The organism is Paraburkholderia sp. HC6.4b (assembly GCF_014200875.1).
Taxonomy (GTDB): Bacteria; Pseudomonadota; Gammaproteobacteria; order Burkholderiales; family Burkholderiaceae; genus Paraburkholderia; species Paraburkholderia tuberum.
Genome location: NZ_JACHDC010000033.1, coordinates 1 through 57671, shown reverse-complemented (window position 1 = coordinate 57671; position 57671 = coordinate 1). Strand labels below are relative to the sequence as shown.

Sequence of the window (57671 nt, the reverse complement as noted above, 5' to 3'; positions counted from 1 at the left end):
ATCGCATTGGAAAGCAGGTTGAGCAGCGCCTGACGCAGCCGTATTTCGTCCACCCGGACAGCCGCGGGCAGATCGGGTGGCATGTCGCAATCGAAGGCCAGGCCCTTTTCCGTTGCCTTGACCCGCATCGTCTCGGCAACAAAACAGACGAACTGTTCGAGCGGAACGTCGGAAAGATTGAGTTCCATTCGTCCAGCTTCGATCTTGGCTATATCCAGGATGTCGTCGATGAGCGTCAGCAGGTGTTCGCCGCTGCGCTGGATGACCGCGAGTCCGTCGATCTGGCGTTGATCGAGTGTCGTGTCGCGTGTGAGGATCTGCGCGTAACCAAGAATCGCGTTCAGCGGCGTACGCAGTTCGTGGCTCATGTGCGCGAGAAAGTCACTTTTTGCCTGGTTGGCCGTATCTGCATGTTCCTTGGCCACGGCGAGTTCCGCTGTCCGTTCGCGGATCATGTCTTCGAGGTGCTCGCGATAGCGCCGCAATTCCGCTTCGGCATGCTTGTGCTCCGTGATGTCGCGTGAGATGCCGAGCAGGAACTGCGGCACGCCGCGCACATCGGCGATCGGGATCTTCATGGTGTGCACCAGGCGCACGCCATGTCGCGTATGAACCGGCTCTTCCTGTATGTCGATCATGTGATGCGACTCCAGCACGGCCCGATCCTTGAGCGCGAAGAATTCAGCCTCCTCCGCGGGAAACAGATCGTGGACGGACCGGCCGAGGAGCTCCTCGCGCCGGTAGCCGAGAAGTTGCTCCGCCGCCTTGTTGCAGCGCACGAAGCGCAAGGTCGCGGCCTCCTTGACGAAGATCGTGTCCGGGATGTTTTCGATGATGCTGTTAAGAAAGTTCTCGCTTTCCCGGACGGCATCTTCGGCGTGCTGACGTTCGGCGATCTCGGCCGCCTGACCCGCAAGCGCCGTACTGAGTTCGGCCGTGCGCTGTGCGACGCGCGCCTCGAGTCCGGCGTTGAGCTCCTTCAACGCATCCTCGGCCTGGCGGCGCCGGCGCCGGTCTTCAAGGAACTGCTCGACTGCGCGCGCCATATCGGCAATCTCGTCGCCGCCGTGCACGGGGACTCCGGCTTGCGTGCTCCCGGCATCGCCGTGCCGCAGAAAGTGACTGACGCGGCGCAGGCGCGCCACGACATGGCGCCCGAGGAATTCGCGGGCGATTAGCCAGGTGAGCAGCAGGCTCACCGCGACTCCACCTGCCACCCATTTGCGTGTGCGATCTGCGCGAACGGCCAGATCCTGGACTGCTTCGCGGTAGTCGCGCGTCAAATAATCGGACTGCCGTTGCGCCGCGACGGCCAGAGCCTCGGCCGCGCCGCGCAGATCCTTGTCGAGGCTGGTCAGCGACACGCCCGGCCGCTGCCCATCCGCCGGCGCACCCCGAGTGCCGAGCGCGGTCTCGCGCACCTGCGCCTCGATGTTGGCGATGTTGCGAAAGCGTTGGCTCGACCGATAAAGCGTCAGCGCGTCGACCTCTGGGTCGTCGCTTGCGGCCGCGGAGGCCAGGCGGTCAACCAGGCGGTCGAAGGATGCCAGCTGTTCGAGCACATGCCGATGGGTCTCGCGCACGGCATCGATCGTATCGTCGCGAGACAACTGCAATGCGAGGCGTTCAATGGTCAGCGTGTGCTGTACCAGATCCTGCGCATCCGCGAGGCGCGTGAGCCGCTCTTCGGCCAGCTGGCGGATCGAGTGGGCCGAACCGGTCAACGAGTAAATCGTCGTGGCTCCGACGACGACCACCAGCGCGGCCAGGCACGAAACAACGAGCGCAAATTGAGCGGTGAGCGATTGTGGGAAAGGCAGTTTCACGGTCGTTGCCAGATCTGACGATAAATGTCGCGATAGCCGTTGTCAGGGTCGTAGAGTAGACGATCGCCGCCGTCCGCGGCGACGTTGTCCGCCGTCACGAGATGCACCGGCGTCACGTAACCCGTGACGCCGACGCCCGCGAAAAGTCGGTTCATTTCGTCGACCAGTTGCCAGCCGTGCAGATTCAGGGGTTCGGCCACGGTGCCGGTCTGGAACGTGCCGGTGCGGATGCGCAGGAAGGCGGACTCGCTGCCGTCGCCAGCCGACAGCATGATCATTGCAGCGTTCGGCATTCCCGCCTGAGTCAACACCGGGGCGGCGTAGTCGAAGTAGATGTCGTTGATCGCCAGCGCACAGTTCCAGCGCGGGCCGTAACGCGCGAGCAGGGCGCGTGTCGTCCCCGGCACCAGTTCCCGGCTGCGCGAAATCGCCACGTCGCGCACTTCAAGCAGGGTACAGCCACTGCACGCGCGAACGACGGCAGCCATTTCATCCGCCTTGCCTTGCGCAATTCGGAAATTGGAATCGGTGAAGATGACGACACCCGCATGCCCGCCGGACTGCACGATGGCCGCCAGCGCGGTCACGCGCGCGACCTCGAGCGGATCCGTCGCCACGTTCATCGCCACGGGCGTGCCGGGCACCGGTCCGGCCCGGGCCGCGACATGCCAGCCGACGATCGGGATGTTGTTCTCGGCAAACGGCCGCAGTGCGGGGAGCAGCGCGCGTGCGTCGCCGCCGGCGAGGATCAGACCGTCGGGGTGGCTTGCCAGCGCATTCGCGAGCATCTTCAGACGTAGGTCGGCCGCACCCGCGGAATCGAAGATCCTCACGCGCCAGCCGATCACCTTGGCCGCCTCCAGCACACCATCGACCACACCGAGGATGCCGCCATTGCGCAAATCCTCGGTGACGACCGCGATGTGTTTTCCAGATTGCGCGGGTGGCCCCTTGCGTGGCCCGTTCCAGGGTGCAGCGGGTCGCGAAGCGGCGTCGACCACTCGCCTGGCCAGGGCCAGGAAGTCCGTCGCGGCGACCGGGGCTCCGGGCGCAGGGCCAGGCAATAAATCCTGCGCGGCGGCGGCCGGCAGCACACACGCGCAAGCCAACGCCAGAAGGAAGCCCTTCATGCTGTTCCCCCCATTGGCTCCGTCGAGGTCGATTGGGGGTGCCCAAAGCCGCTCGCGGATGACCTTTTTAGCAGGATATTACAAGCCGATTCCCGCGTGTCATCGGTCATGCGCTGGCGCAGATTGGATCAAGCGTGGTCGGCACTCAACTGCAATGGTCTGATGGTCAGTGTTCGCCACGATTGCGCAATCAATCGTTCATCGATCGCAAGCCATGGAGTTTCTCGACTGCAAGCAGGTACGACAGCATGACGACTGGCAGTGTCGTTTGGCACGGAAGCCGCTTCGCCGTATCCGGGGTTGAGGAATGGCGGTGAAACGGTCGAAACTGCATCTTCCCGCGATCGGGCTGGGAACATGAGATTTCGCGGGGCGACGTCGGGTGTTACATCATCTCGGGTTTCGCCAGCCGGGTGCCATCGCTAAAGCGCGTCAATCGATATGGCTGTGTCTCGATCCCAGTCGCGTCGTCTGTCACGATGCGGCTAACCAGCATGCCGGCTCCCGGTCCCAGCCCGAATCCATGACCGCTGAACCCCGAAGCGATCACAAGGCCCGGCTTGCTCTCCACGTGTGACATCACCGGCACCAGATCGGGCATCGTGTCGATCGCGCCTGCCCACGCATGAGCGATACGCAATCCCGACAGTTCGGGAAAGACCGTCGCAACGTTTTGCAGTGCACGCGTCGGCCACTCGGCATCGGGCACGGGATTGAGAACCCGCGTCACCTCGAACGGAGAGATGTCGTCGTGGCCCCAGTCCGCACTTCCTTCGGGGCCGCCGAAGAAAGGTTGCGCGATCCGGAATTTGAGCTTCTTGTTGAGTTTGCTGCGGAACATCTGGCGAAACTTGACCGCGTGCCGCAGGTTCTGTGGCGCGATCTCCATGCGTCCATAGCCCGGCACCGCGATCGTGTAGCCGCCGTCCAGCCGCCGCCGCATCGCGAAGTTCGGGCCGGAGAAGCACCCGTCTATCACGGCCGGCGCTTCCGCCGTGCGCAACGCGGTGCCGATCACATTGACCGCCGGCAGATCGATCCCATGGTGCCGGCAGAACAGGGCGCTCCACGCGCCGCCGGCCAGCACGACGCTGCTCGCGCCAATCCGGCCGCGCTCGGTCCATACGCCGGAGATTCGACCCGCGCTGCTATCGAGTCCGCGAACCGCACAGGTCTGATGCACGCGCGCGCCGAGTCGTTGCGCGCCTCTTGCGATGGCGGGCGCTGCTCGCGACGGCTCCGCGCGTCCATCGGAATGCGACCACACGCCGCCCGCCCACTTCGCCCGACTATGCGGAACGCGCGCGGCCAGTTCTCGAGCCGACAGCAGCTGACTGTCGAAGCCGAGCGCGCGCGCCTTGCCGAGCCATGTTTCCCACTGGGCGACATCGGCAGACTGCTCGCTTGCGTACAGAATGCCGCTGCGCCGAAAACCGATGTCCTCGCCGAGTTCGTCGCTCAACTCGCCCCAACGCTTCAGGCTCTGCATCGCGAGCGGCAACTCGTAAAGGTCGCGGTTCTGCTGACGCACCCAACCCCAGTTGCGCCCCGACTGCTCCGCGCCAATGATGCCTTTTTCGAGCAGCACGACCGATACGCCGCGCCGTGCCAGCTCGTAAGCGGTGCTGACGCCGATAATGCCGCCGCCGATCACGGCTACGTCGCAGCGATCGGGGAACCCCTCGCTATTCGGGACTTCGTCGATTCTTAGCATGTTTGAGCAACCATGATTGACATGAGCAGCCGGATACCGGGTGCGTACGCTGTCAGAAGATCACATAGATCTTCCGCAGCGTTTCATCGATGTTCCAGAGTCCTTCCGTGTTGGCTTGGAAAAATAGCGTGTCGCCGGCGGCGAAGCGGACCGTGTCTTCTCCGTCGGGCGTGAAGGTGCCGCTGCCCTTGATGAAATGCATCACCTCCGCCTGCTTGACGGAGCGCCGGTAGGTGCCGGGCGAGCACTCGAACACGCCGGTATCGATTGCTTCGTGACCGGGAATGACGTACTGGCGTCCCGATACGCGCGACGGTTCGGTACCGGGCAGGCCCGCGGTTCCCCAATCCTCCAGTGCGGAGACTTCCGCGGCTTGCCTGATCTGCTGAACTTTCATTGCGCTGTTTCCTGTTGTCGTGAGCGGAGGTCGATACGTCGTTCGATCCGGCCTAGCCGGACCACTGTGACGCCGGCGCGCAACTGGCGCAGCGAGGGCATCACCAGCATGCAGTCATCGTACGGAGTCGAGACCGGCTGACCGTCGGACCATGCGATCACGGTGCCGGCCTTGTCGAACGTCTCGAGGCCGGTGTAAGGGCCCGCGAAACGGAAATCCATGCTCTTTGCGACGACCGGTTCGGTTACGCGCACGATGCGCATTTCGTCGGGCAATGGCGCGATCCAGCCGGGCGGCAGGTCGGCTGCGTCGACGATGCCCGACAGCAACAGAAAGCGCGCGGTGCAGTCGCGCGCAACCGTCACCGCGCTGGCTTCCCAGTGCTGGCCGCATTCGATCAACAGGGCATTCTTCGGACTCGTGTCGTCGCCGAAGCCCTCGTAGTCGCGCATCCGGCGGCCTTCGGGATGGCCTTCGTCCTGAATCACGGTGGCGGGCGTGCCGAGCCGCTCGGCCAGTTCGGCTCCCTTGCGCAGCGGCCCCGCGACGATCAGCGGCGCGCTTTTTTCATGCATCGAATGCAGGTCGAGCAGCAGATCCACTGTGTCGATCACCGGCCGCATCGCGCGCGCACGATCGAGTTCCGACGAGCGGGTCGCCAGATCGTCGAGCTTCGCGGCGGTCCAGACGCGGTTGAAGTCCTGATCGACGAAACGAGCTTTGTCTGGTGTCGCGGGATCGAACAGCGCATACGCGGCGACGTTCGCGAACGACAGCGTGAGCTTGCCGCGGCGCGGGCGCAGGCCGCTGCGCAACAACGCGTCGACGGTGATCGCGCCGCACACTTCGTTGCCATGCGTGAGCGCATTGATCATCACGTGCGGCCCGGCCTGGCCGGAGTCGAACGAGTGCACGTATGCAATGCCGGTATTGCCGTCGACGTGCGCCGAGAGGTCCGGAAATTCGACTTCGATCGGATAGGCTTCCATGTTTACTCCAGACCTCCCTGACACAGATACTTGATCGACAGATAGTCATCGAGACCATACTTCGATCCTTCGCGACCGTAGCCGGATTCCTTCACACCGCCGAACGGCGCCGCTTCTGAAGCGAGCGCGCCTTCGTTGATACCGACGATGCCAGCTTCCAGCGCGCGCGAGACACGCTCGATACGGCGCATGTTCTCGCTGTAGAAGTACGAGGCGAGCCCGAACGGCGTGTCGTTGGCGGCCTGCACCGCTTCCTGCTCGCTGTCGAATGGGAACAGCGGCACGACCGGGCCGAAGGTTTCCTCGCCGCACAACACCATCGACGACGTGGCGTTACCCAGCACCGTGGGCGCGTAGTAGTGCGGTCCCAGCTCGGTGAGCCGTCGGCCGCCCGTCAACACGAGCGCGCCGTTCTCGAGCGCGTCCTCGACATGACGAGCGATCTTGTCCACAGCGCGCTCATTGATCATGGGCCCGATCTGCGAGGCGGGGTCGCTGGCGGGTCCGACCCGCAGTTCGGCCACTTTCGCGCACAGCAGCGCGGAGAAACGTTCGTATACGCCGCGCTGCACGAAGACGCGGTTCGGACACACGCAGGTCTGCCCGCCATTGCGGAATTTCGCGGCCAGCAGGCCATTGACCGCGGCATCGAGGTCGGCGTCGTCGAATACGATGAACGGCGCATTGCCGCCGAGTTCCAGCGAGAGTTTCTTCAGCGTGCCCGCCGATTCGCGCGCGAGATGCTTGCCGACGGGCGTCGATCCGGTGAACGTGATCTTGCGGACACGGCTGTCGGCGAGCCAGTCGCCGACCGTCTCGGCCGCCGCCGCGCGCGAAGCCGAGATCAGGTTGAGCACGCCGTTCGGCACGCCCGCCTCGTGCGCCAGCATCACCAGTGCGATCGCGGTGAGCGGCGTGTCTTCCGCGGGTTTCGCGACCACCGTGCAGCCCGCCGCGAGCGCGGGTGCGATCTTGCGCGCGATCATCGCAAGCGGAAAATTCCAGGGCGTGATGGCCGCGACGACCCCGATCGGTTCCTTGACCGCGCTCATCCGCTTGCCGCGCTGCTGCTGCGGAATCAGGTCGCCGTAGATGCGGGTGGCTTCGTCGGCGAACCACGCGACGTACGACGCGCCATAGGTCACCTCGGCGCGTCCTTCGGCGAGCGGCTTGCCTTGTTCGAGTGAGATCAACGCACCGAGTGCGTCGCGATTCGCGACGATCAACGCGTGCCAGCGGTGCAGTACCGCCGCGCGTTCGCTGGCCAGCCTCGCGCGCCACGCGGGCAGCGCTTTAGCGGCGGCGTCCGTGGCCGCTCGCGCGTCGCTGGGGCCGCTGTCGGCAACTTCCGCGATCGGCTTGCCGGTTGCCGGATCGGTGACCGCGAAACGCCGACCGCTCGCGGCGGCGACCCACTCGCCGTTGATGAAGTTCTCCGTGCGGATCAGCGCGCGGGCCTGTTGTTCGAGATTCGTGCTCATATGAGGTCTCCGTGCCGGTTGGCATGCGATGGCAGAGCGCCCGACGCGCGCCGGGCAGTCAGTGCTGCCTGCTCTGTGAGTGATCAGGACGGGTTGGCGACCCGAGCCGCGATCGCCGCGCCGACCTCCGTGGTCGATGCGCTGCCGCCCAGGTCGCCCGTGCGCGGGCCTTCCTTCAGCACCCGCGTGATCGCGGCGACGATGCTGTCGTGCGCATCGCGCTCGACACCCGCGCCGTGGCCGAGAAAGTCGAGCATCATCGCGGCCGACCAGATCATCGCGACCGGATTGGCAATGCCCTTGCCGGCGATGTCGGGCGCCGAGCCATGCACCGGCTCGAACAGCGACGGAAAGCGCCGATCGGGATTCAGGTTGCCCGACGGCGCGATGCCGATCGTCCCCGTGCACGCCGGCCCGAGATCGGAAAGGATGTCGCCGAACAGGTTCGATGCGACCACCACGTCGAAGCGATCCGGGTTCAGCACGAAGCGCGCGCACAGGATGTCGATGTGCTGACGGTCCATCTTCACATCCGGGTAGCGGGCGGCCATTTCATCGGCGCGGGCGTCCCACCACGGCATGCTGATCGCGATACCGTTGCTCTTCGTTGCAACCGTGAGTTTTTTCGCTCGACGCTGTGCAAGGTCGAACGCGAACTTCATCACGCGCTCGGTGCCGTGGCGCGTGAAGATCGACTGCTGCATCACGACTTCGCGCTCGGTGCCCTCGAACATCGTGCCGCCCACCGACGAATACTCGCCTTCGGTGTTTTCGCGCACGATCATGAAGTCGATATCGCCCGGCTTGCGGTTAGCGAGCGGGCAGGGCACGCCTTCGAACAGCCGCGCGGGGCGCAGGTTCACGTACTGGTCGAATTCGCGGCGGAACTTCAGGAGCGAACCCCACAGCGAAATATGGTCGGGCACCTTGTCGGGCCAGCCGACCGCGCCGAACAGAATCGCATCGCAGTCCTGCAGTTGCGCCTTCCAGTTGTCGGGCATCATCTGGCCGTGTTGCGCGTAGTAGTCGCACGACGCCCATTCGATATGGCGGTATTCGATGCCGATGTCGAAGCGTTTGCATGCGGCGTCCAGCACGCGCAGGCCTTCGGGCATCACTTCGGTGCCGATGCCGTCGCCGGGAATCACGGCAATGCGGTATTTGCGGGTCATACATCTCTCTCCTTGCCGTGATCGCGCGCCGTCTGCCGACGCCGCGCGGATGGCGAAATGGGGTTGCGTTCGGGGACCGGGCCGCGCATGGGTATCAGTAGCCGCGCGTCCGGTCGATCAAGCCGTTCATCCGCTCGCCGCTGCGATAGCGGCGCAGGTTTTCCAGTACCGCATCGACGGCCGGTTCGGGCCGCGTCGCGCTCGCGATATGCGGCGTGATGCGCACGCGCGGTTGCGCCCACAGCGGATGGTCGGCGGGCAACGGCTCCGGGTCGGTGACATCGAGCACCGCGCTGTGAATCTGCCCGCGTTGCAGCGCGTCGAGCAGATCGGCGCTGACGAGTTGCGGTCCGCGGCCGACGTGAACCAGCGACGCGCCTCGCGGCAGCATGTCGAATACCCGCCGGCAGAGCAGGCCGCGCGTGGCTTCCGTGAGCGGCAGCAAACAGATCAGGATGTCGGCACGGGCAAGCAACTCGTCGAGCCCGGCCTCGCCCGCATAGCAGTCGATCCCTTCGAGCTCGTGCTTCGAGCGGCTCCAGCCCGCGCAGGCGAAGCCGAACAGCCGCAAACGCTCCAGCACCGCGCGGCCAAGCATGCCGAGGCCGAGCACGCCGATTCGACGCGACGCGGCGGCGCGCGACGGCATCGGCTGCCAGACGCGCGCCCGCTGCTGCAACCCGTAATCGAACAGATCGCGGTGAATCGCCAGAACCGCCTCGGTGACATATTCGACCATGCCTTCGACGATGCCCGGCTCGAGCATCCGCACCACCGGCAGATGCGCCGGAATCTGCGACAGATCCAGTTGATCGACTCCCGCGCCGACCGAAAACACCACTTCGAGATTCGGCAGCGTGAGCGCGAGGTCTCCCGGTTGCCACGCGACCAGATAGCGCACGGCCGCGGGATCGCCGAGGTCCGGCCACACCCGGAACGGCACGTCGGGCGCCAGCTGCGCGAAGCGCTCGGCCCATAGCGCTCCACGCACCGGATCGGCTTTGTAGAGGACGGTCATTGGCGGTTACGCCATCGCCTGATTGATGATGCCGAACGCGCGCCAGCCCGGGTCCGGGGCCACCTCGCACAAGTCGGCGGGTGCGTTGCGCACCATCTTTTCGACCGAGTCGACGCGCGGCATGCCGACATGGGTCAACCAGTCGTTGATGCCGGCGTCGTCCGGCACGTCGATCCGCACGAAGTCGCCGGCGTGCTGCGCGAGCCAGTACGAAATCAGTGCGCGGGCACGCAGATCGTCGGACCCATGCTGCGCGACCACCGGTCCAACCGAGTAGCCGCGTCCGAACGGACGGAACAGCGAGAAACCGACCACTTCGCCGTCACGTTCGAGAACCACGGCTTGCGCGAACCCGAGCAGCGCCGGTATCGTCGCGCTGCGGTCGAAGCCGCTCGCGCGCGACGCGAGTTCGATCAGCTTCGGCGTGTCGTCCGGCCTCGCGGCACGCAACTGTTCGCCGGCCGGCGGCGCGACAGCGGCCACGCTGCCGAGCGTGCCCTGATGCTGGGTGAGTCCGCCGCAGCTGACGAAGCCGAGCTTTTCGTAAAGCGGCTTGCCCGCGACCGTTGCGTGCAGGAAGGTCACGCGGTTGCCCAGTTCTTCGAGCACCAGTTCCATCAGCCTGCGGCCAATGCCACGGCCCTGTTCGTCCGGCGAGACGATCACGAGGCCGAGCGTGCCGCGGTCCGCGCCGAATTTCCAGCAGAGCGCGGTGCCGATCACGGCGCCATTGTCTTCAGCGACGAAGCCGGTGCCGGCGTCGTACATGAAGCGCCAGTCATCGGCGCGGTGCGGCCAGCGCACCGCAACCGAGAGGCCATGCGCGGCGGCGATGTCATCGGAAGTGAAGCGGCGATAGGTCAGTGATTTCTTCACGGTTGACTCGGACACTGCAAACTCCTGCTGGCGGCATGAACAGCCTAGACTGTGGCATTCCCGGTGCCTGCTTCATAGGACGATCTTTTTGTTATTCGGGCCGGTGTGTGCTCGGGTCTGCTTCACGGCGGCAGCGACGCGCAACGCAATTGCACAGGTATTTTTGGCGTTCACCCCGCGGGTGCTATATTCAATATAATGCTGAAAATTGAACGGGCGTTCATTGTAACGAGGCGGCTGGCGTCTCGTCGGATGCGACCGTGCGCGCCCAGCACAACAACCGCACCGGCGGCACATGGGCAGCCGGCCGCAGCGTCATCAACGGGAGACACATGCAGCGAACCGAGCTCAGCAAGAAGCGCACGGCCGACCCGGGTCACGGCGACGTCGGCGCTCGTCTGCGCGCGCTGCGCGTCGCGCAGGGTCTGTCGATCAACGAACTGGCGATGCGCGCGGGCGTGTCGGTCGGCACCGTCAGTCAGGTCGAGCGCAACAAGGCCAATCCGTCGGTGCGTATTCTCGAGCGCCTGCGCCTGGCGTTGGAGGTTCCGCTGACCGCGCTGCTCGAAGAAGACGACGCGGTCTCGGACCCGATCACCGGCGATTTCGTGCGCAAGGCGGCCGAGCGGCCGCTGTTCGAAGTCGGCAAGAACGGCATGCAGAAAGAATTGCTGTCGCCGCATGGCGATCACGATTTGCAGATGATGATCATCATGCTGCCGGCCGGCTCCGGTTCCGAAGAGGTGCTGGTGGGCATTGGCGAGAAGGCGGGCCTGGTGCTGGAAGGCACGGTCGTGCTGAATGTCGGCGACCGGCGCTCCGAACTGCGCGCGGGAGACAGCTTCCAGTTCAAGAGCACGGTGCCGCATAGCGTGCGTAACGAAAGCAGGAAGACTGCCCGTTTGCTGTGGATCATGAACACGCAGCCGCCCGTCATTCATCTTTGATCTGTTTGTTGTACCGGAGCCGCATGTCGTGTGGCAAGGCGGCGCTGTCTTCCCTCTCTTTTCCCCGCTCGCTCTGACGCATTGCGTCCGGTTCGCACGGACGGCGGCTGACGTCAACGCCTTTCTCTCATTCACTTTTCGGTATTGCATTGCACGACGGAGCGGGCGTGTCGCGTCGCCTCGCTCGTGCGCGCCCCAGCCGTGTGGGCTTGCGGCCCGTGCCCACCAGTGCGGCGGTGTGCTCTCCGAGGCAGGCAATGTATCGCAGCGCACAACGAACTTTTCACACAGTTTATTTTTGACCACTAGTATTTCATTTCGTGTTCATTAAAATGAACTTCATCCGATGTTCGTTCATTCGGCGGTCGCGATGGCGAACAGCAGTGCCGAGTGGTGCCGCAGTCACCAGTGCGTAAGCGCACGCGGCACCACACACTTGAACCTACTGATCAGGCCGGACATGTCCACTCCGTCACTCGATTTCGATCCTTCAGCCGTGCCGTTGCCGCAGGGGCATTTCATTGGCGGTGCGTACTATTCGGCGGGCGAAGCGCAGATCGCCGTTCACCGGCCGTCGGACGGCGCGCTGCTTGGCCATGTGCCGGACGCGTCGGATGCCACCGTCGATCACGCGGTCAGCAATGCGCTAGCGGCATGGAAGACGAGCGGCTGGGGCACCCGCTCTCCGCGCGAGCGCGCGAAGGTGCTGAGCCGCTGGGCCGATCTGATCGATCGCGATGCGGTGAGCCTCGCCCAACTCGAAACGGTCAGCTCGACGCGTCCGGTGACGGAAAGCTATACATCAGATGTGCCGTTCACCGCGGAGGCGATCCGCTTCTTCGCGGAGCTGGCCGACAAGCTCGGTGGCGATATCGCGGCCACGCGCCGCGACAGTCTCGGTTTTGTTGCATCGGAGCCGTACGGTGTGATCGGTGCGATTACACCGTGGAATTTTCCGCTGTCGATGTGTTCATGGAAGTGCGGTCCCGCGCTCGCGGCGGGCAACGCGGTCGTGATGAAACCGTCGGAAATGACGCCGTTCTCGACGCTGCGTCTCGCGGAACTCGCCATCGAAGCCGGCATTCCTCCGGGCATCTTCAACGTGGTGAATGGCCGTGGAGCGACGGCGGGCGCCGCGCTGACGCGTCACCCAGGCATCGCGAAGATGAGCTTCACCGGTTCGACCCGCACGGGCGCCGCGATCATGAGCGACGCCGCGATGCACGGCACCAAGCCCGTCACGCTGGAACTCGGCGGCAAGAGCCCGCAACTGGTGTTCGAACATGTGCGGGACCTCGAGCATACGGCGCGCTGCGTCGCCCGCGGCTTTACGGCCAACGGCGGCCAGGCCTGCGTGGCCGGCACGCGGCTGATCGTGCACGAGCGCATTGCCGAGCCGCTGATCGCCGCCATTCAACGGCAACTGCAGCCGATCGAGCCCGGCCCGCTGTGGGACAGCCGCACCGCTTATTCGCCGATCATCAATGCCGCCCAGGCGCGACGCATCGAAGCGCTGATCGGGCAGAGCCGCGAGAGCGGCGCGGAAGTGATCTTCGGCGGCGGTTTTTTCGAAGGCACCGACGCAGGCTATTTCCACCGCCCGACGCTGCTCGTCAATGTGACTTCAGAGACGCCCGCCGTGCGCGAGGAACTATTCGGCCCGGTGCTGACGATACAGACATTCAAAGACGAGGAAGAGGGCATCGCGCTCGCCGCGCATCCGATCTACGGTCTCGCGGCGGGGGTCCATAGCAGCGACATCGGTCAGGCGCTGCGGGCGATGCGCCGCATCGCCGCGGGCACCATCTGGATCAACCGTTACGGCCGCAGCGGCGACATGATCATTCCGACGGGCGGCTTCGGCCAGTCCGGTATCGGCAAGGATCTCGGCCGCGAAGCGATGGTGGCGAGCATGCGGCACAAGAGCGTGCTGATCGATTTCGAAACGCTATGAAGCACGGCTTTACACCGGATATACGCAAGCATCAACCGCACTGATTCAACCCGAAACTGAACCCCGAGCCTGCAACCAGGTTCGCCACGACGACAGGATGTTGACCATGATCGATTTCGAGCCGAAGTACATCACTTTCGACTGCTATGGCACGCTGACCAACTTCCAGATGGGCCAGACCGCGCGCGAGCTTTACGGCGACAAGCTGGACAAGGCGAAGATGGATGAGTTTGTCGAGTTCTTCCGTGGCTACCGCCTCGACGAAGTGCTGGGCGCATGGAAGCCCTATCGCGACGTGGTCGTGAACTCGGTGCGCCGCACCTGCGAACGCACCGGCGTGCCGTTCGACGAAGCGACCGCACTGAAGATCTACGAGGCCGTGCCGAGCTGGGGCCCGCACGCGGACGTGCCGGAAGGGCTGTCGCGACTGGCCTCGAAGTACAAGCTCGTGATCCTGTCGAATGCGTCGAACGACCAGATCCACAGCAACGTCGACAAGCTCGGCGCGCCGTTCCACAAGGTCTACACCGCCCAGCAGGCACAGGCGTACAAGCCGCTGCAGAAAGCCTTCGAGTACATGTTCTCGCAACTGGACTGCAATCCGGAAGACGTGCTGCATGTGTCGTCGAGCTTCCGCTATGACCTGATGACCGCGTACGACATGGGCATCAAACACAAGGCGTTCGTCAACCGCGGTCACGAGCCGCTGAACCCGTATTACGGCGTCAACGAAGTGTCGGGCATTCCGCAACTGGCATCGCTGCTCGGCCTCTGATTCGCACGTCCGGCCTTCTCACGACATCGCTTCCCGCGCGCCGCTGAAAGCGGCGCAACCAACCGACAGGAACGCATCACGATGAAGCTCGACTCCTACTGGCTCGACACTGCGCCACGCTTTACCAGCGGCGCCCAGGGTCCGCTACCGCAGCGGGTGGACGTTGCGGTGGTCGGCGGCGGCTTCACCGGGCTGTCGGCTGCGTTGGAGCTGGCCAAACGTGGCATGTCGGTGATCGTGTTCGAGGCGGGCCGACTCGCGGCGCAGGCATCGGGCCGGAACGGCGGCCACTGCAATACGGGCGTCGCGCAGGACTACGCGGCGTTGTCCGCGCGCATCGGCAGCGAACGCGCGTCGGAGTTCTACCGTGCGTATGCCGGCGCCGTCGAAACGGTGAAAACGATCATCGGGGAGGAGCAGATCGATTGTGATCTGCGCCACTCCGGGAAGATCAAACTCGCCGCTAAACCGCAGCATTTCGCGTCGCTCGCGAAGTCGTACGAGGTGTTGCGGCGCGAAGTCGATTCCGATGTCGAACTCGTGCCGCCCGAGCAGATTCGCAACGAGGTCGGGTCGGACAGCTTTTTCGGCGGCCTCGTGCAACGCAACGGCATGCAGATGCACATGGGCAAATTCGGCGTGGGTCTCGGCACGGCAGCCGCACGGCGTGGGGCGCAGATCTACGAGAACACGCCGGTGACGAACCTCAAGCCGCTCGGCGGCAACGCGTTCGACGTGCAGTGTCCGCTCGGGACGGTACGCGCCGAGCGCGTGCTGATTGCCACCGGCGCGTCGCAGGTCGGTCCGCTGCAATGGTTCCGGCGCCGCATCGCGCCCGTCGGCAGCTTCATCGTCGCAACCGAGCCGCTTGGCAAGGCGCGCCTCGATGCGGTGTTGCCGACGCGCCGCTCGTATGTGACGACGCTGAACATCGGCAACTATTTTCGTGCGACGCCGGACGAGCGTCTGCTGTTCGGCGGCCGCGCGCGCTTCGCGATGTCGAATCCGCGTTCGGACGAGAAAAGCGGGCGGATTCTGCGTGATGGGCTCGCGCGCTATTTCCCGCAACTGGCCGACGTGCGCATCGATTATTGCTGGGGCGGCCTCGTCGACATGACGGCCGACCGGCTGCCGCGCGCGGGCCAGCATGAAGGACTGTTCTATTCAATGGGCTACAGCGGCCACGGTGTGCAGATGTCCGTGCACATGGGTCGTCTGATGGCCGACGTGATGTTCGGCGCCGCCTCGCGCAATCCGTGGCGAACGCTCGAATGGCCCGCGATTCCAGGACATTTTGGACGCGCGTGGTTTCTGCCGCTCGTCGGCGCGTATTACAGGTTGCAGGATGTACTGCATTGAATGGATCGACTGATCGCTACCGTTAGATGGTCGGGCAGCGCGTAGATTGAAAATCACTATTCCCAGAGGAAATCCCCATGTTGCGTTTCATGTTCCAGCCTGCAGCCGCCGTCCGCTTCAACACTGTGCAGCGCTTTGCCGCCGGCGCGGGCCTCGCGATGACGATGATGTTCGGCGCCGCCCACGCTGCCGAAACGGCGACGCTCACCGCCGGCTCGCCGCCGTCGAGCGCGCCGACCACGTTCATGAACGTGAAGACGCAGCAGATCGAAGGCCTGATGCCGGATGTCGTCAAGGAGATCGGCAAGCGCGAAAACTTTAACGTGTCGTACGACGCGGTGCCGTTCTCGGCGCTGATCCAGTCGGTGGTATCGGGCAAGATCGACATCATCGTTGCCGGCATGACGCCGACGCCGAAGCGCGCCGAAGTGGTCGATTTCTCGCAGCCGGTGACGGCGTTTGGCGAAGGCATCATCGTGAAGGACACGAACAAGGCGGTCTATCACTCGGTGCAGGACCTGAAGGGCATGACGATCGGGGCGCCGACCGGTACCGACTACGGCGATCAGTTGAAGAAACTCGGCATCTTCACCGAAGTGAAGATGTACGACAGCCCCGCCGACATGACGCGCGATGTCGCGCTTGGCCGCATCGTCGCGGGCTTCAACGACTATCCGATCCTGAAGGCCCAGGAAGCAGCGGGCGCGATGGCGGGGACGCGGGTCGACGACGCGTATGTGCCGATGGAAAAGTTCGACATCGCGATCGCGGTGAAGAAGGGCAACAGCGCGCTGATGGCGAAGATCAACGACGCGCTGACGAAGATGAAGGCCGATGGCACGCTCGACGCGATCCTCAAAAAGTGGCACCTCGTGAGCTGATTGGCTTCGCGTTAAAAGAGCCGTGCCCGCGGCGATGCGGGACTCGTCCTGCCAGGTCCGTCGCGCAGCGGCGCGGCGGACTGAACGAATACGAAGAGCAATGGAAGGCACGACATGCACTGGCAAGATATAGCCGACTTTGTACCGATTTTGCTGCAAGGCGCGGTGATGAGCATCGTCATCACGCTGGGTTGTCTGGTGTTGAGCACCGTGCTCGGCCTGACCTGGGCATTGCTGAAGATGTCGCGCTATCCCCTCGTCGTACGCGGTGTGAGCACGATGATCAACGTCGTGCGCGGCCTGCCGATGATCGTGCTGCTGTTCTACATCTACTTCGTGCTGCCGGAAATCCACATCCAGGTGTCGGCGCTGCAGGCCAGCATCATTGGGCTTGGTTTCGGTTACTCGACTTACGTCGCGGAAATTTTCCGGGCGGGTATCGAGGCAGTCGATCCGGGCCAGTACGAAGCCGCGCAGTCGATCGGCATGGGCCGCGTGAAGACGATGATACGGGTGATCCTGCCGCAGGCGATCAAGGTCGCGCTGCCGCCGTACAGCAACACGCTCGTGATGATGCTGAAGGATTCATCGCTCGCGTCGACCATCACGGTCGCCGAAATGACGCGCGAAGGCCAACTGATCGCGTCGTCGACGTTTCAGAATCTGACGGTATATACGCTCGTCGCGCTCGGCTATCTCGCGATGAGCTTGCCGCTGATGAGCATGACCCGCACGCTTGAACGACGTTTCGGTCGGCACAGGGCGAGATAAGTGCGAAGTGAGGATGCGATGATCGAAATCACGAATGTGCACAAGAGCTTTGGCACCGTACCCGTTCTCAAGGGCATTTCGCTCAACGTCCGCCAGGGCGAAGTGGTCTGCCTGATCGGTGCGTCGGGCTCGGGAAAGTCAACCCTGCTGCGCTGCATTAACGCGCTGGAGTCATACGACGAAGGCGAAATTCGTCTGCTCGGCGAGCGCGTCGAACAGCGCGCGCGTAACATCAACCAGTTGCGCACCCAGGTCGGCATGGTGTTTCAGCGCTTCAACCTGTTCCCGCACCGTACGGCGCTCGAGAACGTGATGGAAGGGCCGGTGCATGTCAAGCGCCTCGCGCGCGCGGACGCGCAACGCGAAGCGTCTGAACTGCTCGACAAGGTGGGGCTCGGCCACAAGCTGCACGCCTATCCTCATCAGCTTTCGGGCGGGCAGCAGCAACGGGTGGCGATTGCGCGCTCGCTCGCGATGAAGCCGAAGGCGATCCTGTTCGACGAGCCGACCTCGGCGCTCGATCCAGAACTGGTCGGCGAAGTGCTCGGCGTGATGCGCACCCTTGCACGGGAAGGCATGACGATGCTGGTGGTCACCCACGAAATGGGCTTTGCGCGTGAGGTGGCAGACCGGGTGTGTTTTCTGCACGCGGGACTCATCATCGAGGAGGGCACGGCGCAGCAGGTGCTGGGCTCGCCGCGCGAGGCGCGCACCCGCGAGTTCCTGCGCCACGTGCTGACCAATCGCAGCGACGCTCACGTCGCGCCCGACGGTATGGCAGGAGCCGCGGCATGAACGGCAGATTCGTACGCGTAGGCGAGACGGTTCGCGCCAAAGTCGAACTGACGATCAACGGCGCGCCGGTCGAAGCGCTGGCCGGCGACACGCTGCTCACTGCGATGCTGTGCTCGGTGCGGCATGTGCGGCAGTCCGAGTTCGGCGCGGAACAACGCGCGGGCTTTTGCCTGATGGGCGCGTGTCAGGACTGCTGGGTATGGACCGCGGACGGCGAGCGGCTGCGCGCCTGCACCACGGTGGTCGAAGCAGGCATGCGCGTCGTCACGACGCAACCGGAGGCGCAATGGCCGAACCTCGCATCGTAATCGTCGGCGCAGGGCCTGCAGGGGTGCGCTGCGCGCAAACGCTGCTGGCGGCCGGCATCCGCCCGATCGTCGTCGACGAAGGCAGGCGCGATGGCGGCCAGATCTACCGGCGTCAGCCCGATGGCTTCACGCGGCCGTATTCGAAGCTGTACGGCACGGAAGCCGCGCGCGCGGAGAACCTCCATCAAACGTTCGAGCGACTGCGCCCGCAGATCGATTACCGTCCGCAGACGCTGGCGTGGAACGTCGCGCAAGGCAAGCTGCATATCGTGCATGAAGGGCACGCGAGCGTGTTGCGCTACGACGCGCTGATCCTGTGCCCCGGCGCGACCGACCGGTTGATGCCGGTCAAAGGCTGGCAGTTCGCCGGTACCTACAGCCTCGGTGCCGCGCAGATCGCGCTGAAGTCGCAGGCCTGCGCGATTGGCCGTCAGGTCGTTTTCATGGGTACCGGCCCATTGCTGTATCTGGTCGCGAACCAGTATGTGCAGGCGGGCGCCAGGGTAGCGGCAGTACTCGACACGTCGAAGACCGGTGCGCGCTTGCGCGCGCTGCCCAAATTGCTGGCGCGCGTCGACGTATTGCGCAAGGGCCGCGCGCTCGTGAGCGCGTTGAAGCGCTCAGGCGTGCGGGTGGAAAACGGCATCGAGCCGCTCGAAATTCTCGGCACTCCGGACGACGGCGTGCTTGGCGTACGCTTTCGCGATGCGCGCGGCAACGTCGCGCAGGTCGAATGCGACGCGGTCGGTCTCGGCTATCACCTGCGGCCGGAAACCCAGCTTGCCGATCTCGCGCGCTGTGCGTTCCGGTTCGACGCGATCACGCGGCAATGGGTGCCGCAAATCGACGAACTCGGTCGCAGTAGCGAAAAGGGCGTCTATATCGCGGGCGATGGCGCGCGCGTGCTCGGCGCGGACGGCGCCGAGGTCGCCGGACGGCTCGCGGCCCACGCTGCGCTGAGCGATCTCGGGCGGCCCGTTGCGGCGACCACGCTCGACGCGTTGACGCGTGAACAGCGCAAAATGGATCGCTTCCGACTCGGTCTCGTGGAGGCGTTTGCGTGGCCTGCCGCGCAGGCGGCGCGTCTGTCCGACGATACGATCGTTTGCCGGTGCGAAGGCATCACCGCGGGCGAACTGCGCCGCGTGGTGCGCGATGAAGGCGCGCAGGAAGCGAACCGTGCCAAGGCCTTTAGCCGTGTCGGTATGGGGCGCTGTCAGGGACGTTACTGCGGCCATGCGGGTGCGGAGGTGATCGCGGCGGCGGCGAACGTGCCGCTCGAGCAGGTTGGCAGACTTCGTGGACAGGCGCCGGTCAAGCCGCTGGCCATCGCAACCGTGGAGGATACCGAGTGAACCGTGCACAAGCCGATGTTCTGATCGTGGGCGGCGGGTTCATGGGTGCGTCCGCCGCATTTTTTCTGAGGCAGCGGGGCCGCTCGGTGATCCTGCTCGAGCGCCAGCTCGTCGGGCAGCAGGCGAGCGGCACCAACTTCGGTAACGTGCGCCGTCAAGGGCGCTTTCTGCCGCAGTTGCCGCTGGCGAACCGTTCGCGCGAAATCTGGGGGCGTCTGCCGGAATTGATCCAGCACGACGCCGAGTTTCTGATGTCGGGCCATGTCCGCGTCTGTTATCGCGAAGAGCAGGCCGACCAGTTCGAAACCTATGCGAAGGAGGCCGCGCACTACGGTCTCAAGCTCGACCTGTTGCGCGGCGACGCGCTGCGCGCGCGGTTTCCGTTTCTCGGTGCGGAGGTGCTGGCGGGCTCCTATTCGCAGATGGACGGGCACGCGAATCCGCGCCTCGCGGCGCCCGCGTTCGCCCGCGCCGCGGCTCGGCTCGGTGCGCAGATCGTCGAAAACTGCGATGTCGTGACGGTGGAAAAAGAGGGCGCCGAGTTTCGCGCCACGAGCGCCGACGGCCGCACGTTTCATGCGCCCGTGCTGCTGATCACGGCGGGTGCGTGGGGCAACCTGCTGTCGGAGCAATTTGGCGAAGCGGTGCCGATCGCCGTCAACGGTCCACAGATGGCCGTTACCGAACCCGTGCCGTATGCGATCCAGCCGGTGGTCGGCGTGTCGTCGCCGCAGATCGAAGAGGTGGTGTATTTCCGCCAGGTCGCGCGCGGCAATATCGTGATCGGCGGCTGCGCGCGTGCGCCTGCGTATCTCGACGAACGCCGCGCGAAGGTTCTCCCGTCAAGCACGTTGCTGCAGTTCAGACAGCTGCAGCGGGTCGCGCCGATGCTGCGCAAGCTGAGCATCATCCGGGTGTGGAGCGGCGTGGAGGGCTATATGCCCGATGACAAGCCGATCATGGGCGCAAGCGGGACGACCAGCGGCCTGTTCTATGCGTTCGGTTTTTGCGGCCACGGTTTTCAGCTTGGTCCGGGCGTAGGCGACACGATGGCCGAACTGATCGACACCGGCGCCACCAGCACGCCGCTCGAGCCGTTCGACATCCGCCGCTTCGCGACCAGTCGGGAGACGGCACCGACAGTGCCGCCCACGTCGCGCGTTGCGTGAGCGGAGCGTCGATGCTGAGCCTGAGCCCAACTTCGTCATCATCCACGCCTGAGCTTGCGGGCGCGAGCCGTCATCCGACGCGCGCGCCGAATCGCGTGAGCCGCGCCGTGCAGCGTGCGCTCGACTTCATCGATGCCTGTTTCGCCGAGCCAATCAGCCTGTCCGAACTGGCGGCCGTCGCGCAGTTGAGCATTTCGAGGTTTGCGGTGCGCTTCAGCGCGGAGATTGGCGTGTCGCCGCAGCAATATGTGCGGCTAGTGCGCGTACGGCATGCGCAGTGCCTGTTGCGACGAGGCTTGCCGCCGTCGATCGTCGCGACCGAGGTGGGCTTCTTCGATCAAAGCCATCTATGCCGGCACTTCAAACGTGTGCTTGGCAGAACGCCGGGGGAATGGCTGAGCGCGAATGGTTGACTGCAAGTCGACAGGCCGCCGGCGTCGCGCCGGTGGCTTCGAATGCATTCGACCCGATCGGGCCGGCTGCGCGTAGCCGAAACCGTCACCGCTTCATTGATGCTGCTGCGAGAAGAGCGTTTCCAGCGGGTATTCGGATTTCACGAATGGCGTCTTGATGATGACGTAGCTGAAATACTTCTCGATGCCGATGTCGCGCTCCAGCAGCCCTTCGATCACGCTCTGATAATGATTGACGCTGCGCGTGACGAACTTCAGCAGGTAATCGTAGCCGCCGCTCGCCAGATGGCATTCAATGATCTCGTCCACAGGACGGATCGCCGCCTCGAACTTGGCGAAGTCTTCGCGACGATGGTCGGCGAGCGTGACCTCGGTGAACACGATCTGCACGTCACCGAGTTTCTGCAGTTGGATATGTGCGCCGTAGCCGACGATATAGCCGGCTTTTTCAAGCCTTTTCACGCGAATCAGACAGGGGCTCGGCGAGAGCCCCACGGCGTCCGCAAGCTCGACGTTCGTGATACGGCCTTTCTTCTGGAGTTGCGAAAGAATACGCAGGTCGATCCGGTCCAGCTTCGTGTCGCCGCTTGTCGTCATGTATCGGTCTGCCCGTCGAAGGTTCTGCTTTTCGCTTCGTTGCGCTTCGCCTTGGTCAAGCAACGCGCAGGCCGATGTTATCACGCGCTCAGGCGGCCGCGCGGCTCGCGCCGCGCAATGCGGCACGCACCTCCGCCTGCTCGAGCACGTCGTCGAGCGTGCGCCGCAGACGGCCGAACAGTTGTTCGAACTCGGTCTCACCGAAGCACAGCGCGGGCGCGAAACCGAGAATGCTGTCGCCGAATGCGCGGAACACGAGGCGGTTGCGGTAGGCTGCGGCCGTGATCCGGTCCGGCAGCTTCAGCGACGGATCGAAGCGTGCCCGCGAGTTCTTGTCCGCGACCAGTTCCAGCGCGCCGAGCAGCCCGCGATGACGCGAGTCGCCCACCAGCGGATGAGCGAGCAGCGCGTCGAGCCCGGCGGCAAAGCGCGGTGCCTGCGCGATGCCGTTCGCGAGCAGACCGCCCTCCTGATAGAGACGCAGTACTTCGAGCCCGATGGCGGCGCTCACCGGATGCGCGGAGTAGGTCTGACCATGACCGACGACGGCGGTATCGCGCGCATCGCCTGCAATGCCCTGGTAGATTTCGTCGGACATCAGCACCGCGCCCATCGGCGCATAACCGGAGGTCAGCCCCTTCGCCACCGTCATCAGATCCGGCTCGACCTGTTCGGCCTCGCACGCGAAGAGCGGGCCGGTACGACCGAAGCCCGTGATGACCTCGTCGGCGACGAACAGGATGTCGAGGCGGCGGCACGCGTCGCGCATCGCCTTTAACCAGCCGACCGGCGGCACGATCACGCCGCCCGAACCCTGGATCGGCTCGCAGAAGAACGCGGCGACGTGCTCCGCTCCGAGTGAAGCGACTTTCGCTTCGAGCGCGGCGACGGATGCGGCGATCAGCGCTTGCGCGTCACTGCCTTGCGGCTGACGGTACGCATACGGCGACGGCAGATGGTGCTGGTGCGGCAGCGGCAGGTCGAAGTTGCGGTGGAACGCGGGCAGCGCAGTGAGCCCCGCGCCGACCGACGACGATCCGTGATAGCCACGTTCGAGCGCGATCATCTGCTTTTTCGCCGGGCGCCCCGTTGCATTGAAGTAATGCGTGATGAAGCGTATCGCGGAGTCGATCGCATCGGAGCCGCCGAGCGTGAAATAGACGTGCTGCAGCGAAGCGGGCGCAAGCGACACCAGTGTTTCGGCCAGTTCGATCGCGGGTTCCGACGAGAAGTGGAAGTAGGTGGTCGCGTAGGGCAGCTTCATCATCTGGCGCGTCGCCGCTTCGACGATGCTCTGTTGGCCGTAACCCACGTTCACGCACCACAGGCCCGCAAATGCGTCGAGCAGTTCGTTGCCGTCGATATCGCGCAGATACGCGCCCTGGCCGGATTCGAGTACGGTGGTGCCGCGCGCTTCGTGCGCGCGATAGTTGATGACCGGGTGAATCAGGTGCTTGCGGTCGGCGTCGATCAGCGATGAGTTTGACATGATGGTGGTTCCCCGCACGTGGCGATCAGGTAAGAGTCACCCCTCGATAGTAGCGACAGCCGTATGCGTGCCGTTCAGCCAAAAAAAAGCCTAAAGAGCGTCGACGCAGCGTTTTTCACCCCGCAGACAGCATTTTCTGCTGGGCGTGCTTAATAGCAGGGCGAACCCCAACGCTGCCGTGCATGAGCGACCGTGTTTGCGTGTGGAAGAGAGAGGCGCCGCGGTGCAGCGGGTTCCGGTTCAGCGTGGCTTCACCTGGCTCAGGTGAGCGACTGCGCGATCACCGCATACTGATGCAGCCCCGGGTCGGCGCGGCTCGACTCGCCATCGGCTGGCGCGGATGCAAGCCGGCGCATCTTCACGACCGTCTCCGAGCGTGCGAGACCGAGGCCGGTTAGCCACTCGCGCAGGCCGTGCCCGTGCGGCACGTCGATGCGCAACAGCGCGCCTTCGTTCAGCGCGAGCCAATGGCTGATCAGCGCCTTGGCCCGCACGGCGTCGGGAAACGCGCTGGCGACGACGGGGCCGATCACGAAGCCGCGTCCGAAGCGGCGGAACAGCGAGAAGCCGAGTAGTTCACCGTCGCGATCGAGCGCGATACCGTCGGCCAGATCGAGCAGCGGCGGCAGTACGTGGCTGCGATCGAGGCCGCTAGCGCGTGATTCGAGCGCGACGAGTTGCTGCGTGTCGCTCGCCCCGAGCGGGCGCAGCCGCTCGTTGGCGGGCAGTGCAACGAGCGGCGGCCGGAACGCCGCACCCTGCATCTGGTCGAGCGCGCCGCAGCGCTCGAAGCCGAGCGCGTCGCACAACGGCAGGCCAGCCTCGGTCGCATAGAGCGTGATGTCACGCTTGCCAAGCTCGTCGAGCGCGTGCGCGAGCAACGTGCGGCCGATACCCACGCCGCGATGCTCCGGCGCGACGATCAGCATGCCCAGCGTCGCCTGATCCGCGCCGAACTTCCAGCAGACCACGGTGCCGACCAGCGCGCCCGCCGTCTCGGCGACGAAGCCGATCCCGGTGCGCGCCGAGAACCGCCAATCTTCACGGCGATGCGGCCAGCCGATCGCGGCGGACAGGCGTTGAGCGGCAGGGATGTCGTCGGCTGTCAGGCGTCTGTAGGTGAAACGTGCGTGAGGCGTTGGATCGGACACGGGGCGCTCCGTGAATAGTCGGCCGTGCCGCGACTGTTGCACGTTGCCCGGTGATTGACTAGTACGAACTTCTCATCGTGGGGAGGCGTCCTGTCCAGAACATCAGGGTCAACGCCAGGAGCGGCAAATCATGCTGTTTTGACCACTCAAAACCATGTTTTCGAATGGTCGAGTCCACCGATACGCGATCAACGCCATTTTTTGCAGTGCTTAAATCGATTCATGCAATGCCACCGCGCCGCGACCAGCACGCGGAGCGCCGTCGAACACCAATGCTGGATACCCCGCGTTCAATCCCGAGTGAGGAGCAGTTGCATGTACGACGACCCAATCAAAACGGGCGGCTTCAGCCGCCGTGACATGATGCGTTTGCTGGCCGCCGGCGGCATCCTTGCCACCGGCGCGGGAGGTCTGCTGGCGGGGGCTCGCCCGGCATTCGCGGCACCCACGCCGAAGAAAGGCGGCAAGATCCGGGTGGCCTACGACGCATCCTCGACCGCGGATACGCTCGACCCGGCCAAGGGTTCGGCAGGCTCCGATTACATCCGCTTTTTCATGTTCTATAGCAGCCTGACGCAGCTCGATTCGTCGCTGACGCCGAGGATGAATCTCGCCGAATCGATCGACACCAGCGACGCGAAAGTGTGGGTGATCAAACTGCGCAAAGGCGTCACGTTCCACGACGGCAAGCCACTCGCGCCCGCCGATGTCGTCTACTCGCTGATGCGTCACAAGAATCCGGCAACGGCGTCGAAGGTGAAGACGCTGGCCGATCAGTTCGTGGAGGCGAAGCAGACCGGTCCCAACGAAGTCACGCTGACGCTCGCGTCCGCCAACGCGGACCTGCCGGTGATTCTTGCCACGCCGCAATTCGTGATCATCAAGGACGGCACGACGGACTTCACGACGGCCGTCGGCACCGGCCCGTACAAGCTGAAGACGTTCAAGCCCGGCGTTTCGACCGTCGGCATCCGTAACGACAGTTTCTGGAAGACCGGCGGCGGACCTTACCTCGACCAGATCGAGCTGATCGGTATCGGCGATAACGCGGCACGGGTGAATGCGCTGCTGTCCGGCGATGTTCACCTGATCAATTCCGTCGATCCGCGCGCGACGCAGCGCATTGCCGCGACGCCGGGCTACGAGGTGCGCGAGACCAAGTCGGGCCTCTATACCGATCTGATCATGCGCCGCGACAACCCGCTGACGGGCAACCCCGATTTCGTGCAGGGCATGAAGTATCTGTTCGACCGTGAGCAGATCCGCTCGGCGGTGTTTCGCGGTTATGCGGTGATCGGCAACGATCAACCGATTCCGCCCGGACACCGCTACTTCAATGCGTCGCTGCCGCAGCGCCCGCACGATCCGGACAAGGCGAAGTTCCACTTCCAGAAAGCCGGAGCAATCGGTACGGCGCTGCCGCCGATCTATGCGACGACCGACGCGAACGGCTCGATCGAGATGGGTGTGCTGCTGCAGCAGTCCGCCGCGAAGATCGGCGTGAACCTGGAGATCAACCGCGTGCCGGCGGATGGTTACTGGTCGACGCACTGGATGAAGCATCCGCTCGGGTTCGGCAACGTCAATCCGCGCTCGAGCGCCGATGTGCTGTTCACGCAGTTCTTCAAGTCGGACGCCCCGTGGAACGAGTCGGGCTGGAACAACCCGAAGTTCGACCAGTTGCTGGCCGCGGCCCGCTCGGAAACCGACGATGCGAAACGCAAGCAGATGTACGGCGACATGCAGGTGCTGGTATCGGAGCAGGGCGGCATTGGCATCCCGACCTTCCTGAGCCTGCTCGATGCGAACGACAAGCACTTGCAAGGGCTCCAGCCCGTGCCTACCGGCGCGATGATGGGCTTCAACTTCGCCGAGTACGTGTGGTGGAACGCCTGACCCGCTGAAGCGCCCGGACGCGGCGGGTGGCCCCCGCCGCGCCGCTCGCGGCAGGCAGCCGCAGCGCGCCCGAGCGGCACGGCTCATGTATGACTCGCCGTGTCGCGCAGCCTAACCGAGGAGCTCATGCCCATGAACGGGAATATCGCCCAGTTGATCGGCCGGCGCGTCGCCGTCACTGCGCTGACGCTGCTGATTGTCTCGATCATCATCTTCGTGATCACCAACCTGTTGCCGGGCGATGCCGCGCAGGCCGCACTCGGCCAGTCGGCGACGCCGGATACGGTCGCGGCGCTGCGGCTGCAGTTCGGCCTCGACCAGCCGGCATACCTGCGGTACTTCCATTGGCTCGTCGGTCTGCTGCACGCGAACTTTGGCGTGTCGCTGTCGAGCAATCTGCCGGTGTCCGAGATGATCGAAGGGCGCCTGCCGAAGTCGCTGACCCTCGCGGCGATCACCACCGGGGTGTCGGTGCCGATCGCGGTGTCGGCGGGCATTCTCGCGGCAGTCAAGCGCGACTCGCTGATCGATCGGATCGTGAGCCTCGGTACGCTGTCGCTGGTCGCCACGCCCGAGTTCCTGATCGCGACGCTGGCGGTGCTGGTGCTGGCCGTCAAGCTGCACTGGCTGTCAGCGCTGTCGTACAGCGGTGAGATCGAGAGCCTGCACGACTTTCTGCGCGCGTATGCGATGCCGGTCGTCACGCTGTGCGCGGTCGTGATCGCGCAGATGGCCCGCATGACACGCGCCGCGGTGATCGAGCAACTCAGTTCTTCGTATGTGGAAATGGCGATGCTCAAGGGCGCGAGCCCCGCCCGCGTGGTACTGCGCCACGCACTGCCGAATGCGATCGGCCCGATCGCCAATGCAATCGCGCTGAGCCTGTCTTATCTGCTTGGCGGCGTGATCGTCGTCGAGACCATCTTCAACTACCCGGGCCTCGCCAGCCTGATGGTCGACGCGGTCAGCAACCGCGACTTCCCGCTCGTACAGGCCTGCACGCTGCTGTTCTGCCTCGGCTATCTGCTGCTCGTGCTGCTAGCCGACCTGTGCGCCATCATCTCGAACCCGAGGCTGCGGACATGACGATTCTTCGACCTTCTTCCGATGCGCCTCACCGGCTCGGTGCGCTCGAACCGGTGCAACGCAGCAGCATGATGCCGGAGGGCGCCGATCCCGCGCGGTCCTGGGGCGGCGGCGGAGGCCCGGCGCCTCGACCGGTGCGCCGTCGCAGCCTCGCGCAACGCATGAACCTGTCGACCGGCGGCTGGATCGGCCTGGCGATGGTCAGTTGCGCGTTGTTCGTCGCGGCGTTCGCACCGTGGCTCGCGCCGCATTCGATCGGCGCGATCCTCACGCCTGACGTATTCGCGGGCTTCAGCGCGAAGCTGCCGTTCGGCTCCGACTACCTGGGTCGCGACATGTTGACCCGCATCATCTACGGGATGCGCCTGACGGTCGTGCTCGCGCTGGCGGCGGCGCTGCTCGCGGCGCTCACGGGGACCATGCTGGGACTGCTGGCGGCCGTGGCCGGCCGCCGGATCGACGAAACCATGAGCCGGCTGCTCGATGCGGTGACGTCGATTCCGTCGAAGATGTTCGCGCTGATGATCGTCGCCGCGTTCGGCTCGTCACTGCCGTTGCTGATCGTGACCGCGGCGATCAGCTACATGCCGGGCTCGTACCGGATCGCCCGCTCGCTGGCGGTCAATATCGGCACGCTCGAATACGTGCAGGTCGCGCGGGCGCGCGGCGAAAGCGCGCTCTACATCGCGTGCTTCGAGATGCTGCCGAACATGATTCATCCGATCCTCGCCGACACCGGACTGCGCTTCACTTTCGTCGTGCTGCTATTGAGCAGCCTGAGCTTTCTCGGTCTCGGCGTGCAGCCGCCGTATGCCGATCTCGGTTCGCTGGTACGCGAGAACATCGCCGGCCTCGGTGAAGGCGTGCCGGTCGTGATCCTGCCCGCGATCGCAATCGCGATCCTCACGGTCGGCGTGAACCTGCTGATCGACGGACTGCCGCATCATGGCCGCCGCAAGGGCATGCCTGATGCCGATGGAGGCCACTGATGAAGGCACCCTTTTTCAGACGTGCTCACGCGGCCTTTGAGGCCATCTCGAGGACCGCGCCGCTACCCCCTTCGAATCTGGTCGAGGTACGGGGGCTGCGCGTGGTGGGAAGCCGGCCCGGCGAGCCGGATACGACGATCGTGCATGACATCGACTTCGGGATTGCGCGCGGCGAGGTGCTCGCATTGATCGGCGAGTCGGGCTCGGGCAAGACCACGATCGCACTGTCGCTGATGGGCCATGCACGCAGCGGCTGCCGCATCGCGGGCGGCGCGATCCGGGTGGGCGACACCGACGTGCTCGGGCTCTCGTCGAAAGCGCTCGCGGGATTGCGTGGCCGCAAGGTTGCCTACATCGCGCAAAGCGCGGCCGCTGCGTTCAACCCGGCGCGCCCGCTCATGGACCAGGTGATCGAAAGCGCGCTGATTCACGGCACGCTCAGCAAGCGCGCCGCGCGGTCCAAAGCGGTCGAACTGTTCCGCGCGCTCGCGCTGCCGGAGCCGGAGACGATCGGCCGGCGCTACCCGCACCAGGTGTCGGGCGGCCAGTTGCAGCGGCTGATGGCGGCGATGGCGCTGATCACCGACCCCGAACTCGTGATCCTCGATGAACCGACCACGGCGCTCGACGTCACCACGCAGATCGACGTGCTGCAAGCGTTTCGCAGCGTGATCCGCCAATGCGGAATGACGGCCGTCTACGTATCGCACGATCTGGCGGTGGTCGCGCAGATGGCGGATCGAATCGTCGTGCTAAGCAATGGTGAAATCCGCGAAACGGGCCGCACTGAACAGATTCTGCATGCGCCGGCGCACCCGTACACGCAGAGCCTGATTGCTGCCGTGACGCCCGTCGCCCCGGCTGCCTGCACCTCGGCGGCTCCCGACGCAGCCCAGCCGAACACGCCGCTGCTCGAACTGCGCGGTCTGACGGCCGGCTACGGCCGCACCGACGCGAAGGGCTGGCCGCACAAGGTCATTCTGCGCGACGTGGACCTCGTGATCGATCGTGGTCAGACGGTAGGCGTGATCGGCGAATCCGGTTCGGGCAAGACGACGCTCGCGAAGGTGATCGCCGGGCTCGTGCCGATGGCGCGCGGCAATCTGCTGCTCGACGGTGAGCCGCTTGCCGCCAACCTCAGCCGCCGCAGCCGCGAACAGTTTCGCTGTATCCAGATCGTGTTCCAGAACGCCGACACCGCGCTTAATCCGACGCACACCGTCGAGCGCACGCTGGCGCGTCCGCTGAAGTTCTATCACGGCATGAAGGGCGAGGCCGCGCGGCGCCGCGTCGCCGAACTGCTCGGCCTGGTGCGCCTGCCTGCCGAGCTGGCGCAGCGGCGCACCGGAGAGCTGTCGGGCGGGCAGAAACAGCGCGTGAATCTCGCGCGGGCGCTGGCCGCCGAACCCAAGTTGATCTTGTGCGACGAAGTCACGTCCGCGCTCGATACGGTGGTCGGCGCTGCCATTCTCGAGCTGCTGCGCGATCTGCAAAAGAAGCTCGGCGTGTCATATCTGTTCATCACGCACGACATCGCCAAGGTGCGTGCGATCAGCGACGACATCGTCGTGCTGTACGCGGGGCACCGCGTCGAGACGGGCAACCGCGACGCGTTGTCGGCGCCGCCGTATCACCCGTATTCGCATCTGCTCGTGTCGTCGGCGCCGGAGCTTCGCGCCGGCTGGCTCGAAGAAGCGGGCGAGCGTTGTCATCAGACATTGCCGCCGATCGGTGAGTCGACTCATGAGCCGGAGCTTTGCACATTTCTCGCGCGATGCCCGATGCGCATCGACGGTGTCTGCAATCGCACGTCGCCGAGCGTGCGCACGCTCGCGAGCGGCGCGCAGGTGCTGTGCCATCGCAGCGAAGCGGAACTGGAGCGGTACCAGAGCGGGCCGCCCGACGGTGCTGCTACGGCGAGCGTGCTCGCGCGGTCTGGCACGGTGCGGGTCTGATGCCGCTACGAAAACGTAGCGCGAGGGGATAGAACATGACCGGAGTCTTCTACGACTGCGCAGGCGACAGGACCGTGGCGATGTCGCGCGCGATCAGGCGGGCCGTGGCTTTTATCGAGAGTTCGTTCGCGCAGCCCGTCAGCCTCGCGACGCTCGCCGGCACCGCCGGGTTGAGTGTTTCGCGCTTCGCCACCCTGTTTCGCAAAGAGGTGGGTATTTCGCCTCATCGCTATGTGTGTCTGGTGCGAATTCAGCACGCTAAACGGCTATTGCGTGACGGCGTCCCGCCCTGTGAGGTCGCTGCCGAAGTCGGATTTTTCGATCAAAGTCACCTTGGCCGACACTTTCGGCGCGCGGTCGGCGTGACGCCGGGGCATTTCGTTGCTTCGCCAGAATCGGGCAGCGCATTCAGATAGAGCCGCAGGCTATCAGAGCAAAGGGACGCGACTATTGTCGATTTGTTGACTCCCCGCTCGTCGTGCGTATGGGCGGCCGTGTTGCGATGCGCTGCCAACCGGCACCTACTGTGCGTGTGCAAACAAGGAGATTGCAAATGAATTACATCGATGGATTTGTTGTCCCCGTACCTACGGCCAACCGCGAAATTTACAGGCAGTTCGCCGAAAGAGCGGCGGCCGTCTTCAAGGAGTACGGTGCGTTGAAGGTGGTCGAGTGCTGGGGAGATGACGTGCCAGAGGGCAAGGTGACGTCGTTCCCAATGGCGATCAAGCGCAAGGATGATGAGACGGTGGTGTTCTCCTGGGTTGTCTGGCCGTCGCGTCAGTCGCGAGACGAAGGGATGAAAGCGGTGATGGCCGACCAACGGCTGCAACCGGAAAAAGATCCGCTGCCTTTTGACGGTCAGCGGCTAATCTATGGCGGTTTCGAAGTGATCGTCGACGCGTGATGGCGTAAAAATATGGCGCCGGTTCGAGTGAGACGCGAGCCGACGCCGCTGTCTGGCATTGAACATCCGCAGTCCATGAAGCATTACGCTTCCCCGAAACCCCCGCCACCCGGCGTTTCCACCACGAACACGTCGCCCGCGGCCATCTCGACGCTCGCGATATGGCCCAATGCGACGATCTCGCCGTCCGCGCGCTCGACGCGATTGCTGCCCCGCCTTCCCGCGCGTCCACCTGCCGCGCCGAAAGGCGCGTGAATGCGGTTGTTCGAGAGAATCGACGCGGTCATCGGCGCGAGAAAGCGGATGCGCCGGATCGCGCCGTTACCGCCGCGCCAGCGTCCCGCGCCGCCCGACTCCGCGCGGATCAGGTGCGACTCGAGCCGCACGGGATAGCGCCATTCGAGCACTTCGGGATCGGTCAGGCGCGAGTTGGTCATGTGCGTCTGTACCGCGTCGACGCCGCAGAAGCCATCGCCCGCGCCGCTGCCGCCTGCGATCGTCTCGTAGTACTGGTAGCGCGCGTCGCCGAACGTGAAGTTGTTCATCGTGCCCTGACTGGAAGCGACGATGCCCAGCGCGCCATAGAGCGCATTCGTAATCGCGGACGATGTCTCCACGTTGCCCGAGACCACCGCTGCCGGATAAACCGGATTGAGCATCGAGCGGTCCGGGACGATCACCGAGAGGGGCTTCAGGCAACCCGCGTTGAGCGGGATGTCGTCGCCGACGAGCGTGCGGAACACGTACAGCACGGCTGCCATGCAGACCGCCTTCGGCGCGTTGAAGTTGTTCGGCAGTTGCACGGACGTTCCGCTGAAGTCCACGGTCGCGCTGCGCGTCGCAGCATCGACGCGAATCGCGACGTCGATCACCGCGCCGTTATCGAGTTCGTAACGGTACGCGCCGTCCTTGAGGGCGCCGATCACGCGGCGCACCGCTTCTTCGGCATTGTCCTGCACGTGCTGCATGAAGGCGAGCACCACGTCGCGGCCGAATTGCGCGACCATGCGGCGCAGCTCGTCCACGCCCTTCTGGTTCGCGGCGATCTGCGCGCGCAGATCGGCCATGTTCTGTGCGACGTTGCGTGCCGGATAGCGGCCCGATGCGAGCAGCGCGCGTGTTTCGGCGTCGCGCAGCACGCCCGCTGAAACAAGCTGCCAGTTATCGACCAATACGCCTTCTTCTTCGATATGCGACGAAGCGGCCGGCATCGAACCGGGTGTGATTCCGCCGATATCCGCATGGTGGCCGCGCGAGCCGACGTAGAAGAGCGGCTCGGCCGAACCGTCTGCGAACACGGGCGTGATGACGGTCACGTCGGGCAAATGTGTGCCGCCGTGATACGGGTCGTTGAGCATGAACACATCGCCGTCGCGCATCGCGCCGCGATTTCGCTCGATGACGGTCTTGATGCTCTCGCCCATCGATCCCAGATGCACGGGCATGTGCGGCGCGTTCGCAATCAGATTGCCCGCAGCATCGAAGATCGCGCACGAGAAGTCGAGGCGCTCCTTGATGTTCACCGAATACGCCGTGTTTTGCAGACGCAATCCCATCTGCTCGGCAATCGACATGAACAGATTGTTGAATATTTCGAGGCGCACGGGGTCGGCCTCGGTGCCGATCGAGCGGCGCGTGGGCAGCGGTTGCACGCGGGTCATCACCACGTTGCCTTGAACGGTCAGCACCGCCTGCCATCCCGGCTCGACCACGGTCGTGCCGTTCTTTTCGGCGATGATCGCCGGGCCGTCGAGCGTGTCGCCTGCGCACAGCGTTTCGCGCTGGTAGAGCGATGCGTCGTGCCAGCTACCGCTCGAATACATGCGCACAACCGACTGCGCATGGGGCGCGTCGCCTGCCGCGCGCTGCCGCAGGCTGCCGGCATCGACTGGCGCGTCGGCATGGCCGATCGCTTCGACGCAAGCGAGTTCCGCGATGAGCGGCGTATCTGCCATCAGGAACGCATAGCGTTGACGATACGCAGCTTCGAAAGCGGCGCGCATCGCATCGACGCTGCCCGCTGGCACTGCGAGCGATGAATCGGTGCCCTGATAGCGCAGATGGACACGTCGCTCAGTCGTGATACGCGCGGCGTCCACGCCCTGTTCGAGCAGTGCGCCGGTTGCATCGGCCGCGAGCGCATCGAGCGCGGCTTCCAGCGTCGCAAGCGATGAGTCGTCGAGCGAGATTTCGAGCGCTCGCTCGCGCATCGCCGTCTGATCCGCGAGGCCCATGCCGTAAGCGGAGAGCACACCGGCAAGCGGATGCGCGAACACCCGCGTCATGCCGAGCGCGTCGGCCACACCGCACGCATGCTGGCCGCCCGCGCCGCCGAAAGTCGTCAGCACATACTGCGAGACGTCGTGGCCGCGTTGCACTGAAATTTTCTTGATCGCGTTAGCCATGCTGCCAATGGCGATCTCCAGGAAACCTTCAGCGAGCTCTTCCGGTGTGCGACGCTGACCCGTAGCCGCGAAGATTTCATCGGCGAGTGCCCGAAAGCGTTCAGCGACGACCTCGCGATCGAGCGACTCGTTCGCGTTCGGACCGAAGACGCGCGGGAAATAGTCGGGCTGAATCTTGCCGAGCATCACGTTGCAGTCGGTGACCGCGAGCGGGCCGCCGCGCCGGTACGCCGCCGGACCCGGATTGGCGCCCGCCGAGTCGGGGCCGACACGCAGCCGGGCGCCGTCGAAGCCGAGCACCGAGCCGCCACCTGCCGCCACGGTATGGATGCTCATCATCGGCGCGCGCATCCGTACGCCTGCCACCTGCGTTTCGAATACGCGCTCGAACTCGCCGTTGAAGTGCGAGACGTCCGTCGACGTGCCGCCCATGTCGAAGCCGATCACGCGCTCGAAGCCCGCTGCCTGTGCCGCGCGCACCATGCCGACGATACCGCCCGCCGGGCCGGAGAGAATCGCATCTTTGCCCTGAAAGACATCGGCGCGTGTCAGTCCGCCGCTGCTTTGCATGAACTGCAGGTTCACGCCCGGCATTTCGCTGGCGACCTGATCCACATATCGGCGCAGGATGGGCGACAGATAGGCATCCACCACGGTCGTATCGCCGCGCGAGACCATCTTCATCAGCGGCGAGACTTCGTGGGACACCGAGATCTGCGTGAAGCCGATTCGGCGCGCCAGATCCGCAAGCTCGCTTTCATGCGACGTGTGGCGATAACCGTGGATCAGCACGATTGCGAGCGCGCGGATGCCCTTGTGGTAGACCTCGCGCAGTGCGCGCTCCGCTGCCGCGTGATCGAGCGTCGCGACCACTTCGCCTTGCGCGCTCATGCGTTCGTCGATTTCCACCACGCTCTCATAGAGCGCTTCCGGCAACGCGATGTCGAGATCGAACAGGCGGGGGCGGTTCTGATACGCGATCCGCAACACATCGCGCAAGCCTCGCGTGGTGACGAGCGCTACCGGCTCGCCCTTGCGTTCGAGCAGCGCGTTGGTCGCGACCGTCGTGCCCATTTTGACCATCTCGACGTCGCGCGACGTAATGGGTTCTCCGGCTCGCAGGCCAAGCACATGGCGAATCCCGGCGACAGCCGCATCGCGATACTGCTCCGGGTGTTCGGAAAGCAGCTTGTGCGTGGTGAGCGTGCCATCCGGGCGGCGCGCGACGATATCGGTGAACGTGCCGCCGCGGTCGATCCAGAACTGCCAGCGGGACGGCGTGCAATCATCGGAGGCGTGATCGTGCTTCATGGTGTCGTGGTCGTGATGCGAAAGTGGTAGTGGTGTGCGCAAGGTGAAAATCAGGCCGATTCGAGTTCGCGACCGCGCGTCTCGGGCAGCGTAAGCGCGGCGATGATCAGTACGCCATACGCGGCCACGGCGAAAATCCCGATGCTCGTGCCCAGGCCGAAGCGGCTCGACAGCACGCCGATCAGCACCGGAAACAGCGCCCCGATCGCGCGGCCGACGTTGTAGCAAAACCCCTGGCCCGAGCCGCGCACACGGGTCGGAAACAGTTCGGTGAGAAACGCGCCCATGCCGGAAAAAATGCCCGACGCGAAAAAGCCGAGCGGAAAGCCGAGCCACAGCATCGATGCATTCGTGAGCGGCAACGAGGTATACGCGAAGGCAATCGCCATCGAGCCCAGCGCGAACAAAATGAAGTTCGGCTTGCGGCCGATGCGGTCCGTGAGCCATGCGCTGCACAGATAGCCCGCGTACGAGCCCGCGATGATCGTCGCCAGATAGCCGCCCGTGCCCATCACCGTGAGATGACGTTCGGTCTTGAGGAAAGTCGGCAGCCACGTCGTGATCGCGTAGTAGCCGCCCTGTGCGCCCGTCGTAAGCAGTGCGGCGCGCAATGTCGTCGAAAGCAGCCTGGGAGAGAAGATCTCAGTGAAGCGCGGCGGGTCTTGAGTGTCGTACTGCTGAACCCTGGCCTGTTCGAATACTTCAGGTTCCTTCACATAGCGGCGGATCGCGAGCACGAGCAGGGCAGGCACGAGTCCGATCAGGAACAATGCGCGCCACGCGATTTCAGGCGCCATCACGGAGAACAGCACCGCGTAGAGCAGGGCCGCCATGCCCCAGCCGAGCGCCCAGCCCGACTGCACGAGACCGACCGCCTTGCCGCGGTCGCGCGCGCGGATCACCTCGCCGATCAGCACCGCGCCCGCCGTCCACTCGCCGCCGAAGCCGAAGCCCATCAACGCGCGAGCCGCGAGCAACTGGCCGTAGTTCTGCGCGAGGCCGCATAGGCCGGTGAACACGGCGAACCACAAGACGGTGAGCTGCAACGTGCGCACACGGCCGATGCGATCGGAAAGAATGCCGGCAATCCAGCCGCCGAGCGCAGAGGACAGCAGCGTCAACGTGCCGATGAAGCCGGCGTCCGCGAGCGAGATGCCCCAGGTAGCGACGAGCGTCGGGATGACGAAGGAAAGCATCTGCGTGTCCATGCCGTCGAGCATGTAGCCGACCTTGCAACTCCAGAACGCGCGACGCGCCTGCGGACCGGCTTCGGCATACCAGGAAAGCTGCGGGCTTCCCGTTCCTGACTTCATGTCGGCGGCATCGTCGACGCTCGCCGTGAGTGTCTTGCTGTCCATCTGCTGCTCCTATGGATAGACGCATGGGAAACGATCGAAGCCACGCACCAACGTAGGGATGCGTCATTCCCTCCGGGCCGCGCGGCCCGATGGCTTCAAGGTGCTGTGAATCGCTTGTTGCACGACGGCGCGGCGCGCCGCCGGGACGGTCAGAAAATAGCCAGCGACGCGTTAGTGATATCCGTCATCAGCATGTGGCCCGGCGCGTGCGCAACCGCGAGCGGCAGCTTTGCGGCCATCAGTGCCGTTTGCGGCGTCACGCCGCAAGCCCAGTAGACAGGCAGTTCGCCCGCGCGGATCGTCACCGGGTCGCCGAACTCGGGGCGCGCGAGATCGACGATGCCGAGTTCCGCTGGATCGCCAATATGCACGGGCGCGCCATGCACGCCCGGAAAGCGGCTCGTGATCTGCACGGCACGGATCGCGTCGGCGCCGCGCAGCGGCCGCATCGACACGACGAGTTCGCCGCCGAACACGCCCGCCCGCTGGTTGGCGATGCTGGTGCGGTACATCGGCACGTTGCGGCCTTCTTCGACGTGGCGCAGGCCGATGCCTTCCTTCGCGAGCATGTGCTCGAACGAGAACGAACAGCCAATTGCAAATACGACGAAATCGTCCTGCCAGAGCGCTTCGATCGATTCGACGCGCTCGCTCAGGTTGCCGTCGCGATATACGTTGTACGCGGGCACGTCGGTGCGGATGTCGATGTCGCGCCCGAGCATCGGCACGCGGAACTCGCCAGGCTCGCCCACGCCGAGCAGCGGACATGGCTTCGGATTCGCATGGCAAAAGCGCAGGAAATCGTGCGCGTGCGCAGCGGGCAGGATCGCGAGATTGGCTTGCGCGTAGTCGCCGCAATGGCCGGCCGTCGGGCCACGGAAGTCGCGGTGACGGACGGCCTGGCGGAATTCGGATGGAGTCATGGTGTTAGCGTGCTCTGGCGGTTGCATCGGATTGTCTGCGGTGGGCGATGCGCCTTGCCTACCGTCAGGCGAAGCATAGAAAAGAAGAAAATTTGACGCCAGCTAGTTTTCTTTGCGCCAGGTGAATAGAATTTCTTAACGGAATCGCGGGTTTTCCCGAGTCACGTTGAGATTTTTGGAGCGGTTTGCTTCCATTGCACTGCCCACCTTTGACTGATGAATACGCGCTTCCTCGAAACCTTCGTCACGCTTGCCAAGCTGCGCAGTTTCCGCACTACGGCGACCGCGCTTCACGCCACGCCGGCGGCGATCTCGCAGCGCCTGAAGGCACTGGAAGACGAATTGCATACCGTGCTCGTCGATCGCGAGAGCCGGGAATTTCGGCTCACGCCGAACGGCGAATATCTGCTCGGCTACGCGAAGGCCGTGGTCGAGGCGACGCGCCAGTTGCAGGCCGCCGCGTCACATGAAGGCGCGATGCGCGGCAAGTTGCGACTCGGCGTGATCGAGACGGTCGTGCATAGCTGGCTTGCCGACTATCTGCGGCGGCTCTCGAAGGACTATCCGCAGCTCGAAGTGGAGCTTGCGGTGGACGTGAGCGTGGTGCTGCAGCGGCGTCTGATGGCGGGCGAACTCGATCTCATCGTTCGCGTGGAAGGCAGCGACGAGGAATCGATCGTCTGCGATGCGCTAGCGAACTATCCGGTGCACTGGATCGCGCGCGCGGGGCTGCTACCGCCTTCGCGCAGCGGACTCGCGAAACGCGTGCTGCGTCATCCGATCCTCACATTCGGGCGCGGGACGGCGCCTCATCGCGCGCTGGAGGACATCGTCAGCAAGCTCGCACTCGCCAACGGCGTGCCGCTCGCGGATACGCGCATTACGGGTTCGCCATCGATTTCGGTGATCGTGCAACTCGTGCGCGATGGCTTCGGCGTGGCGGCAATCCCGCGTCTGTTCGTCGATGATCTGATCGCGCGAGGCGAGGTGGTCGAACTGCCGCTGCAGCCTTCGCCGCCGTCCATCGTGGTGTCGATGTCCCGACGCGCGGATGCGCCGCTTTTCGTGCACGGCGCAGCGAACGCGGCACGTGCGGCGTGTCATGAATACTGCGAGCAGGGAGACCGACGCCTGATCGAGCGGCTATAGAGCCCGGCTCTTGCGGACTCTGGAGGCGGCAAGCGACCCAGGAAGAGTCATTCGACCCCGCGCTCCAGATCGTTGACGACTTCGTCGATCCTGGTCGAGGCGATTGTTTGGCACGTGCGGTTCGAGTTCAAGCGTTTCCACAGGGGCAAGGACGACGCGTTTTAGCGAAAAACAGCGAATTCAGTCCTTTCGCATGCGTGCAACCAATGCGAGCAAGCGGGCATTCATTTCCGCAGCCTGCAAATGCGCGTGCCAACCGTGACCAGGAAGCAGCCATTCGAAGCGATACGCGGCCAACTTGCCGAGCGATTCGGTGAGCGCTGTCCACGAGTACCAGCACGCGTCCCTGAACGCGACGAGGTCCTGCTGGCGTGGGCTCCAGGCAAGCGAATCCCCCGAGAACAGCACGCGATCATCGAGCTGGTACACGACGCTACCCCGAGTGTGCCCGGGTACAGGGATCGCGCGCACGCCGGCCGCAATGCTCAGTGCTGAACCGTCGTCGAGCAGATCCGTCGCGTATGGGGCGGCCGACACATCCTCGCGGTGAATCCAGACGCGCGCGCCGAATTGACGCGCGTATTTGTCCGCGTCTGCGACGTCGTCACGATGCGACAGCAGAATGTGCGCAATACCGCCAGCGCCGTCAAACCATTTCACGAGTTCCGCCGCATAGCGCGGGGAGTCGATGAGCAGATTGCCTTCCGGACGCGCGGCAAAATAAGAATGTGCGCCAAACGACGACCGTGCGTTGAATCCACAGCGCCACACGCCCGATGTGATCTGCTGCGGAAAGATCGCCGCGTTCGGACGAGGCTGTTTCGTTTCGCTGCGTACCGACGCCGTAGGGCAGACGAGCACCGCACGCCAGGCATCAAGCTGCTCTTCCGGTGTGGCCGGCTGGCGAACGAAGACACTCTTGTCGTTGCGCTCGACAATCAGCCCAGGCGCGACGTGACGAGATGCACCGCAATTGATGCATGCAGTGTCGATGTACCACTCTCCTGAAGCAGAGTCGGTATTACGTATGGGCTTCATCTGATGCTCCCGGGCTGACGTGCGCATCCGCCGGCTCGACGCTCGCTGGCGTCTCGCGGTCGTTGGAGGGATTGTTACACGATCATTGATGTACCGGCGCAAACGGCTCGTTCGCCACGCCCTTGTCCCGCTACGAAGCCTTGTCTGCGTTTGGCGCGTGATTTACCACGGCTGGCTACGCTTGCCGCAACAGACACCCCTACGCGGCACTTCGTCTGCTCCTGGCGCGGCCGCTTCTGCTCGTCGAAGTAACCAACTCCTCTGCTGTGAGGAAAAATTGACTGTTGTCCGCGAGGCGCGCAACGATGAAGTCGATGAAGGTTCTCACGCGCAGCGGTTGTTCCGTCCGGCGACGGTAGTAGACGTAAATCGACTCGCGCTGGGTCAAATGCTGAGTGAGCAAAGGCACGAGCCGTCCAGCCCGGATGTGTGAGACGGCCGAGAAGCTTCCAGGCTGCCCAATTGCCACGCCGGCCAGTACCGCTTCGGTTTCAGCGTCGATATCGTTCGAACAGACCGAAGCAGCCATCTCCCGATACACAATCTCCCCGCCCACCATAAATTCCCACGGCGCCTGCTTGCCGGTGTTCGCACGCCGGTATCCAGAACAACGATGCGCATCGAGCTCGTCCACGGTTTTCGGCGTGCCGTACCGTTCGAGATAGGCTGGCGACGCGCATACGATCAACTGAATCGGTAGCAGTCGCCTGGCAATCGCCCCCTCGGAAGGCGGGGACCCGCCGCGGAAGCCGACGTCGGCGCGATCGCTGACGAGGTCCGAGAAATGATCGTCGAAGCGAATATCGATCTGCACGTCAGGGTATAGCGCCGCAAACTCAAGGATCGATGGCCACAGTGCCGTTCGCCCGAGCGCCGTCGGAGCGCTTAGCCGAAGCGCCGCTCGTACACGGTTCGCTGTCCTCGATCGCCCGGCTCGCGCGCGCCGCGCTCGTCAGTTCCATGCCCGACGATCCTTCGTTCGTCTCCGGCGAGCAGCACGAGCAGGAGGGACCATGAGCGGGATCGTACGAAACCGGATGACGGGCGAACTGTTCCGCCATTCGACGCTCGGCGATCAGGTCCTCGCTGAAGCGCGGCGCCGGGGCGAGCCGTGGGCGGCAAGCGCGGTGATTTATGCGCGGCGCGCCGAGACCTGGTACGGCAGCCACCCATGCAGGGGCGAGGACCTCGTGCTCGTTTTCAGTGAAGTGTTTCGTGTGGAGCAAGGGTAGCAAAATCACGGGCGGTGACTCTCCCGCCCAGGCACCCTACCGGCACTGCAACACGACAACGCCGCCAATCCCCTGGCCATTCGGCAATGTGGCCGAGTAACCGACGGCAACCAGCGGCTGCGTCGCATCATGCCCCACGACAACCGACTGAACGGACAACTGCCCGGTCGTCGAGACACCATTCAACGGCGACTGAGAGTTCGTCAGCGCATATTGGGTATTCGCCAGATTGATCGACAGGTTCAGATTGTTGAGCGTGCGTGTGCCGAGATCGAGCGTGGCCGAAGCCGTTCCGAGCGTACCGCCTGCGCTGCCGTCATTGGTGGCCACCGCGTCTACGATCAATTGGGTACACGCGAGCGTGCCGCTCGTCGCGGGCAACGACAGCGGCGTGCCGACTGCATAGTGAACGCCCTGCTGGCTCGCGTAGGTATTGCCGTCCGTGTCCATGGCCTGATTCCACCGGCCAATCGCCACATCGCTGCCAACACTCTGGATCTCGCTCACCGCCCCATGGGCGAGCCCGAGACAGTCGGTCGCCGCCGCCGATGATGCAAGCGTGGTAAACGCACCGCCTGTCTGCTGAACCTGGCTCGATGCGGGCGCGTTAGACGCAGTCATGTTCCTGTTCTTCGAATTTGCCACCGGCAAACTCGGCACAACCACTACAGCCAGTTGGCCGTTGTTCGGCACCACCTGCGAGGCCGAACCCGAATAGGTAAAGTTTCCGTCCGGCCGGCACGCCGTTTGGGTTGAAGCTTGCGGCGTCGAGGCACCGCCGGGAGCAGAAGCCGCAACTGGTGACGAAGCCGCTGACGCCGCTCCGGCTGTGGCGGCATTCAGGCCACTCCCGTTACTGCCACCACATGCCGCCAGCAGCACTGCGGCACCCATCAAAACCACCAGCAATCTGTTGTTTCCCATCATCGTTTTTCCTTTCATTGTCAATGAACCGCTTGTCAGAACTGCGCTGTTATCTGGAAGCCGAGCGTTACGCTCGGTGCAGGAAAGCCGGATGGCGCATAGATCGGCGTCCCTGCGAATACGTCATAGCTGTACGTACCGAGACGCGACGGCACAGAACCCTTCAGGCCGATGGCCGCGCCTGCGAGCTGCGTGCCTGCGAGATTCGCGGCAGACGGCCCCCACAGGTGGCCGTAATCGAGGCCCGCATAGAAAACCTGCCCCGTCTGCCCGAGCGGATACTGGAGTTCGTTGCGCCAGTAGAAACCTTTTTCCGCCGCGAGCATCGTCTGCCCGCTGAAACCGCGCACCGTATAGCGGCTGCCGATAGTCAGGTCGTCGATATAGTTCAGCTCGTCGTTCGTGAACTGCCCGTGTACCGTACCGACATATCGAAACGCCTGACCGGCTACTGCAAACGGGACTGAGAGATTCGCGTCGAGCGTCGCCATGTGGAAGCGGTACGTCGGGCCACCCGGCGTATCGGGCTGGGCACCCAGCCCGCCTATACCCTGCCGGTACGCGAGCGTGCCGTCGAACTGCGCCGCGCCGAAGTAATGCCGGTTGGTCAGCCCCGCCTCGATGAACGTGTTGTCGCGGTGCTGCAGAGCTATTTCGGCATCCTCGATAAAGCTCGCGCCGAACCGCTTGATAAGCTGGAACTCAACGCCCGACACATCGTTCTGGCTGCGGTGGACAACCCGCTCAAGTTTGAAGCCCGCCGTCTGCGCGTTGCCGCTTGCCACGAAAATCTGGCTAGCCTGTGCAACCTGCTGGTAGTACGTATTCGTATAGCCGTAGAGCGTGCCGGTCCAGTAACCCCATGGTACCGAGTAGGAGGCGTTCCAGCCGTGCGTGCCGAGGTCGTGATTGCCGAACTGGAGATCCTGGTTGAAGCCGCCTGAGAAGACGTCATTCAGGCCGAGCAGGTTGTACAGGCCGAGCGATACGTTGCCGATATAGCGGCCCGTCTCAGCCGTGCCCGAGTTGTCTGCCGAGACGACGAGCGACCATGGTTTTGAGTGCTTGACGGTCACGACGACGTCGCTCTCGCCGGGCGACGTACCGGGAACAATCTGCATGGTCGCGTCCTGGTTCGGTACGCGCTTCATCTGTTCGAGACCCTGCTCAAGGTCGCGCAACTGAAGCGTGTCGCCGTCCTGCGCGGGAAACGCGGATTTCAGCGTACCGCGCGTATTGGCATCGGCAAATTTCAGGTTGCGGATAACGCCCGGTATGAGGGCGAGCTTGAGCGTCCCTTTGGAGAGATCCTGCGCTGGCAGGAGGACGCGCGTCGTAATGTAGCCATGGCTCAGGATGACGCCTTGCAGGCCCTTGGCCAGCAGGTCGAGGCCCTGCTTGCCGATACATTGCCCCTCGTAGTGTTGCAGCCAGTCATGCAGGAACGCGAACTGGTCCATCGGTAGCGCGGACGCCCCTTTTACGCGGTCCACTTCAGGTAGCGTATTGGGCACCTCGACGGTGAACGAGTCGATGCGGAAACAGGGCGTTTCGACCGGCAGCACCGGCCATTCTCCGGCTACGGGCGCAGCCGAGAGGACAACGGGCGCGGCAATGGTCGCCGCGCGCTGCTGCGCGTCGCGTCGCTGCTCGACCTGCTGTTGCTGTTCGGCGTTCGTACGGGCTGCTACGTCGGGCGGGGTCTGCGCGTTCGACGCGAGTGTTGCCAAGGCTGTGAGTGGCAGGGCCGCCAGCCACTTTGCATAGTTCATCGACTACTCTAATCCGATTGTTTCGTATAGATGCCGCAAGGCGCTGTCTTTATCCGCCTTTGCTACCTGGTGAGGCGGGACAGCCGTTATGGACGGCCCCGCTGGAACACTACTGCGGCAAGATGCCGCTCTTGACTTCTTCCTTGCTGGACTGCATCGAGTAATTCTTGACGATGCCATTGTCGTCAAAGAAAACCACAAGTTCCTTCTTGTCCACATCCGCGCCAGATGCAAACAGGTTAATTACTGGAATGAAGTTTTGAGCTTTCGATGTCGAGTGCGAGTACTTGTAACGCCACAGTTCGTTACCGCTATCCGTGAACGATGTCTCGGTTGGATCGCCAAATGCCTTGCGCACGTCATCCCGCGTGCTCTTGCCCTTGATGATCTTCTCGCCGACGGTGCTGGCGTTCTCTTCCTTCAGTTGCTGGACGCCCTGACTGGCACAACCCGCCAGCACCGCGATTGCAACAGCTGCCACTACTACGGAGGTCTTCTTGAACATCTGGTTTCCTGCTATGGATTCATCGGCGTTGAAATGCGTCCCGTGAGACGCCGATATTGGTCGCACGGAACGGAAAATGATTGCCTGGATTTGGTTCGCGCCGCTTGCCTGAGAAACTACAGCGCTGTGGCAACGGCTCAGCACCTGGTTCTGCCGGGAGTTGGCGCAGCCCACGGCGCGGTGTCTTCGGAAGTGCGCACCTCCCGTGCGCAAAACGCGAGAGGTACCAAGGCTATGAGGGGCAGCGCCGCCAACCTCTTTCGGATTTTCATAGCGTGATTTTGGTAGGTATGTACGCCGGGCCAAAGCCCGGCATCACATTACGAGTTGTCTTCTTCGTCATCCTTCGTTTCATAGCTCTTGCGCGCCTTCTTGTAGCCGTTGTCGAAGGGTTTGATATGCAGCATATGCGCGCGGCTAGAAAAACCACCCAAAGCCATCATCGTAAATCCCCCAAAAAATGCCACGATACGAATCCAGCGTGGTAATCCATCTAGAGCCAACCCCCCAACCCAACTTGCGATGCCACCCAAAAGTAGGGTGATGCGCATCCAACCGGAAAAATTTCCGTTCTCTATGAACTTCACGTTGGTTTCTCATCGTCGTCCTTGGTCTCATAGCTCTTGCGAACTTTTTTGTAGTTGACCCCGAACGGCTTGATTCCTACTAGGTGTGCGCGACTCGCGTAACCTCCGACTGCAGCAATAGTTAAACCAATTAGGAACAATACGCCCCCCCGAAAGGGGCTGGCGGTACATACTTGATCGCAATGAACATGACGAACAGCCCGAAGACGAGGAGACTAGTTCGGACCCACCGCTTAAAGTTTCCGTCTTCAATAAGCTGAGTCTTCACTTTGAACTACTCCAGTAATTGGCGAATGAATTCCAATAATTGTTAATGGAATTTTTAACATTCGTTCCCGCCGTACTGCTATTAACGGCATTGGAAGTCTCATTAATCGCTGAAGCCAAGCCCGGATATTTATCCGACAGACTACCGGATACGAGGTTAGTAACTCCAGACAGAGAATACTGATCGACATCCGGTTTGACCACCTGACCACTTGCGTCAGCACCGAAGCCGACAACTGTGGCAACGTAAGAAGCTGTTGCAAGGACCGGGAAATATGGTGTTGGAACACCGGCTGCCGCAGCAGTGATCGAGCCACCAGTGCTGCTCGACGGGTACGTAAAACCCGCAAATATCCGAGCCTTTTGGGACATCTTTCTGTAGTAGTCAGGAGACGGCCCAGCTGCGGGCATACAAACCTCACTTACACAAATATTTTTACCAAGATAGCAATGAAAATGATTGCAAAAACGACTCCAACAAACATCTTGTAAGAGTTTTTTTGCTCGGGCGTCATCTTCTTCCATTCATCATCTGTTGGGCCTGGAACAGTCATAATTTCCTCTTACTTCGAATTGATAAGGGGAGCGGAGTGACTCCACGGAGTCACTGAAACGGAAATTGGGCCCGAGGTAGCCACACCGAGCTCAAGTGCTGTTGGGCCGCCATAAGCATGGGTGATTGCAACGACTGCATTCGGGCCTAGAGGGGTGGGGACTGAAAGCATAAACTGGTTTCCATCGCCGCTCATGAAACTGTTGGTAGCTTGTGCGCCTGAGGCCCCGAAAATCCAACCCAATGTAGTTGTAGCGCCGGGAGCAAATGAAGCCGGTCGGAATGATTGACTCACACCGTACGACAGATATGGTGTCCCATCCGCCGTATTCATAGCTACCCCAACTCCAGCCGTCATAGTACTGCCGCCGATTGTTACATAATTAGGGCCAATAGCATTAATCGGCGAGGCGTCTGCGTTTGCCCCCGTCGCGTTCATCTGCGCCGTCATTACCGATTCATTGCATGGCCCCGTCGCCGTACAGGAAGATGGCACAAGGCTATTCTTATGGTTCATCTGGTTGTACAGCTCAACGCTCGACGCGGTGGCCGCGCCTGCCGTGCCACCTATGAGCGCGCCGCCGGCGCCCGCCGCTACATTCGCGGCCAGGTTGCCCAGCAGGTCAGAGCCCGTCGCCGAGGCCACATCCTTCGAAATGCTGTCCAACTGGCCCGCGAGTTTCGAGGACAGGCCCGCGCCTAGCCCCCCACCCACTGCCGTGAAGACACTACCGCCACCCAGCCCGCCAATTAGTGCACCTCCGGCCGCCTGAAGTATCGCGCGGCTGTCGCCTCCTTCGGACCACGTCGCAACCCCCGCCGCGTCACCAGCTTTCTGCGCTGCCTCCAGCTTCGATTGAGCATAATCACCGATACCTTGCGCGACGACCTGACCTGCCGCCTGCGCGGCCTGCATCGTGTCGGCCTGCTGCGAGAGGATCGCGTTCACGTCCGGCGTCTGCGCGACCATGCCATTAGTGTTCGTCGTGTCGCGGCTCAGCGTTGATACGTCCTGCGACTGCGCGGCCTGGTTAGAGATGTTGATGGTGCCCGCACTGACCGCGCTGCGCGTGGTCGAACTCTGGTCACCGCTGTCATTCTGCGACATCATCGGCGCGACGCCACCTGCACCGCTTACTGAACCCATCCCGAGAGCCTTGCCGGTATTACCAACACCTATACCCGCACTAATGCCGTTGCTCGTCGCGTCGTAGTGAGACTGATTCTGGATGTCGCTATAGCTCAGCGTACCGGTGGTCAGGCTGTTCTGCGACGGATCGGCGGTACTTGAAATCACCGCGCCAGTCAGGTTTGTATTGCCCTTGACGTTGACATCGAAGCCACCGTTGCCCGCCTGAATACCCGCCTGTTCGTTGACCTGGGCGTAGTTGCTGTCCGCATGGCCGTTCTGCGCGCTGAAGCTCGCGCTGCCGCCGCCCTGGCTGATGCTGAAGCCACCGCCCGCGCTGCTCTGGTGCGCGGTGCTGACGGTTGTATCCTGCACGCTCTGGATATTCAGGTTACCGCCGACGCTCGCCGTTACCTGGCCGCCGCTGACCTGCGAGCCGATGATGTTGGTATCGCCGCCCGAAACAACGGTAACGCTGTTCGCGCCGCTTACGTGCGAGGCATTCTGGATCGCTGCGCTGCTGTTGCCGTCGCCGTGCGCGTTCGACATTGCTGCCGACACGCCGAAACCGTTCGTGCCAAGCGACACACCTACGCTCGCGCTACTGGAACTGTTCGAGCTTTGCGTTACATCAGTGTTCGTCGTGTTGACGATATTGACCTGGTTCTTCGCCGCGAGCACGACATCGTTCGCGCTCACGTTCGAACCGGCGATTGTCAGGTTGCCGCTGCCAGCCGTGCCGTTGCCGGTTGCCACGAAAGCGGCAGTGCCGCCCGCCTGAACGTTCGAGCCGAGCTGGGTCGTCTGGTCTTCGGATGACTGGCTCTGACTGTGGCTGGAACCAACGCTGACCTGCACGCCGATGCTCGGCGCGTTCGGCCCGGTTGCGCCGCTCATCACGCCCGCAGCCCCCATGCCCGCCAGTGCCGCATCGCCGCCCGCTGCAATCGCATGCAGCGCCTCGGCGCGGCCGTTGCTGTTGCCGCTCGCAAGCGCCTGGCCCTGCGAGTACGCGCCGTTGATCGCATCGCCGACGCTGCCCGAGAGGCCAATAGTCACGCCGCTGCTGCTGGTCTGCTGGGTCTGGCTCGTGTGGCTGGTATCGGTCGCGGAGTCGATAATGACGTTCGCCGCCGTGCCCGTAATGTTCTGCGCCGCGACGAGGTCGCTGCCGGTGACATGCAGGGTATTGCCCGCCTGAATCGAGAGGCTGCCGTTCAGCGAGCCGACCACGCTCCCGTTGTTCGTCACGCTCGATTCCTGGTCAGTCGTCGCGAGCTTGCTGCTACCGACCGTCACGCTCAGGCCGCTCGTCCCCAGGCCCGAATGCTGCTCCTGATAGCTGCCGGAGGACTGCATGGTGTCCTGCGTCGTGGTGATGGTCACGTCATGCGCGGCACTCAGCGCCACGTCATTCGAGCCGACAATCGTGCTACCCGCCACGTTGATATCGTGACCGCTGCTGATGGACACCCCGTCCGCCGAAATCGTGCTGCCGAGCGACTGCGTGGTGGTCGTGTCGCGCGAGCTTGCGACCTCCTTGCCGCTTACCACGTTGCTATGGCTATGCTGCCCCTGCGAATTGTCGACATAGGTCGCGGTGGCCGCGCCGATATTGACGTTATTCGCTGCTGCGAGCGTGGCCGTCCCCTGGTCGAGGTTGACCGTGCTGCCGGTAATGTTGATGTCATTGCCCGATACGACTGTCAGGGAATTTCCAGAATTGAGCGTCGTCCCGGTCAGCGTATCGACCGACCTGTGCTGCGAGTCCGAATTGCTGCCGTGACTGTCGCGGACCGAGCTGTTGCTGTCGACGGTCGAGGTTGCTTTCGCCGCCTGGAGCGTCACGTCGCCGTTCACCGCGATCGTCCCGCCGCCGCCGAGACTGATATTCGCGCCTGTCGCGGTCAGGTTGCCGCCCACGCCGATCTGCGAGACGCCGCCCACGTTGACGGAACTGCCGGCCGTCTGGTTGAGGTTGGTATCCGACACACCATTCGCGCCCGCGACCACCTTGTGCTCGCCCGTCTGCACCGAGCCAAGATCGTAGTTGCCGCCCACGGCCATGCCGAGGTTGCCACCCACGTTCAGGTTGCCCCCGTTCTGCTCGAAGTTGCCACCCGTCACGATGGCCGCGTTACCCGCCACGTTCAGGTTCGCGATGGGCCCAAGCGTCGTCGTGGTCCGTGTCGCGCCCGTCGCGCTGACCTGGTTGACGGTATTCGCCGCGGTATTGAGGATCAAGTCGCCGCCCGCGTTCAGCGCGAGGCTCCCGGCGTTCACGGTGGCCGAGGTCAGGTCGACATTGCCCGTCGTCGCCAGCGACATGAGGCCGCCGCTTTGCAACGTACCGAACGCGTTGTTGATCTGCTGGCCCTGAATCGAGAACGTATTGCCCGCCTGCACCGTACCGCTGTTATTGAAGGTCTGCGCGTTCTGCAGATCGATGTCGGTCGCCGCGATAAGCGGCCCGTTCATGTTCTGCTGGCTGGCCTGCGCGAGATAGACGACCGGGACCAGCACGGATTGCCCGTCTACCACCTCCGTTTGCATGATGACCACGTTGCTGGTCAGTGCCGCGACCTGCTCGGGCGAGAGGGCCATGCCGAGCGGCAGGCCAAGGGACCCGGCGAGCGAGGCACCCGCTGCGAGCAGCGCTTCATACATCGACTGCGTATCGGTGTACGGACCGAGTACGGCCTTGCCGGTCAGCGAGGTGATCTCGTTCTGTACGAGCTGCTGCTCGTAGAGGCCGTCGCCGAGGCGCTTTTCCACGCTCTGCGGGTTCAGGCCGAGCTGCTGGAGGTAGTAGTCGCTCGACAGGAACGTTTTCGCGTTCGTGAAGGCCGGGTTCGACTCGATCAGGTACGGCGCGTTCGGTGCCGTAGCCGGCCTGAACAGGCCACCCTGCGGGATCGTCAGGTTGCTCAGGACGTTCACCGCCGTCGCGCTCGCGATGACGGGATTAACGAGCCCCGGGCCACTGTTGACCGAAGCCGCTCCGCCTTTCGTACCACCCGCGCTGCCGCTGACCCCGCCAACGGTCACCCCGCCGAGCGACTGGCCGGGGACAAGACCAAGCGACGGGACGCCCGCATTGCCCGCCGTATTGTCGATATTGACGCCCGTACCGGAAAGCGTCCCCCCCGCGACGAAGCTCGACTCGTAGCTCGGGAGCGCGTAAGAGCGGATATCGGCGGGGGCCGCCTGGTAGCCGCCCGGATTGGAACCGACAAACGGCGCATCGCCGAACGGTAACGTCCAGTCCCCAATGCTGTGGTCGTAGTTCGTGTAGTGATAGTAGCCCGAGTAGGTGACCAGTACCTCGGGCGCCATCTGCCCCTGCCAGCTATTCTGGTCGAGCGTGACCGGCGCGGCAATGTTGCCGACCGCCGCGACCGCGCTCCAGTCGTTCTGGAACAGACCCACTTTCGACGCGTCCAGGTTACCGCCCGCAATGATCTGCGCCTGCGGGCTGATCGACGCAATCAGGTTTGCCACCGCCACGCCCGTATAGGTCGTGTACTGGTAGCCGCTATTCCACTGGCCGCCTTGCGGCGGCACGGTGTACACACCGCCGATCATGGTCAGGAAAGCAGGGTTATCCGGGGTGGCCCAACCGACATACGGATTACCTGCGGAGCAGGCGGCCATGTTGATCGCAGTACACCCGGACAGGCTGATGCCGAGCTGTGCCAGCAGCGACGGATCAACCGGCTGGTTCAGGCCGGTCGTGGTCATCGTCGTCCGCGTATTCGTGACCTGACTGGCGTCGAGCGTCATGTCGCCCGCCGACTGGATCAGCGCCGACCGGTTGCGGATCAGGTTCGCGTTCGTATAGTTGCCGTTCGCATCCTTGCCGCCCGCCAGCACGACGTTACCGAGACCGTAAATCGCGGTCGTCGCCTGCGTATCGGTCATCGTGGTGTCGTCGCGGTTCTCGATATCGGGCGCGAGCAGTTCGAGCAGGCCGTTACTGTCCGTCGCACCGATCAGCGCGGTTGGTCCGACATTCGTGATCGATTGCGCTGCGTTGAGCGAGACGCTGCCGCCGACAATCGCCCCCGTATTCTCCAGCGTGTTCGAGTGCGTGGTGAGCGTGCCGCCGGCCATCATGACGCCGCTGTTTTCGATATCGCCCGCGTTGATACCGAGGTTGTTGACCGCCGCCAGCGTTGCGCCGTTGTTAAACGTACCGGGAAGGGTAAAGGTCAGGTCGTGACCGGCACTGAATTGCAGATCCGGGGTAGGCGCGAAGTCGCCCTGAACGTTCACCGCCACATCGTTGGCGGCGCTGTATGCGCCGCCGCCCGTCAGTGCCGCTGCGTTCAGCGTCAGGTCGTGCGTCGCGCCGATCTGCCCGTTCGTGTTCGTAATCGCGCCGGTCGTCGTGATGGCAACGTCGCCGGTCGAACCCGCGAAGCTGCCGATCTGGCCGCCGCTGTTGTCGACGGTATCCGCCTGAACCGCGACGCTCGCGCCGCTCAGCTGTCCGCCCTGCGTATTCGAGAGCGATGACGTATCGACGGCCACGTTACCGTTGCCCGTCATGACGCCACCGCTGTTGATGGTCTGGCTGCCGCCCTGGACGGTCGTATTTCCCGTACCGAGGTTGCTCACAAGACCACCCGTATTGTCGACGGACGCGGCCTGAACGCCGAGCGTGCTCGCATCGCCCACCGCGCCCGTACCCGACTGGATCTGTCCGTGCGTATTCGTCAGCGCGCCGCCGCTCGCGAGCGACAGGGACGCGAGCGAGCGTATCGCCCCCTGCGTATTGTTGATATCGCCCGCGACGTTTGCCGCGATATTGCCCTGCGCGGCGACTACGCCGCTCGCGTTGTCCAGGCTCCCGGCCTGCGCCGTGATCTGGCCGGCAGTGATAATTTTTCCGCCTACGTTTGACAGGGAGCCCGAACCGTTGCCCGGCGCAATCGTCAGGGTCCCCGTTCCGGCGGCGAGGATCGTACCGCCGTCGTTGTCGAGCGTAGCGGGGGCAAGCGTCAGGTCCGTGCTGTTCGTCTGGAGCGTGCCGCCGTTCGAGTTGTCGAGCGTGTTGCTGACATTGATACCCATCGGCGACGTGCCATACTGCGTGATCGTGCCGCCGTGGTTCAGCAGGTTCGTGGCCGTCAGCGCGAGCTGGTTCGCCTCGATATCGCCGCCGCTATTGTCGAGCGTGGAGCCGATTGCGAGCGCCAGATCCGGCGCGACGATCGAGCCGCCGTTATTGGTTAGCGACCCGCTATGGATTGTTTCGTTCGAGGCCGCACCGATCTCGCCGCCATTATTGGTCAGCGTATCGCTCGCGAGGCTCAGGTCGGCATTCGAGAGCAGCTTGCCGTTCGTGTTGTCGAGAGCGCTTCCGACCGTTGCCGTGAGGCCGGTCTGGCCGAGTACCCGACCCGCCGCGTTGTCGAACGCACCGGCCTGGGCGACGACCTTTCCGTTGCTCTGGATGGTGCCGGCCGCGTTCGAGGTCGACCCCGCGCCGTTGCCCGCATCAAGCATCAGCGTGCCGGTACCCGCGTGCGTAATCGTTCCGCCGTCGTTGTCGAGCGTGGCGGGTGCAAGCGTCAGGTCCGTACTGTTGGTCTGGAGCGTGCCGCCCGCCGAATTGTCGAGCGTGCCCGAGACGGCGAGGTTCATCGGCCCGCTACCCGTCTGCGTAATCGTTCCCGCGTGATTGACGAGGTTGGTCGCGTTGAGCGATACCTGCGCGGCCTGGGTCGTTCCCGAGCTGTTGTCGAGCGTTGTAGCGCTCTCCGTCACCGTCTGGCCTGCCGTAATCGAGCCGCCGCTGTTGGTCAGATGCGAACCGGCACTAACCGTCGTATTGCCCGAGGCGCCGAGCGAGCCGCTGCTATTGTCGACCGATTGTCCGGTAACCTGGAGGTTCGTTTGCGCCGAAACCACGCCATGGTTGGCAATGCTCCCGCCTTGCAGCGTAACGGCGCCATTGCCGCCGATGACGCCGCCCTGTGCGCCGGTTGCGGTCGTGCCTGCCGCGTTCACCAGCTGGTCCGTCGTCGTGACCGACAGGCCGTCGCCGTTCAGTGACGTAATGCGGCCTGCGGTATTGTCGAGCGACGCCCCGGCTACCGACAAACCGGCGGCGCTCTGCATCGTCCCCTGGTTGTTCGCGATGGCGCCGCCGCTTACCTGCATCGCGCCCTGCGAGACAATCGAGCCGCCCTGGTTTGCGAGCTGGCCGGACGCCTGCGCGACGAGCGGCCCCTGTGCCGAAATCTCGCCGCCCTGGTTCGACAGGTTGGCCGCGTTGAGCGTTACGCCGCCGCCTGTCAGCGAGCCGTTGTCGTTGTCAAGCGTACCCGCTGCGCTCGCCACGACCGAGCCGCCTGCGCTCGTCGTCGCGCCCGCGAGGCTCAGGTCGCCTGCGGTTGCCGTCAGCGATACATTACCGTTCGCCGCCGTCTCGCTACCCGCGAGATTGACGCCGCTACCCGAGAGCGACGCATTGCCACCCGCCACGTTCTCGCCGGTCGCGTTGAGCTGCCCGTTCGTCGAAACATTGAGGTCGCCCGAGCTACCGACCGAGCCATCGTTATTGACGCCTGCGCCGAGGGTACCGGTTGAATCGACGGACCCGGCATGGACCGTCGTATTCTGTTGCGCCGCAAGCGTACCGCTATTCGTCAGTGCGCCCGCCGTCGAGAGGGCAGTACTCTGCTGCGCGTAGACAGTACCGCTGTTCGCGACGCTTGCCGCGTTGATACCTACGTTGCCGCTCGCGGTCATCCTGCCCGACTGGACAAGCTGGCCCGAAGTCGTCAGCGTGAGGTCGCCAGCCTGCGCGGCAATCGTACCGGCGTTCGCTACCCCGACACCATTCTCGTTGCCCACCAGAGTGATACGGTTGGCGTACATACCGCCGAGCTGCGAGACGTCGATGGAGACGGCGGGTGCGGGTCCGCTGCCCGCGATGGGCGTCGGCGTCAGGCTCGCATAGTCGATATTGTTCGAGCCGGTCGTCACGTTCAGCGCATTGGCATAGATCGCCGCATTCGCCTGCACGGCGCGCGCCAGTAAATCCACCTCATCGATGTTCGAGCCGTTCAGTCCTGCGCCCTGAACGGTAATCGTGCCACCCGTCACGCTAAAGCCGGTGAGGTTGCCGCTACCGTCGATCAGCGGATTGCCGGTCGTTAGAATCCCTCTGGACGTATTGATGAAGCCGCCGCCGTCAATGACCAGGCCCGAGGAATTGGCGATCACGACAGCCGCGGTTTTCTGGCCCGCGACTTCGACATATCCTCTCAGTTGTGAGGGGTTGTTGCTGTTCACCTGATTGACGATAATCCTCGCGGCGTCGTTCGGCCCGAAATTCGGATTACCGGAGATCTGGCCTGCGAGTTGAGTGTTCGTATTAACGGGCGAATTGTTGAGAATCACGCCGTTTTTTTGTACATCGAACTGCGAATACGTATTCACGGATACGCCCGCATTCGACGGTCTGTTCACGTTCACTTGAGGCAGACCATTTGCCGTGCCGATGACACCGGGTGCATGTGCGCCCGACGGTACGATCTGCGCGTCTACGAGAACGGGAGCCAGTCCGAAGATTGCCAGTGCAGCAAAGGCCGCGTGACGCATGGCGAAAAGCGTAGTCGGTCGATGCGCGGACGACGGCCCGGTTTCTCCGTGACTTGTGCCATGTCCGATTGCGGTTTCTGCGACCGCGACGAGCATCCCCCGGAGCTTGCTGAACACAAGCCGGTAACAGTGGTTATTCATTGCTTGTACCCGTAATGCTGAACGAAGCCCCGCGCAACGCGAGACGTTTTCCAATCGTTCTACGACGACGCCAGGCCATGACGGCAGATCGGGCGCCGCTTCGAGATTCGCTTTGAGCGTGCGGGTGACGAGACTATCAGACTGATTTCGAAATCACCATGAGATAACTCTGAATTTATGCTGATCTGACAATCCTTGATAATTTCGGTCGCTCCGCTTAATGCGCGCTTGATTATTTCCGGACCTCCCCATTGTCAAGAATCCTCAGTATTTGAGGTAAATCAGGATCGGGGCGGCGCATCGTTGCGTCGCGTAAAAATGACTATGCCTGCGATGAAGGCCACGAGCAGCAACGTTACGACTGCTGAACCGGCGACGAAGATCGCGGGAATCTCGTCCATGCGCCTGCCTCCCGATTCTCTATCGCGCGGCATTCATGCAAGACATGGCGCCGCATCCCCGGAGCCGGTATTCACGACAGCCGCTCCGGGTGCGATGAGACAAGCGACGAGCGCAGCATCGCCGCCCGCGTTGCGCCAGTATCGAGGTTGCCGATCGCCAGTTCATGCTCGAGCCGCGTCAGGCCGACCCGCGCATACTCGATCCTTGCGCGCAGCTCCTCGGCGCAAAGGTCTGGGCTCTTGCCGCACTCAAGCCAGGCAACCATCTCGAATAAGCATGGCGGCGGGCGTGTGTCCATCATCGTCTATCGGTATTAAGCGCCGTTTGAAGTCGTATTGAACATCGCGCTTGCGTTCGCGGCGTATGCACGGCACGGCGACCTTGTCGACGACGCGCGCAACCAGCCTGACTCGCCCGGTACGCCCGGTCCTAACGCCTAATGTTTGAGCGCTGCGGGCGAGAAATCGTCATCGGGCACGATGACAACGTCTCCGCGAATCTGCCAGTCGACACCGGGACCGCATCGCAGGAGGTATAACGCGGTCGCGTTCTCGTTAACCGGCAAACCTTTACGATACCCAAGGTCGTCCACGATCATGACGTGTAGGCCGTCGAGCATTACGGTATCGCAGCACTCGCAGTCGGGGCCGATAAGCGCCTCAATCTGCGCCATCGTTCGCGGCCCTTCAAGCGCCTGCGTAGTGCCGTCGGCACGCAGTACGCGCCGCGTCGGATAGGCGAGCTTCATTTGAGAGCCTCGTCCCCGGATTCTTCGAGCAGCATCCTCGATAGTGCAAGGCGTAGATCCTGCTCTGCCGAGAATTCGATAAGGCCGCCATCGAGGACTGGCGCGAAGCGGACAAACTGGCACGCCTCGTCAATAACAACCTGATCCCACCGGCCCTCGCTATCGCGCTATATAACGCGCTGATACGGATGATCGGGTACGAGCTGGCCTGCCTCGACGAGGTCCGCGAGTACGGCCTCGATATCATTCGTAACGCTCTTGTGTCCTTCCTCGTCCAGATCGGTAATCGCGATGAGGTTGAACGTTCGGGTCAAATAGCTGGAGCGCATGGTCCGTCGCTATAAAAACGGGGCGTCGCTCGATTATAGGTAGCCACGGTAATCGTGGCGAAAGCAGGCGTTTCGGCCCCGGATTACCCCGAGAGAGGAGTAGCCCGCGCACATCGCGCCGGGGATACCTGGAGCCCCAACCGGCGGGGCTTTGAGGGCAATTTCAGCCTTGCCCGAAAGGAAGTACATAGAGATACAGCTTGCAAATTCGCCGTCGAAGGCATTACGGAAGCGCTCCACGCGGAGTTGAAGCCACTCGGCATTCACGCGACCGTCGTTGAGCCCGGCTATTTCCGTACCGATTTCCTCGATGCGTCGTCGCTCGTCGTCGGCAAGGAGGTCATCGACGACTACGACGAGACGTCGGGCAATGTGCGTCGATTCGCTGAAGGAATGAATCACAATCAGCCGGGCGACCCGCAGAAGCTTGCGAAGGCCCTCGTCACGCTTGTCGATGTACCGAGACCGCCACTGCGTCTGCCGCTCGGAGCCGACACGCTGAAGGCGATAGCTGAAAAGAACGCCTATGTGGCTACGGAAACTGAAACGTGGAAGGCACTGTCGGCGTCAACCGATTTCTCAGACTGAGTTCTCTCGAGATGACGAACGTGTAGCGCGGTTGCGCTGCTGAGTAGTGCCCATTTCTATCTCAATCCCGCCTGGATAAGGGGAGTCTGTGATGTCCATAAACGCTGAAGTGCGCCCGCCCATCCCACCGTTCACCCTTGAATCCGCAATCGAGAAGGTTCGACTTGCAGAAGACGCTGGCAATTGGTTCCGCTCCTACGGAAACGAGAACTGGGAGTTTGGACCTGATGGTCTGACGCACCACCGGTATGCCTGTATCAACGACATGCCGATCAAGGCAAGCGATCACAAGTTCCATTCGCCGCTGGGTCGCCGCCCCGACGATCACCCAGGTCTGAGCGAGCTGGGCCTTTGAAAAATTGCGCTGAGCACCGTCGTTGGTCGATACGATGAGCGAGATCAGGACGAGTTCCACCAGAATCGCGGATATCACCGGGATCATCGAAGGGATCGCCTTCCAGACCAAAATTCGCGCGCGCCGCGCAAAGCCTTGTCCCGCCTGGCTCTGAGCAAACGCGCACTTTCTGACCCAACAGTTAACCCCCGCAACGCGATCATCACGCGCCGGACTGGACGGGACCGCGCAGGAATGAATTCGGCCTGATCGCCGCTCATCGACCCTGTTAGTTTTTGCGTTGATAGCGCCGCCATAGCCTCATGATTGCGATATAAGCCACTACAGCGACGACCAACCAAACCGTCAGCATCACCGGGACATAAACATCATCGGCTTCATGCAGGCCAAGGCCGTTGGCGATGCTCAACCACCTAAGCGCCTCACTCTCTGGCATCGGCCCATTCCGGCCAATGTAGCGCGCGGATAGAAGGAATAGGCCGATAAAGAGCGCGACCTTGAAAAGCCTACGGACAAGTGCGGCCGTCACTCGCTATTTCTCAATGTGGCTCTTTGCCGCGATAGCGCCGCCATAGCCTCATGATCACCACATAGGCAAGCGTCGCCACGATTAGATCAATAGTCACCCAGACCACGAAATACAAATCTTCGGGATCGCGGATGCCAAGCCAGCGCGAAGCACGCCACCATACCACCGACTGGCTTTCAGGCATTGGCCAGGGGTACGTGTGGACATACGGCACGGAAAGGCAGAACAGGCCGATGAACAGCGCGACCTTGAACAGCCTACGGACAAGTGTTGCCATACGTGATGACCTCAATGGTTCCGTAAGCCTTCAGCCCCGACCCCCCGCGTCACAATGGTTGTCGCCTGGATAAAATTGGAATCTGGGGGCGATAAAGAGAGAACAAGTTGGCGCGTTACGGAAAGACATTCAAGG

General features: G+C 63.5%; 48 protein-coding genes and 2 pseudogenes (1 of these 50 running past the window's edge). 22 read left to right on the top strand and 28 right to left on the bottom strand.

Translation table 11 applies throughout. The annotated features are described in order from the left end of the window. From HDG34_RS36400 to HDG34_RS36360, 9 genes are all read right to left on the bottom strand, one after another. Positions 1–1826: the 5' portion of an ATP-binding protein gene (locus HDG34_RS36400; protein WP_184068249.1), read on the bottom strand. The gene continues 1006 nt to the left of window position 1, outside the view; 1826 of the gene's 2832 nt are visible here — the first part of the coding sequence; the start codon lies at positions 1824–1826; its stop codon lies beyond the left edge, outside the window. Continuing rightward, a complete protein-coding gene (locus HDG34_RS36395) occupies positions 1823–2956 on the bottom strand; it encodes a substrate-binding domain-containing protein (protein WP_184068246.1) in 1134 nt (377 codons plus the stop codon). Before HDG34_RS36395 ends, HDG34_RS36400 begins: the two co-directional genes overlap by 4 nt. Positions 2957–3341: 385 nt before the next feature. Then, positions 3342–4670: an FAD-binding oxidoreductase gene (locus HDG34_RS36390; protein WP_184068244.1), complete on the bottom strand. Its 1329-nt coding sequence runs from the start codon at positions 4668–4670 to the stop codon at positions 3342–3344. Between the two features lie 52 nt (positions 4671–4722). Then, positions 4723–5067, bottom strand: a complete 345-nt coding sequence (locus HDG34_RS36385) for a cupin domain-containing protein (protein WP_018422376.1) — start codon at positions 5065–5067, stop codon at positions 4723–4725. Continuing rightward, positions 5064–6056 (bottom strand): M14 family metallopeptidase, encoded by a 993-nt coding sequence (locus HDG34_RS36380; RefSeq protein WP_184068241.1) that lies wholly within the window; start codon positions 6054–6056, stop codon positions 5064–5066. The genes HDG34_RS36385 and HDG34_RS36380 overlap by 4 nt, the downstream gene beginning before the upstream one ends. Positions 6057–6058: 2 nt before the next feature. Next, positions 6059–7537, bottom strand: coding sequence for an NAD-dependent succinate-semialdehyde dehydrogenase (locus tag HDG34_RS36375; protein WP_184068238.1), 1479 nt, complete (start codon positions 7535–7537; stop codon positions 6059–6061). 83 nt (positions 7538–7620) lie between these two features. Next, positions 7621–8709, bottom strand: coding sequence for a tartrate dehydrogenase (locus tag HDG34_RS36370; RefSeq protein ID WP_184068234.1), 1089 nt, complete (start codon positions 8707–8709; stop codon positions 7621–7623). A 94-nt stretch (positions 8710–8803) separates the two neighbouring features. After that, positions 8804–9727, bottom strand: a complete 924-nt coding sequence (locus HDG34_RS36365; RefSeq protein WP_184068230.1) for a glyoxylate/hydroxypyruvate reductase A — start codon at positions 9725–9727, stop codon at positions 8804–8806. Between the two features lie 6 nt (positions 9728–9733). Beyond that, positions 9734–10618: a GNAT family N-acetyltransferase gene (locus HDG34_RS36360; RefSeq protein ID WP_184068228.1), complete on the bottom strand. Its 885-nt coding sequence runs from the start codon at positions 10616–10618 to the stop codon at positions 9734–9736. 317 nt (positions 10619–10935) lie between these two features. On the opposite strand from HDG34_RS36360, the gene HDG34_RS36355 reads away from it, so the two are divergent. From HDG34_RS36355 to HDG34_RS36305, 11 genes are all read left to right on the top strand, one after another. After that, entirely contained in the window at positions 10936–11550 is a 615-nt protein-coding gene (locus HDG34_RS36355; RefSeq protein ID WP_184068225.1) for a cupin domain-containing protein, read from the top strand. Between the two features lie 460 nt (positions 11551–12010). Continuing rightward, complete coding sequence (locus HDG34_RS36350) at positions 12011–13504, top strand: aldehyde dehydrogenase (RefSeq protein ID WP_184068222.1); 1494 nt, start codon at positions 12011–12013, stop codon at positions 13502–13504. A 106-nt stretch (positions 13505–13610) separates the two neighbouring features. After that, complete coding sequence (locus HDG34_RS36345) at positions 13611–14279, top strand: haloacid dehalogenase type II (RefSeq protein ID WP_090811879.1); 669 nt, start codon at positions 13611–13613, stop codon at positions 14277–14279. A gap of 81 nt (positions 14280–14360) precedes the next feature. After that, entirely contained in the window at positions 14361–15638 is a 1278-nt protein-coding gene (locus HDG34_RS36340) for an FAD-binding oxidoreductase (RefSeq protein WP_184068219.1), read from the top strand. Positions 15639–15715: 77 nt separating this feature from the next. After that, positions 15716–16519, top strand: a complete 804-nt coding sequence (locus HDG34_RS36335; RefSeq protein WP_184005820.1) for an ABC transporter substrate-binding protein — start codon at positions 15716–15718, stop codon at positions 16517–16519. 114 nt (positions 16520–16633) lie between these two features. Continuing rightward, positions 16634–17290 carry an amino acid ABC transporter permease gene (locus tag HDG34_RS36330; protein WP_018422365.1) on the top strand — a complete coding sequence of 219 codons (657 nt, stop codon included), beginning with the start codon at positions 16634–16636 and terminating at the stop codon, positions 17288–17290. Positions 17291–17308: 18 nt separating this feature from the next. Beyond that, positions 17309–18085: an amino acid ABC transporter ATP-binding protein gene (locus HDG34_RS36325; protein ID WP_184005824.1), complete on the top strand. Its 777-nt coding sequence runs from the start codon at positions 17309–17311 to the stop codon at positions 18083–18085. Further along, on the top strand, positions 18082–18393 hold the full coding sequence (locus HDG34_RS36320) for a (2Fe-2S)-binding protein (protein WP_184044624.1): 312 nt from the start codon (positions 18082–18084) through the stop codon (positions 18391–18393). Before HDG34_RS36325 ends, HDG34_RS36320 begins: the two co-directional genes overlap by 4 nt. Continuing rightward, the gene (locus HDG34_RS36315; protein WP_184068216.1) at positions 18372–19748 is read left to right on the top strand and encodes an NAD(P)/FAD-dependent oxidoreductase; all 1377 of its coding nucleotides are present in this window, start codon (positions 18372–18374) and stop codon (positions 19746–19748) included. The genes HDG34_RS36320 and HDG34_RS36315 overlap by 22 nt, the downstream gene beginning before the upstream one ends. Further along, a complete protein-coding gene (locus tag HDG34_RS36310; protein WP_184068213.1) occupies positions 19745–20917 on the top strand; it encodes an FAD-binding oxidoreductase in 1173 nt (390 codons plus the stop codon). The genes HDG34_RS36315 and HDG34_RS36310 overlap by 4 nt, the downstream gene beginning before the upstream one ends. An 11-nt stretch (positions 20918–20928) precedes the next feature. Further along, complete coding sequence (locus HDG34_RS36305) at positions 20929–21330, top strand: helix-turn-helix domain-containing protein (RefSeq protein WP_184068210.1); 402 nt, start codon at positions 20929–20931, stop codon at positions 21328–21330. 93 nt (positions 21331–21423) lie between these two features. Here HDG34_RS36305 and HDG34_RS36300 read toward each other — a convergent pair whose 3' ends face one another. The 3 genes from HDG34_RS36300 to HDG34_RS36290 form a co-directional block, all read right to left on the bottom strand. Next, the gene (locus HDG34_RS36300) at positions 21424–21927 is read right to left on the bottom strand and encodes an Lrp/AsnC family transcriptional regulator (protein WP_090811115.1); all 504 of its coding nucleotides are present in this window, start codon (positions 21925–21927) and stop codon (positions 21424–21426) included. Positions 21928–22015: 88 nt separating this feature from the next. Next, positions 22016–23416 carry an aspartate aminotransferase family protein gene (locus HDG34_RS36295; protein ID WP_184068207.1) on the bottom strand — a complete coding sequence of 467 codons (1401 nt, stop codon included), beginning with the start codon at positions 23414–23416 and terminating at the stop codon, positions 22016–22018. 260 nt (positions 23417–23676) lie between these two features. Further along, on the bottom strand, positions 23677–24567 hold the full coding sequence (locus HDG34_RS36290) for a GNAT family N-acetyltransferase (RefSeq protein WP_184068204.1): 891 nt from the start codon (positions 24565–24567) through the stop codon (positions 23677–23679). A 315-nt stretch (positions 24568–24882) separates the two neighbouring features. Between HDG34_RS36290 and HDG34_RS36285 the strand changes: the two genes are divergently transcribed. The 6 genes from HDG34_RS36285 to HDG34_RS36260 all read left to right on the top strand — a co-directional run bounded on the left by HDG34_RS36285 (position 24883) and on the right by HDG34_RS36260 (position 31400). Further along, on the top strand, positions 24883–26463 hold the full coding sequence (locus HDG34_RS36285) for an ABC transporter substrate-binding protein (RefSeq protein WP_184068202.1): 1581 nt from the start codon (positions 24883–24885) through the stop codon (positions 26461–26463). 132 nt (positions 26464–26595) lie between these two features. After that, entirely contained in the window at positions 26596–27549 is a 954-nt protein-coding gene (locus tag HDG34_RS36280) for an ABC transporter permease (RefSeq protein WP_184068197.1), read from the top strand. Further along, a complete protein-coding gene (locus HDG34_RS36275; RefSeq protein WP_090811125.1) occupies positions 27546–28538 on the top strand; it encodes an ABC transporter permease in 993 nt (330 codons plus the stop codon). Before HDG34_RS36280 ends, HDG34_RS36275 begins: the two co-directional genes overlap by 4 nt. Next, complete coding sequence (locus HDG34_RS36270; protein ID WP_260321449.1) at positions 28538–30493, top strand: ABC transporter ATP-binding protein; 1956 nt, start codon at positions 28538–28540, stop codon at positions 30491–30493. Before HDG34_RS36275 ends, HDG34_RS36270 begins: the two co-directional genes overlap by 1 nt. An 80-nt stretch (positions 30494–30573) precedes the next feature. Next, a complete protein-coding gene (locus HDG34_RS36265) occupies positions 30574–30909 on the top strand; it encodes a helix-turn-helix domain-containing protein (protein ID WP_409259726.1) in 336 nt (111 codons plus the stop codon). Positions 30910–31046: 137 nt separating this feature from the next. Further along, entirely contained in the window at positions 31047–31400 is a 354-nt protein-coding gene (locus HDG34_RS36260; protein WP_184068194.1) for a DUF1428 domain-containing protein, read from the top strand. An 83-nt stretch (positions 31401–31483) separates the two neighbouring features. Here HDG34_RS36260 and HDG34_RS36255 read toward each other — a convergent pair whose 3' ends face one another. The 3 genes from HDG34_RS36255 to HDG34_RS36245 all read right to left on the bottom strand — a co-directional run bounded on the left by HDG34_RS36255 (position 31484) and on the right by HDG34_RS36245 (position 37424). After that, positions 31484–35116 carry a hydantoinase B/oxoprolinase family protein gene (locus HDG34_RS36255; RefSeq protein WP_184068191.1) on the bottom strand — a complete coding sequence of 1211 codons (3633 nt, stop codon included), beginning with the start codon at positions 35114–35116 and terminating at the stop codon, positions 31484–31486. A gap of 50 nt (positions 35117–35166) precedes the next feature. Beyond that, a complete protein-coding gene (locus HDG34_RS36250) occupies positions 35167–36474 on the bottom strand; it encodes an MFS transporter (protein WP_184068188.1) in 1308 nt (435 codons plus the stop codon). Positions 36475–36623: 149 nt separating this feature from the next. Continuing rightward, the gene (locus HDG34_RS36245) at positions 36624–37424 is read right to left on the bottom strand and encodes a putative hydro-lyase (protein ID WP_260321448.1); all 801 of its coding nucleotides are present in this window, start codon (positions 37422–37424) and stop codon (positions 36624–36626) included. Positions 37425–37613: 189 nt separating this feature from the next. Here HDG34_RS36245 and HDG34_RS36240 point away from each other — a divergent pair, with 189 nt between their 5' ends. Beyond that, a complete protein-coding gene (locus HDG34_RS36240; protein ID WP_184068182.1) occupies positions 37614–38546 on the top strand; it encodes a LysR family transcriptional regulator in 933 nt (310 codons plus the stop codon). A 180-nt stretch (positions 38547–38726) separates the two neighbouring features. On the opposite strand, the gene HDG34_RS36235 is transcribed toward HDG34_RS36240, so the two are convergent. Both HDG34_RS36235 and HDG34_RS36230 read right to left on the bottom strand, forming a co-directional pair. Further along, entirely contained in the window at positions 38727–39584 is an 858-nt protein-coding gene (locus tag HDG34_RS36235; RefSeq protein WP_184068179.1) for an MBL fold metallo-hydrolase, read from the bottom strand. 199 nt (positions 39585–39783) lie between these two features. Further along, positions 39784–40485 (bottom strand): annotated as a pseudogene (locus HDG34_RS36230) (substrate binding domain-containing protein); the annotation flags it as partial. Between HDG34_RS36230 and HDG34_RS36225 the strand changes: the two are divergent. Beyond that, positions 40431–40601 (top strand): hypothetical protein, encoded by a 171-nt coding sequence (locus HDG34_RS36225; RefSeq protein WP_184068176.1) that lies wholly within the window; start codon positions 40431–40433, stop codon positions 40599–40601. The pseudogene HDG34_RS36230 and the gene HDG34_RS36225 overlap by 55 nt on opposite strands. Beyond that, complete coding sequence (locus tag HDG34_RS36220; RefSeq protein WP_184068173.1) at positions 40598–40816, top strand: hypothetical protein; 219 nt, start codon at positions 40598–40600, stop codon at positions 40814–40816. The genes HDG34_RS36225 and HDG34_RS36220 overlap by 4 nt, the downstream gene beginning before the upstream one ends. A gap of 36 nt (positions 40817–40852) precedes the next feature. Here the strand turns inward: HDG34_RS36220 and HDG34_RS36215 are convergent, their stop codons facing one another. The 9 genes from HDG34_RS36215 to HDG34_RS36175 all read right to left on the bottom strand — a co-directional run bounded on the left by HDG34_RS36215 (position 40853) and on the right by HDG34_RS36175 (position 55787). Next, positions 40853–41743, bottom strand: a complete 891-nt coding sequence (locus tag HDG34_RS36215) for a hypothetical protein (RefSeq protein ID WP_260321447.1) — start codon at positions 41741–41743, stop codon at positions 40853–40855. A gap of 32 nt (positions 41744–41775) precedes the next feature. Beyond that, positions 41776–43512 (bottom strand): ShlB/FhaC/HecB family hemolysin secretion/activation protein, encoded by a 1737-nt coding sequence (locus HDG34_RS36210; protein ID WP_184068167.1) that lies wholly within the window; start codon positions 43510–43512, stop codon positions 41776–41778. Positions 43513–43621: 109 nt separating this feature from the next. Next, positions 43622–44017 carry an outer membrane protein assembly factor BamE gene (bamE, locus tag HDG34_RS36205; protein ID WP_184068164.1) on the bottom strand — a complete coding sequence of 132 codons (396 nt, stop codon included), beginning with the start codon at positions 44015–44017 and terminating at the stop codon, positions 43622–43624. 320 nt (positions 44018–44337) lie between these two features. After that, complete coding sequence (locus HDG34_RS36200; RefSeq protein ID WP_184068284.1) at positions 44338–44604, bottom strand: hypothetical protein; 267 nt, start codon at positions 44602–44604, stop codon at positions 44338–44340. Positions 44605–44868: 264 nt separating this feature from the next. Further along, complete coding sequence (locus HDG34_RS36195) at positions 44869–45396, bottom strand: lipase family protein (RefSeq protein WP_184068162.1); 528 nt, start codon at positions 45394–45396, stop codon at positions 44869–44871. A gap of 38 nt (positions 45397–45434) precedes the next feature. Continuing rightward, a complete protein-coding gene (locus HDG34_RS36190; protein ID WP_184068159.1) occupies positions 45435–54308 on the bottom strand; it encodes a hemagglutinin repeat-containing protein in 8874 nt (2957 codons plus the stop codon). Positions 54309–54780: 472 nt separating this feature from the next. Next, the gene (locus HDG34_RS36185; RefSeq protein WP_184068156.1) at positions 54781–55011 is read right to left on the bottom strand and encodes a hypothetical protein; all 231 of its coding nucleotides are present in this window, start codon (positions 55009–55011) and stop codon (positions 54781–54783) included. Between the two features lie 135 nt (positions 55012–55146). Then, positions 55147–55458, bottom strand: coding sequence for a hypothetical protein (locus HDG34_RS36180; RefSeq protein WP_184068153.1), 312 nt, complete (start codon positions 55456–55458; stop codon positions 55147–55149). Positions 55459–55625: 167 nt separating this feature from the next. Next, on the bottom strand, positions 55626–55787 hold the full coding sequence (locus HDG34_RS36175) for a hypothetical protein (RefSeq protein ID WP_184068150.1): 162 nt from the start codon (positions 55785–55787) through the stop codon (positions 55626–55628). Between the two features lie 204 nt (positions 55788–55991). Between HDG34_RS36175 and HDG34_RS36170 the strand changes: the two are divergent. After that, positions 55992–56375: pseudogene (locus tag HDG34_RS36170) on the top strand (short-chain dehydrogenase/reductase); the annotation flags it as partial. Between the two features lie 91 nt (positions 56376–56466). Continuing rightward, a complete protein-coding gene (locus HDG34_RS36165) occupies positions 56467–56730 on the top strand; it encodes a DUF1348 family protein (protein WP_184068147.1) in 264 nt (87 codons plus the stop codon). A gap of 268 nt (positions 56731–56998) precedes the next feature. Here the strand turns inward: HDG34_RS36165 and HDG34_RS39995 are convergent, their stop codons facing one another. Together HDG34_RS39995 and HDG34_RS36155 are read right to left on the bottom strand one after the other, a co-directional pair. Then, on the bottom strand, positions 56999–57139 hold the full coding sequence (locus tag HDG34_RS39995; RefSeq protein ID WP_311734922.1) for a hypothetical protein: 141 nt from the start codon (positions 57137–57139) through the stop codon (positions 56999–57001). 130 nt (positions 57140–57269) lie between these two features. After that, the gene (locus tag HDG34_RS36155; protein ID WP_184068145.1) at positions 57270–57536 is read right to left on the bottom strand and encodes a hypothetical protein; all 267 of its coding nucleotides are present in this window, start codon (positions 57534–57536) and stop codon (positions 57270–57272) included. Positions 57537–57671: the final 135 nt, after the last annotated feature.

Bases quoted from the DNA above. Each gene is read 5' to 3' on its own strand.
- HDG34_RS36395 (WP_184068246.1), bottom strand. From the start codon at position 2,956: ATGAAGGGCTTCCTTCTGGCGTTGGCTTGCGCGTGTGTGCTGCCGGCC.
- HDG34_RS36390 (WP_184068244.1), bottom strand. From the start codon at position 4,670: ATGCTAAGAATCGACGAAGTCCCGAATAGCGAGGGGTTCCCCGATCGC.
- HDG34_RS36385 (WP_018422376.1), bottom strand. From the start codon at position 5,067: ATGAAAGTTCAGCAGATCAGGCAAGCCGCGGAAGTCTCCGCACTGGAG.
- HDG34_RS36380 (WP_184068241.1), bottom strand. From the start codon at position 6,056: ATGGAAGCCTATCCGATCGAAGTCGAATTTCCGGACCTCTCGGCGCAC.
- HDG34_RS36375 (WP_184068238.1), bottom strand. From the start codon at position 7,537: ATGAGCACGAATCTCGAACAACAGGCCCGCGCGCTGATCCGCACGGAG.
- HDG34_RS36370 (WP_184068234.1), bottom strand. From the start codon at position 8,709: ATGACCCGCAAATACCGCATTGCCGTGATTCCCGGCGACGGCATCGGC.
- HDG34_RS36365 (WP_184068230.1), bottom strand. From the start codon at position 9,727: ATGACCGTCCTCTACAAAGCCGATCCGGTGCGTGGAGCGCTATGGGCC.
- HDG34_RS36355 (WP_184068225.1), top strand. From the start codon at position 10,936: ATGCAGCGAACCGAGCTCAGCAAGAAGCGCACGGCCGACCCGGGTCAC.
- HDG34_RS36350 (WP_184068222.1), top strand. From the start codon at position 12,011: ATGTCCACTCCGTCACTCGATTTCGATCCTTCAGCCGTGCCGTTGCCG.
- HDG34_RS36345 (WP_090811879.1), top strand. From the start codon at position 13,611: ATGATCGATTTCGAGCCGAAGTACATCACTTTCGACTGCTATGGCACG.
- HDG34_RS36340 (WP_184068219.1), top strand. From the start codon at position 14,361: ATGAAGCTCGACTCCTACTGGCTCGACACTGCGCCACGCTTTACCAGC.
- HDG34_RS36335 (WP_184005820.1), top strand. From the start codon at position 15,716: ATGTTGCGTTTCATGTTCCAGCCTGCAGCCGCCGTCCGCTTCAACACT.
- HDG34_RS36330 (WP_018422365.1), top strand. From the start codon at position 16,634: ATGCACTGGCAAGATATAGCCGACTTTGTACCGATTTTGCTGCAAGGC.
- HDG34_RS36325 (WP_184005824.1), top strand. From the start codon at position 17,309: ATGATCGAAATCACGAATGTGCACAAGAGCTTTGGCACCGTACCCGTT.
- HDG34_RS36320 (WP_184044624.1), top strand. From the start codon at position 18,082: ATGAACGGCAGATTCGTACGCGTAGGCGAGACGGTTCGCGCCAAAGTC.
- HDG34_RS36315 (WP_184068216.1), top strand. From the start codon at position 18,372: ATGGCCGAACCTCGCATCGTAATCGTCGGCGCAGGGCCTGCAGGGGTG.
- HDG34_RS36305 (WP_184068210.1), top strand. From the start codon at position 20,929: ATGCTGAGCCTGAGCCCAACTTCGTCATCATCCACGCCTGAGCTTGCG.
- HDG34_RS36300 (WP_090811115.1), bottom strand. From the start codon at position 21,927: ATGACGACAAGCGGCGACACGAAGCTGGACCGGATCGACCTGCGTATT.
- HDG34_RS36295 (WP_184068207.1), bottom strand. From the start codon at position 23,416: ATGTCAAACTCATCGCTGATCGACGCCGACCGCAAGCACCTGATTCAC.
- HDG34_RS36285 (WP_184068202.1), top strand. From the start codon at position 24,883: ATGTACGACGACCCAATCAAAACGGGCGGCTTCAGCCGCCGTGACATG.
- HDG34_RS36280 (WP_184068197.1), top strand. From the start codon at position 26,596: ATGAACGGGAATATCGCCCAGTTGATCGGCCGGCGCGTCGCCGTCACT.
- HDG34_RS36275 (WP_090811125.1), top strand. From the start codon at position 27,546: ATGACGATTCTTCGACCTTCTTCCGATGCGCCTCACCGGCTCGGTGCG.
- HDG34_RS36270 (WP_260321449.1), top strand. From the start codon at position 28,538: ATGAAGGCACCCTTTTTCAGACGTGCTCACGCGGCCTTTGAGGCCATC.
- HDG34_RS36265 (WP_409259726.1), top strand. From the start codon at position 30,574: ATGTCGCGCGCGATCAGGCGGGCCGTGGCTTTTATCGAGAGTTCGTTC.
- HDG34_RS36260 (WP_184068194.1), top strand. From the start codon at position 31,047: ATGAATTACATCGATGGATTTGTTGTCCCCGTACCTACGGCCAACCGC.
- HDG34_RS36255 (WP_184068191.1), bottom strand. From the start codon at position 35,116: ATGAAGCACGATCACGCCTCCGATGATTGCACGCCGTCCCGCTGGCAG.
- HDG34_RS36250 (WP_184068188.1), bottom strand. From the start codon at position 36,474: ATGGACAGCAAGACACTCACGGCGAGCGTCGACGATGCCGCCGACATG.
- HDG34_RS36245 (WP_260321448.1), bottom strand. From the start codon at position 37,424: ATGCAACCGCCAGAGCACGCTAACACCATGACTCCATCCGAATTCCGC.
- HDG34_RS36240 (WP_184068182.1), top strand. From the start codon at position 37,614: ATGAATACGCGCTTCCTCGAAACCTTCGTCACGCTTGCCAAGCTGCGC.
- HDG34_RS36235 (WP_184068179.1), bottom strand. From the start codon at position 39,584: ATGAAGCCCATACGTAATACCGACTCTGCTTCAGGAGAGTGGTACATC.
- HDG34_RS36225 (WP_184068176.1), top strand. From the start codon at position 40,431: ATGGCCACAGTGCCGTTCGCCCGAGCGCCGTCGGAGCGCTTAGCCGAA.
- HDG34_RS36220 (WP_184068173.1), top strand. From the start codon at position 40,598: ATGAGCGGGATCGTACGAAACCGGATGACGGGCGAACTGTTCCGCCAT.
- HDG34_RS36215 (WP_260321447.1), bottom strand. From the start codon at position 41,743: ATGATGGGAAACAACAGATTGCTGGTGGTTTTGATGGGTGCCGCAGTG.
- HDG34_RS36210 (WP_184068167.1), bottom strand. From the start codon at position 43,512: ATGAACTATGCAAAGTGGCTGGCGGCCCTGCCACTCACAGCCTTGGCA.
- bamE (WP_184068164.1), bottom strand. From the start codon at position 44,017: ATGTTCAAGAAGACCTCCGTAGTAGTGGCAGCTGTTGCAATCGCGGTG.
- HDG34_RS36195 (WP_184068162.1), bottom strand. From the start codon at position 45,396: ATGGAAGAAGATGACGCCCGAGCAAAAAAACTCTTACAAGATGTTTGT.
- HDG34_RS36190 (WP_184068159.1), bottom strand. From the start codon at position 54,308: ATGAATAACCACTGTTACCGGCTTGTGTTCAGCAAGCTCCGGGGGATG.
- HDG34_RS36185 (WP_184068156.1), bottom strand. From the start codon at position 55,011: ATGATGGACACACGCCCGCCGCCATGCTTATTCGAGATGGTTGCCTGG.
- HDG34_RS36180 (WP_184068153.1), bottom strand. From the start codon at position 55,458: ATGAAGCTCGCCTATCCGACGCGGCGCGTACTGCGTGCCGACGGCACT.
- HDG34_RS36175 (WP_184068150.1), bottom strand. From the start codon at position 55,787: ATGCGCTCCAGCTATTTGACCCGAACGTTCAACCTCATCGCGATTACC.
- HDG34_RS36165 (WP_184068147.1), top strand. From the start codon at position 56,467: ATGTCCATAAACGCTGAAGTGCGCCCGCCCATCCCACCGTTCACCCTT.
- HDG34_RS36155 (WP_184068145.1), bottom strand. From the start codon at position 57,536: ATGGCAACACTTGTCCGTAGGCTGTTCAAGGTCGCGCTGTTCATCGGC.